Source organism: Streptomyces sp. NPDC033131 (assembly GCF_055578365.1).
Genome location: NZ_JBVIPA010000015.1, coordinates 112043 through 167830 on the forward strand (window position 1 = coordinate 112043; position 55788 = coordinate 167830).

The 55788-nt window shown below is 71.2% G+C and carries 55 protein-coding genes (2 of these 55 only partly in view); 23 read left to right on the forward strand and 32 right to left on the reverse strand.

Annotation, left to right across the window (positions count from 1 at the left end; all coding sequences use genetic code 11):
• The 4 genes from ACZ5XS_RS20825 to ACZ5XS_RS20840 form a co-directional block, all read right to left on the reverse strand.
• Window positions 1-455: the 5' portion of a 2-oxo acid dehydrogenase subunit E2 gene (locus ACZ5XS_RS20825; RefSeq protein ID WP_468653344.1), read on the reverse strand. It extends 958 nt beyond the left edge of the window; the window shows 455 of its 1413 coding nt (coding positions 1-455); its start codon is at window positions 453-455; its stop codon lies off the left edge, out of view.
• Window positions 456-459: 4 nt separating this feature from the next.
• Window positions 460-1485 (reverse strand): alpha-ketoacid dehydrogenase subunit beta, encoded by a 1026-nt coding sequence (locus ACZ5XS_RS20830; RefSeq protein WP_468653346.1) that lies wholly within the window; start codon window positions 1483-1485, stop codon window positions 460-462.
• Between the two features lie 5 nt (window positions 1486-1490).
• Complete coding sequence (locus ACZ5XS_RS20835; RefSeq protein ID WP_468653348.1) at window positions 1491-2501, reverse strand: thiamine pyrophosphate-dependent dehydrogenase E1 component subunit alpha; 1011 nt, start codon at window positions 2499-2501, stop codon at window positions 1491-1493.
• Between the two features lie 97 nt (window positions 2502-2598).
• On the reverse strand, window positions 2599-3108 hold the full coding sequence (locus tag ACZ5XS_RS20840; protein WP_468653350.1) for a VOC family protein: 510 nt from the start codon (window positions 3106-3108) through the stop codon (window positions 2599-2601).
• A 249-nt stretch (window positions 3109-3357) separates the two neighbouring features.
• On the opposite strand from ACZ5XS_RS20840, the gene ACZ5XS_RS20845 reads away from it, so the two are divergent.
• The 8 genes from ACZ5XS_RS20845 (at window position 3358) to ACZ5XS_RS20880 (ending at window position 14670) form a co-directional block, all read left to right on the forward strand.
• Window positions 3358-4632 (forward strand): aromatic ring-hydroxylating oxygenase subunit alpha, encoded by a 1275-nt coding sequence (locus tag ACZ5XS_RS20845; RefSeq protein ID WP_468653352.1) that lies wholly within the window; start codon window positions 3358-3360, stop codon window positions 4630-4632.
• On the forward strand, window positions 4629-5453 hold the full coding sequence (locus ACZ5XS_RS20850) for an SDR family NAD(P)-dependent oxidoreductase (RefSeq protein WP_468653354.1): 825 nt from the start codon (window positions 4629-4631) through the stop codon (window positions 5451-5453). Before ACZ5XS_RS20845 ends, ACZ5XS_RS20850 begins: the two co-directional genes overlap by 4 nt.
• A gap of 61 nt (window positions 5454-5514) precedes the next feature.
• Window positions 5515-7251, forward strand: a complete 1737-nt coding sequence (locus ACZ5XS_RS20855) for a PEP-utilizing enzyme (protein WP_468653356.1) — start codon at window positions 5515-5517, stop codon at window positions 7249-7251.
• 75 nt (window positions 7252-7326) lie between these two features.
• Window positions 7327-7653, forward strand: coding sequence for a putative quinol monooxygenase (locus tag ACZ5XS_RS20860; RefSeq protein WP_468653357.1), 327 nt, complete (start codon window positions 7327-7329; stop codon window positions 7651-7653).
• 128 nt (window positions 7654-7781) lie between these two features.
• Window positions 7782-10736, forward strand: a complete 2955-nt coding sequence (locus tag ACZ5XS_RS20865) for a SpoIIE family protein phosphatase (protein WP_468653359.1) — start codon at window positions 7782-7784, stop codon at window positions 10734-10736.
• 58 nt (window positions 10737-10794) lie between these two features.
• On the forward strand, window positions 10795-12351 hold the full coding sequence (locus ACZ5XS_RS20870; RefSeq protein ID WP_468653361.1) for a sugar ABC transporter ATP-binding protein: 1557 nt from the start codon (window positions 10795-10797) through the stop codon (window positions 12349-12351).
• Entirely contained in the window at window positions 12348-13448 is a 1101-nt protein-coding gene (locus ACZ5XS_RS20875; RefSeq protein WP_468653363.1) for an ABC transporter permease, read from the forward strand. The genes ACZ5XS_RS20870 and ACZ5XS_RS20875 overlap by 4 nt, the downstream gene beginning before the upstream one ends.
• Window positions 13449-13527: 79 nt before the next feature.
• Entirely contained in the window at window positions 13528-14670 is a 1143-nt protein-coding gene (locus ACZ5XS_RS20880) for a substrate-binding domain-containing protein (RefSeq protein ID WP_468653494.1), read from the forward strand.
• Window positions 14671-14725: 55 nt separating this feature from the next.
• Here ACZ5XS_RS20880 and ACZ5XS_RS20885 read toward each other — a convergent pair whose 3' ends face one another.
• From ACZ5XS_RS20885 to ACZ5XS_RS20900, 4 genes are read right to left on the reverse strand one after another with little or no spacing between them, the layout of a single operon-like run.
• Window positions 14726-15775, reverse strand: a complete 1050-nt coding sequence (locus ACZ5XS_RS20885) for an NADP-dependent oxidoreductase (protein WP_468653365.1) — start codon at window positions 15773-15775, stop codon at window positions 14726-14728.
• A gap of 4 nt (window positions 15776-15779) precedes the next feature.
• Window positions 15780-15998, reverse strand: a complete 219-nt coding sequence (locus ACZ5XS_RS20890) for a transposase (protein WP_468653367.1) — start codon at window positions 15996-15998, stop codon at window positions 15780-15782.
• Window positions 15999-16001: 3 nt separating this feature from the next.
• Window positions 16002-16322, reverse strand: a complete 321-nt coding sequence (locus ACZ5XS_RS20895; protein ID WP_468653369.1) for a 2Fe-2S iron-sulfur cluster-binding protein — start codon at window positions 16320-16322, stop codon at window positions 16002-16004.
• Window positions 16319-17725, reverse strand: coding sequence for an aromatic ring-hydroxylating oxygenase subunit alpha (locus ACZ5XS_RS20900; protein ID WP_468653371.1), 1407 nt, complete (start codon window positions 17723-17725; stop codon window positions 16319-16321). The genes ACZ5XS_RS20895 and ACZ5XS_RS20900 overlap by 4 nt, the downstream gene beginning before the upstream one ends.
• Before the next feature lie 437 nt (window positions 17726-18162).
• On the opposite strand from ACZ5XS_RS20900, the gene ACZ5XS_RS20905 reads away from it, so the two are divergent.
• The 4 genes from ACZ5XS_RS20905 to ACZ5XS_RS20920 all read left to right on the forward strand — a co-directional run bounded on the left by ACZ5XS_RS20905 (window position 18163) and on the right by ACZ5XS_RS20920 (window position 23099).
• Complete coding sequence (locus ACZ5XS_RS20905; protein ID WP_468653373.1) at window positions 18163-19305, forward strand: substrate-binding domain-containing protein; 1143 nt, start codon at window positions 18163-18165, stop codon at window positions 19303-19305.
• A gap of 63 nt (window positions 19306-19368) precedes the next feature.
• The gene (locus ACZ5XS_RS20910) at window positions 19369-20934 is read left to right on the forward strand and encodes a sugar ABC transporter ATP-binding protein (protein ID WP_468653375.1); all 1566 of its coding nucleotides are present in this window, start codon (window positions 19369-19371) and stop codon (window positions 20932-20934) included.
• Between the two features lies 1 nt (window position 20935).
• Entirely contained in the window at window positions 20936-22054 is a 1119-nt protein-coding gene (locus tag ACZ5XS_RS20915; RefSeq protein WP_468653377.1) for an ABC transporter permease, read from the forward strand.
• A 1-nt stretch (window position 22055) separates the two neighbouring features.
• Window positions 22056-23099: an NAD(P)-dependent alcohol dehydrogenase gene (locus tag ACZ5XS_RS20920; protein ID WP_468653379.1), complete on the forward strand. Its 1044-nt coding sequence runs from the start codon at window positions 22056-22058 to the stop codon at window positions 23097-23099.
• A gap of 205 nt (window positions 23100-23304) precedes the next feature.
• Here the strand turns inward: ACZ5XS_RS20920 and ACZ5XS_RS20925 are convergent, their stop codons facing one another.
• The 3 genes from ACZ5XS_RS20925 to ACZ5XS_RS20935 form a co-directional block, all read right to left on the reverse strand.
• The gene (locus ACZ5XS_RS20925) at window positions 23305-24084 is read right to left on the reverse strand and encodes a ThuA domain-containing protein (RefSeq protein WP_468653381.1); all 780 of its coding nucleotides are present in this window, start codon (window positions 24082-24084) and stop codon (window positions 23305-23307) included.
• Between the two features lie 4 nt (window positions 24085-24088).
• Complete coding sequence (locus tag ACZ5XS_RS20930; protein ID WP_468653383.1) at window positions 24089-24853, reverse strand: SDR family NAD(P)-dependent oxidoreductase; 765 nt, start codon at window positions 24851-24853, stop codon at window positions 24089-24091.
• A 138-nt stretch (window positions 24854-24991) separates the two neighbouring features.
• The gene (locus ACZ5XS_RS20935; RefSeq protein WP_468653385.1) at window positions 24992-26233 is read right to left on the reverse strand and encodes an acyl-CoA dehydrogenase family protein; all 1242 of its coding nucleotides are present in this window, start codon (window positions 26231-26233) and stop codon (window positions 24992-24994) included.
• 247 nt (window positions 26234-26480) lie between these two features.
• Here ACZ5XS_RS20935 and ACZ5XS_RS20940 point away from each other — a divergent pair, with 247 nt between their 5' ends.
• The 4 genes from ACZ5XS_RS20940 (at window position 26481) to ACZ5XS_RS20955 (ending at window position 31001) form a co-directional block, all read left to right on the forward strand.
• Complete coding sequence (locus ACZ5XS_RS20940) at window positions 26481-28019, forward strand: AMP-binding protein (protein WP_468653387.1); 1539 nt, start codon at window positions 26481-26483, stop codon at window positions 28017-28019.
• A 96-nt stretch (window positions 28020-28115) separates the two neighbouring features.
• Window positions 28116-28721: a histidine phosphatase family protein gene (locus ACZ5XS_RS20945; protein ID WP_217238092.1), complete on the forward strand. Its 606-nt coding sequence runs from the start codon at window positions 28116-28118 to the stop codon at window positions 28719-28721.
• A gap of 29 nt (window positions 28722-28750) precedes the next feature.
• Entirely contained in the window at window positions 28751-29938 is a 1188-nt protein-coding gene (locus tag ACZ5XS_RS20950; protein ID WP_468653389.1) for an acetyl-CoA C-acyltransferase, read from the forward strand.
• Window positions 29939-29993: 55 nt separating this feature from the next.
• The gene (locus tag ACZ5XS_RS20955; protein WP_468653391.1) at window positions 29994-31001 is read left to right on the forward strand and encodes a PDR/VanB family oxidoreductase; all 1008 of its coding nucleotides are present in this window, start codon (window positions 29994-29996) and stop codon (window positions 30999-31001) included.
• Window positions 31002-31095: 94 nt separating this feature from the next.
• Here the strand turns inward: ACZ5XS_RS20955 and ACZ5XS_RS20960 are convergent, their stop codons facing one another.
• Window positions 31096-32097: an aldo/keto reductase gene (locus ACZ5XS_RS20960; protein ID WP_468653393.1), complete on the reverse strand. Its 1002-nt coding sequence runs from the start codon at window positions 32095-32097 to the stop codon at window positions 31096-31098.
• A gap of 154 nt (window positions 32098-32251) precedes the next feature.
• On the opposite strand from ACZ5XS_RS20960, the gene ACZ5XS_RS20965 reads away from it, so the two are divergent.
• The gene (locus tag ACZ5XS_RS20965) at window positions 32252-32842 is read left to right on the forward strand and encodes a TetR/AcrR family transcriptional regulator (RefSeq protein WP_468653395.1); all 591 of its coding nucleotides are present in this window, start codon (window positions 32252-32254) and stop codon (window positions 32840-32842) included.
• Window positions 32843-32913: 71 nt separating this feature from the next.
• Here ACZ5XS_RS20965 and ACZ5XS_RS20970 read toward each other — a convergent pair whose 3' ends face one another.
• Genes ACZ5XS_RS20970 through ACZ5XS_RS20980 form a run of 3 tightly spaced genes read right to left on the reverse strand, consistent with a single transcriptional unit; the run spans window position 32914 to window position 33989 of the window.
• Window positions 32914-33354 (reverse strand): GNAT family N-acetyltransferase, encoded by a 441-nt coding sequence (locus tag ACZ5XS_RS20970; protein WP_468653496.1) that lies wholly within the window; start codon window positions 33352-33354, stop codon window positions 32914-32916.
• Between the two features lie 52 nt (window positions 33355-33406).
• Window positions 33407-33574 carry a hypothetical protein gene (locus ACZ5XS_RS20975; RefSeq protein WP_468653397.1) on the reverse strand — a complete coding sequence of 56 codons (168 nt, stop codon included), beginning with the start codon at window positions 33572-33574 and terminating at the stop codon, window positions 33407-33409.
• 55 nt (window positions 33575-33629) lie between these two features.
• Complete coding sequence (locus ACZ5XS_RS20980) at window positions 33630-33989, reverse strand: hypothetical protein (protein ID WP_468653399.1); 360 nt, start codon at window positions 33987-33989, stop codon at window positions 33630-33632.
• A 510-nt stretch (window positions 33990-34499) separates the two neighbouring features.
• Between ACZ5XS_RS20980 and ACZ5XS_RS20985 the strand changes: the two genes are divergently transcribed.
• Window positions 34500-35381 carry an SCO2400 family protein gene (locus ACZ5XS_RS20985; RefSeq protein WP_468653400.1) on the forward strand — a complete coding sequence of 294 codons (882 nt, stop codon included), beginning with the start codon at window positions 34500-34502 and terminating at the stop codon, window positions 35379-35381.
• A 78-nt stretch (window positions 35382-35459) separates the two neighbouring features.
• Here the strand turns inward: ACZ5XS_RS20985 and ACZ5XS_RS20990 are convergent, their stop codons facing one another.
• From ACZ5XS_RS20990 to ACZ5XS_RS21000, 3 genes are all read right to left on the reverse strand, one after another.
• On the reverse strand, window positions 35460-35630 hold the full coding sequence (locus tag ACZ5XS_RS20990; protein WP_468653402.1) for a hypothetical protein: 171 nt from the start codon (window positions 35628-35630) through the stop codon (window positions 35460-35462).
• A 221-nt stretch (window positions 35631-35851) separates the two neighbouring features.
• Window positions 35852-36850, reverse strand: a complete 999-nt coding sequence (gap, locus tag ACZ5XS_RS20995; protein ID WP_468653403.1) for a type I glyceraldehyde-3-phosphate dehydrogenase — start codon at window positions 36848-36850, stop codon at window positions 35852-35854.
• Window positions 36851-36950: 100 nt separating this feature from the next.
• Window positions 36951-37907: a GlxA family transcriptional regulator gene (locus tag ACZ5XS_RS21000; protein ID WP_468653405.1), complete on the reverse strand. Its 957-nt coding sequence runs from the start codon at window positions 37905-37907 to the stop codon at window positions 36951-36953.
• A gap of 211 nt (window positions 37908-38118) precedes the next feature.
• Between ACZ5XS_RS21000 and ACZ5XS_RS21005 the strand changes: the two genes are divergently transcribed.
• Both ACZ5XS_RS21005 and ACZ5XS_RS21010 read left to right on the forward strand, forming a co-directional pair.
• Complete coding sequence (locus tag ACZ5XS_RS21005) at window positions 38119-38259, forward strand: hypothetical protein (RefSeq protein WP_468653407.1); 141 nt, start codon at window positions 38119-38121, stop codon at window positions 38257-38259.
• 129 nt (window positions 38260-38388) lie between these two features.
• On the forward strand, window positions 38389-39462 hold the full coding sequence (locus ACZ5XS_RS21010; RefSeq protein WP_468653409.1) for a TauD/TfdA family dioxygenase: 1074 nt from the start codon (window positions 38389-38391) through the stop codon (window positions 39460-39462).
• 308 nt (window positions 39463-39770) lie between these two features.
• Here ACZ5XS_RS21010 and ACZ5XS_RS21015 read toward each other — a convergent pair whose 3' ends face one another.
• From ACZ5XS_RS21015 to ACZ5XS_RS21040, 6 genes are all read right to left on the reverse strand, one after another.
• Window positions 39771-40418, reverse strand: coding sequence for a CoA transferase subunit B (locus tag ACZ5XS_RS21015; protein ID WP_468653411.1), 648 nt, complete (start codon window positions 40416-40418; stop codon window positions 39771-39773).
• Window positions 40418-41188 (reverse strand): CoA transferase subunit A, encoded by a 771-nt coding sequence (locus tag ACZ5XS_RS21020; protein WP_468653413.1) that lies wholly within the window; start codon window positions 41186-41188, stop codon window positions 40418-40420. The genes ACZ5XS_RS21015 and ACZ5XS_RS21020 overlap by 1 nt, the downstream gene beginning before the upstream one ends.
• Before the next feature lie 156 nt (window positions 41189-41344).
• Window positions 41345-42508: a hypothetical protein gene (locus ACZ5XS_RS21025; protein WP_468653415.1), complete on the reverse strand. Its 1164-nt coding sequence runs from the start codon at window positions 42506-42508 to the stop codon at window positions 41345-41347.
• Window positions 42505-43716 carry a Dabb family protein gene (locus ACZ5XS_RS21030; protein ID WP_468653417.1) on the reverse strand — a complete coding sequence of 404 codons (1212 nt, stop codon included), beginning with the start codon at window positions 43714-43716 and terminating at the stop codon, window positions 42505-42507. Before ACZ5XS_RS21030 ends, ACZ5XS_RS21025 begins: the two co-directional genes overlap by 4 nt.
• A gap of 21 nt (window positions 43717-43737) precedes the next feature.
• Window positions 43738-44262, reverse strand: coding sequence for an aromatic-ring-hydroxylating dioxygenase subunit beta (locus ACZ5XS_RS21035; protein WP_468653419.1), 525 nt, complete (start codon window positions 44260-44262; stop codon window positions 43738-43740).
• Window positions 44259-45578, reverse strand: a complete 1320-nt coding sequence (locus tag ACZ5XS_RS21040) for an aromatic ring-hydroxylating oxygenase subunit alpha (protein ID WP_217238077.1) — start codon at window positions 45576-45578, stop codon at window positions 44259-44261. The genes ACZ5XS_RS21035 and ACZ5XS_RS21040 overlap by 4 nt, the downstream gene beginning before the upstream one ends.
• Before the next feature lie 220 nt (window positions 45579-45798).
• On the opposite strand from ACZ5XS_RS21040, the gene fdxA reads away from it, so the two are divergent.
• The 3 genes from fdxA (at window position 45799) to ACZ5XS_RS21055 (ending at window position 48099) form a co-directional block, all read left to right on the forward strand.
• A complete protein-coding gene (gene fdxA / locus ACZ5XS_RS21045) occupies window positions 45799-46131 on the forward strand; it encodes a ferredoxin (RefSeq protein ID WP_468653421.1) in 333 nt (110 codons plus the stop codon).
• Window positions 46128-47129: an NAD(P)/FAD-dependent oxidoreductase gene (locus ACZ5XS_RS21050; RefSeq protein ID WP_468653423.1), complete on the forward strand. Its 1002-nt coding sequence runs from the start codon at window positions 46128-46130 to the stop codon at window positions 47127-47129. The genes fdxA and ACZ5XS_RS21050 overlap by 4 nt, the downstream gene beginning before the upstream one ends.
• Window positions 47130-47301: 172 nt before the next feature.
• Entirely contained in the window at window positions 47302-48099 is a 798-nt protein-coding gene (locus ACZ5XS_RS21055) for an IclR family transcriptional regulator (RefSeq protein ID WP_468653425.1), read from the forward strand.
• A 358-nt stretch (window positions 48100-48457) separates the two neighbouring features.
• Here ACZ5XS_RS21055 and ACZ5XS_RS21060 read toward each other — a convergent pair whose 3' ends face one another.
• The 8 genes from ACZ5XS_RS21060 to ACZ5XS_RS21095 all read right to left on the reverse strand — a co-directional run.
• Window positions 48458-50593, reverse strand: coding sequence for a xanthine dehydrogenase family protein molybdopterin-binding subunit (locus ACZ5XS_RS21060; protein WP_468653427.1), 2136 nt, complete (start codon window positions 50591-50593; stop codon window positions 48458-48460).
• The gene (locus ACZ5XS_RS21065; protein WP_468653429.1) at window positions 50590-51585 is read right to left on the reverse strand and encodes an FAD binding domain-containing protein; all 996 of its coding nucleotides are present in this window, start codon (window positions 51583-51585) and stop codon (window positions 50590-50592) included. The genes ACZ5XS_RS21060 and ACZ5XS_RS21065 overlap by 4 nt, the downstream gene beginning before the upstream one ends.
• Window positions 51582-52130 (reverse strand): (2Fe-2S)-binding protein, encoded by a 549-nt coding sequence (locus tag ACZ5XS_RS21070; RefSeq protein ID WP_468653431.1) that lies wholly within the window; start codon window positions 52128-52130, stop codon window positions 51582-51584. The genes ACZ5XS_RS21065 and ACZ5XS_RS21070 overlap by 4 nt, the downstream gene beginning before the upstream one ends.
• Before the next feature lie 285 nt (window positions 52131-52415).
• Window positions 52416-52772, reverse strand: a complete 357-nt coding sequence (locus tag ACZ5XS_RS21075; protein WP_217238071.1) for a cupin domain-containing protein — start codon at window positions 52770-52772, stop codon at window positions 52416-52418.
• Entirely contained in the window at window positions 52769-53542 is a 774-nt protein-coding gene (locus tag ACZ5XS_RS21080) for an HpcH/HpaI aldolase family protein (protein WP_468653433.1), read from the reverse strand. The genes ACZ5XS_RS21075 and ACZ5XS_RS21080 overlap by 4 nt, the downstream gene beginning before the upstream one ends.
• A 28-nt stretch (window positions 53543-53570) precedes the next feature.
• The gene (locus ACZ5XS_RS21085) at window positions 53571-54734 is read right to left on the reverse strand and encodes an amidohydrolase family protein (RefSeq protein WP_468653435.1); all 1164 of its coding nucleotides are present in this window, start codon (window positions 54732-54734) and stop codon (window positions 53571-53573) included.
• Window positions 54735-54760: 26 nt separating this feature from the next.
• Entirely contained in the window at window positions 54761-55615 is an 855-nt protein-coding gene (locus tag ACZ5XS_RS21090) for a fumarylacetoacetate hydrolase family protein (RefSeq protein WP_468653437.1), read from the reverse strand.
• Window positions 55616-55779: 164 nt separating this feature from the next.
• Window positions 55780-55788, reverse strand: the end of a protein-coding gene (locus tag ACZ5XS_RS21095) for a nuclear transport factor 2 family protein (protein ID WP_468653439.1). 387 nt of this gene lie beyond the right edge of the window; the window shows 9 of its 396 coding nt (coding positions 388-396); its start codon lies beyond the right edge, outside the window; the stop codon is at window positions 55780-55782.

Below are 55788 nucleotides of genomic sequence, written 5' to 3' on the forward strand. Positions count from 1 at the left end.
CCGGTGCCGCGTACGGCGGTGAGGTCGACGTCGGTCTCGGCCGCCACCCGTCGGGCGTTCGGGGAGGCCAGGAGCCTGCCCCCCGGGCCGGTGGGAGCAGCGGTGCCGACCGGCGACGGCGCCAGGGAGGCGACACCCTCGGCGGCCGGCACCGCCTCCGAGCCGGGGGATCCGGGCCCGGCGGGCATCGGCGCGCCCCCCGGGCCCGGCGGCTGCTCGCCTTCGGCCAGCAGCCAGCCGATCAGCGCCCCGGCCGGAAGCGTCGCCCCGGCCTGGACGGCGGGGTGGAACAGTCCCCCGGCCTCCGCCTCGACATCCACGTCGACCTTGTCGGTCGCCAGCCGCAGCAGCGCTTCGCCCTCCGCGACGAAGCCGCCGGTCGGCACGAGCCACTCGTCGATCGTGCCTTCCTGCATGGTCAGGCCGATCTTCGGCAGCAGAACCTCGACCGCCACTACGTCACGACCTTTCCAGGAGACGACGGCAGCCCCGCACGATGCGGGCCTGGTCGGGCACGTAGGCCTTCTCCAGCACCGGGGAGAACGGCACCGGGGAGAAGGGCGCGCCGATGCGCAGGACAGGAGCGTCCAGGTAGTCGAAGGCCGCGTCCTGGATCTGGGCGGCGATCTCCCCGCCGAGCCCGCCGAAGGTGACGGCCTCGTGGACGACGAGGACCCGGTTGGTGCGGCGCACGGAGGCGATCATCGTCTCGGTGTCCAGCGGCTGCACGGTGCGCGGGTCGATGACCTCGACCTCGATGCCTTCGGCTGCCAGTTCCTCGGCCGCCGCGAGCGCCTCGCCCACCATGCGGCCCAGGGCGATGACGGTGACGTCGGATCCCTGCCGCGCGGTGTGGGCCTGGCCGAGCGGGATGCCGTAGATCTCCTCGGGCACCTCGCTCTTGCTGCCCAGCAGGACCTTGTTGAGCATGACGACGACCGGGTTGTTGTCCCGGATCGCGGAGACGGTCAGGCCCTTGGCCGTGTAGGCGTCGCACGGCATCACGACCTTGAGGCCGGGCACGTGCGCGAGCCATGCCTCCAGGCTCTGGCTGTGCTGCGCGGCGGCGCCGAGGCCCGCGCCGGAGGCGGTGGTGATGGTGAGCGGCACCGAGACGGAGCCGCCGAACATGTACTTCATCTTGGCGGCCTGGTTGACGATCTGGTCCAGGCAGACGCCGATGAAGTCCATGAACATCAGGTCGACGACGGGGCGCAGTCCCCGGGCGGCGGCGCCGACGCCCAGGCCGACGAGCGCGGCCTCGGAGATCGGGGTGTCGATCATGCGGCGGGGGCCGAACTCGTCGAGCAGGTTGTCGAACATGCGGAAGACACCGCCGTAACCGGCGACGTCCTCGCCGGCGACGAAGACGTTCTCGTCCTCGCGCATGACCTGCGCCAGGCCCTCGTTGAAGGCCTTGACGTAGCTGAGCTTGCGGCCCGTGCCGTTCGGAGCGGGGGCCGGAGCTTCGGTGATGGTGGTCATGGCGCTCATCCCGAGTAGACGTTGAGGAGCAGGTCAGCGGTGTCGGGCAGCGGGCTGGCCTCGGCGTAGGCGATGGCCTCGGCGATCTCGTCGCGGGTGCGCTGCCAGGTGTCGTCCAGCTCGGCGCGGGTGGCGGTGCCGTCGGCGATGGCCCGGGTCTCCAGCAGGTCGATCGCGTCGCGGGCCTTCCACTCCTCGACCTCCGCGTCCGAGCGGTAGGGGTGACGCAGTCCCTTGACGCCCTGGTGGTCGTAGTAGCGGTAGGTCTTGGCCTCGATGAACATGGGGCCCTCGCCGGCCCGGGCGCGGGCGACGGCTTCGAGGGTGGCCTCGTGGACGGCGAGCGCGTCCATGCCATCGACGATCACACTGGGCATGCCGTAGGACGCGGCCCGGTCGGCGACGTCGGTGATCAGCATGTGCTTCGACTGCGGGGTGAACTCGGCGTAGCCGTTGTTCTCGCAGATGAACAGCACCGGCAGGCGCAGGATCGCGGCCATGTTGGCGCCCTCGTGGAAGCTGCCGATGTTGGTGGCGCCGTCGCCGAAGAAGGTGACGGCGATGTTGTCCTCGCCCCTGTACTGGGCGGCGAAGGCGGCGCCGACGGCGATCGGGATGCCGGCGCCGACGATGCCGTTGGCGCCGAGCATGCCGAGGGTGACGTCGTTGATGTGCATGCTGCCGCCGCGGCCGAGGCAGGCGCCGGTGACGCGGCCGTACAACTCGGAGTACATGTGCTTGAAGCTGACGCCCTTGGCCACGGCGTGGCCGTGGCCCCGGTGCGTCGAGGTGATCTGGTCGTCGTCGCGGAGGGCTGCCATCACACCCGCGGCAACGGCCTCCTGACCCACATAGAGGTGGAGGAAGCCCGGCAGCTTGCCGGCTTCCATGAGTTTTCCGGCTTCGGTCTCGAACAGGCGGATGCGCACCATGCGCTCGTGCAGATCCCTGATGACCTGCGCGGATGCCTGGTTCGCGACCGGATCGGCCGACTTCTTCGATGCCCTTTGAGCCATCGTCCGCCCCTTCGCCCCGAGCGAGGTGATCACAGCAATCGGACTTTGTTGTGCCGGTCTACAGTAACCAGCAGGGGCACCTTACTGAAGAGGTTCTCTAATTACTACGGCCCGAGCCGACCGTCTTCCGAACCCCTCCGCGCTGGTCGACCAGCTCCAGCGCGTTGCCCTCCGGATCCGCCCAGAAGCTGATCCGGCGACCTCGCGCCCACACCACGACCGGGTCCGAGAGCGGCCGGGCACCCCCGGCCGCCAGAGCCGTCACGAGCGGGTCCATGTCGTCCAGATGGAAGGTCAGGTACGACAGCCCCCGGCGCGCGGTCAGCGACAGGGCGGACTGGACGGGAGCCGGGGCGAACCGAGGCCGGATCAGCTTGACGGTGCCCCCGGAGGGCACCTGGAGCCAGACGACGAGCAGTTCGTCGCCGAGCCCTGCCGGGATGCCGATGGACGCCGGGACGCGGGAGCGGTGCACCTCGACACAGCCGAGCACCTCGCGATAGAAGCGCTCCATCAGCTCCAGGTCCCGTACGACGACTCCCGCCTCGAACGGCTCGGTCATGCGCGCCCGCACCGCGGGCCCCGGATCGGTCATGTCGTCGGCCATCGCACCGTCTCTCCGTCGAGTGTGCGGCCATCACACTCCGGCAACTGGAGCCGGTCAATAGAAAGATCGCCTCATGTCTGGACCCTTTTGTCCCGGGCGAAGGCGATGTGACCTGCGAGGCACTGAGCTGCCACTTCCGCACTTTCTATTGACAGACAACACTTACCCCTGTTGTCGTGTCGCTCACAGCCCAGCCGCCGCGGCATCAGCCCTACATCAGCTCGCGGCTGGGAGGATTGTGAGGACACCGTGGTCCAGACCAGTTCACCGGAGATCCGGGCGGCAGACGCCGATCGTCAGCCACCTCCGGCGCCGGAATACTCCTCGTGGATCAGCCAGGACCGGTCGACCGGCGCCGCGTCCGTGGCGATGCGGCGGGAAGCCGCCGAGCTCGTCGAGCGCGTGATGGAGCACTACCGCGCGAACACGACGCACGAGGCGGACGGCCAGTGGACGGAACCCGTCGCCAACTACTACGACGCCGACCGCTGGCAGCGGGAGATGGACGCGGTCCACCGGACCGTTCCCCTTCCGCTCGCGATGTCGGCCGAGCTGCCCGGGCCGAACACCTACAAGGCGATGGACGTGCTCGGCGTTCCGGTCCTGATCACCAGGGACCGGCAAGGCGTCGTGCACGCGATGATCAACGCCTGCCGGCACCGCGGGGCCAAGATCATCGAGCCCGGCTGCGGTGTGTCGAAGCGGCTGACCTGCCCGTACCACTCCTGGTCGTACGACCTGGCCGGGGAGCTGCGGGGCGTGTACGCCGAGAAGACCTTCGGCGATGTGTCACGCGCGGGACGCAGCCTGTTGCGGCTCCCGGTCGGGGAGCGCGCCGGCATCGTCTTCGTCTCACTGGACCCGGCGGCCGAACCCGACCTCGACGAGTGGCTGGGTGACCTGCAGCCGCTCCTCGAGGGGATGCGCCTCGCGGACTGCCACCACCACGGGACCAAGGAGCTGACCAGTCCCAACTGGAAGGTCACGCTCGACGGCTATCTGGAGACGTACCACTTCGCCTCGCTGCACCCGAAGACGGTGTTCGAGACGAACCTCTCCAACATGATGGCCCACGACACCTGGGGCCCCCACCAGCGCCTCTCGGCGGCGCTGCGACCGATCGCGCAGGCGGTCGAGCTGCCCCCGGACCAGCGCGACCCGGGAGAGTGCGTAGGAGCCATCTACTGGCTCTACCCCGGGCTCGCCATAGCCGGAGGCTGGCGCAACAAGATCGCCGTCTCCCTGGTACTCCCCCGGACGGCCACCGAGTCGGTCACCCAGCAGATCATCCTGCTGCGCGATCCGGCGGTGACCGAGGAGGAGCGGCACGCCGCCGACAAGTTCGGCGAGTGGTTCTACGAGGTGGTCCGCGACGAGGACTACGCGACCACCTACGGAGTCCAGCAGGGGCTTGCGGCCCTGAACGGGACCGACTTCGTCTTCGGACGCAACGAGCCCGGACTCCAGCACTTCCACCGCACCGTTCACGCGCACCTGGACAACACAGCAAGAGCCGCCAGGTGACCAACCAACCAGACACGCAGGAGAACAACATGGTGGCTACGGGCAGCCTCGACGGACGTGTCGCGGTGATCACGGGCAGCACACGCAGCATCGGACGGGCCATCGCCGAGGCCTTCCTGGCCCAGGGCGCCACGGTCGTCATCAGCGGCCGTTCCGAGCTCAAGGGCAAGCAGGCCCTGGAGGAGCTCGACGCCGGGGACCGGGCCGTCTTCCACCCCTGCGACGCCAACAGCCAGGAGGACATCGAGGCCCTCGCGGACTTCGCCGCGGAGCGCTTCGGCCGGCTCGACATCTGGGTCAACAACGTCGGCGGCACCTCGGGCTTCGCCCCCGTCCACCAGCTCAGCGACGAGGCCTGGCACGACGCCCTCAACCTGAACCTCAACGCCTACTTCTACGGCACCCGCCGTGCGCTGGCGAAGATGCTGGAGGGCGGCTGGGGCCGCATCATCAACATCTCCTCGGTCGAGGGCAAGCAGGCCAACAAGCCGGCGATCAGCCACTACATCACCAACAAGCACGCCATCCACGGCCTGACCAAGGCGACCGCCTTCGAGTACGGCACCCAGGGCATCACCTGCAACGCGATCTGCCCCGGCGCCGTCGACACCGACCTGATGCGGGCCGCGGGCCCCGCCGCTGCCGAGGCCGAGGGCATCAGTTACGAGGTGTGGCTGGGCCGCTTCGCCGAGCACGCGGCGACCAAGCAGATCACCACCGTGGAGCAGGTCGCCGCGGTCGCCTCGCTGCTCGCCAGCGACAACGGCGCGGGCATCACCGGCACGCTGATCAGCGTGGACGGCGGTACGGCCCAGTGGTAGGCGCACGAGCACGAACCAGCGCAGTCGTACGGACCGGCACGGACAGCGGGAGACGCTCGGCATGAAGAGCTGGATCACTGACTGGCAGCGCAGCGAGCGTCTGCCCCACTACACCCGCGCCAACGCTGGCGAGACCCTGCCCGAGCCGGCCAGCCCGCTGGGCTGGTCCCTGGTGTGGGGGCGCGGTCTGCACGGCTGGCGCAACGGCTTCGTCGGCTTCGGCATCTACCGCGAGGAGGAGGTCACCGGTCCCCGGCCTCCCTTCGTCGGGATGTTCGGCGGCTACTTCTACCTGAACCTCTCCCACATGCGGCTGTTCGGTATCCGCATGGGGCAGACCGCCGACCAGATCGACACGGCCTTCGTCGGCCAGCGCTCCGACACCCCGGCGTACGTGGCGCACCCGGACGACCAGGACGGGGAACTGACGGCCAAGGCCGGTGCGACCGTCCAGCGGATGCTGGGCCAGACCAACTTCCCCGAGGCCGACGCCGACCAGGAGCGGCTGCGTCGCGTCCGCCGCGAGCGGCCCGACCTGGCGCAGCTGTCCGACGCGGAACTGGTGGCACACGCCCGCTCGCTGCTCGACGACGTGGAGATCACCTTCCAGCGCCATGTCGAGTCGTCGCTGCCCGCCTCCGTCGGACCGGCGATCCTCGGTCCGCTGTGCGCGAGCCTGGACCGCCCCGGCACCATGCTGGACCTCATCGCCGGACTCGGCGACGTCGACTCCGCCTCCCCCTCGACCGGGCTGTGGACACTGTCCCGGCAGGTCGTGGCCTCGGCCGAGCTGACCGCGCTGTTCGACCAGGGACCGGCCGCGGTGCAGCGGGCGCTGGACGGGGCGAGCGGGGACGTGAAGGCGTTCCGTGACTCCTTCGAGGAGTTCCTGGCGGACTCCGGCGACCGCGGCCCCAACGAGTGGGACATCCACGCACTGTCCTGGGAGGCCTCGCCCGTCCAGGCGCTGGCCCTGGTCGACCGGATCAGGCACAGCGCCGACGACGACTCCCCCGCCGAGCGCCACCGCCGGCTCACGGAGCGCCGTACGGAGATCGCGGCGGAGATCCGGGCCGCGCTCCCCGAGGACGCGCAGCCGATGTTCGACGCCGGCATGCACGCCTCGCAGGTGTGGATCCCGGCCCGGGAGCGGACCAAGGCGAACTGTGTGTCCGTCATCAACGAGATCCGGATGGCGGTACGGGAGCTGGGCCGCCGTGGGGTCGAGGCGGGAGTCTTCGCCGAGCCCGAGGACGTGATGATGCTGCTGGACACCGAGCTCGACGACTATGTCGCCGCCCCGGAGTCCTTCGGCCCCGTCATCGCCCAGCGGCTCGTGGAGTACGCCGGTCTGCGTGAGCTGGAGCCTCCGTTCTTCGTCGCGGCGGACGCGCAGACCGAGATCGACACCTGGCCGCGACGCAGCGACGAGGGGATCGCGGCCGCGGAGGAGAGCGCCGTGCTGACCGGCGTCGGCGGCAGCCAGGGCACCTACACCGGCAGGGTGCGGGTGATCTCCGACCCGGCCTCGTGCGAGGCGCTGGAGCCGGGCGAGGTACTGGTGGCGCCGATCACGGACGCCGCCTGGACCCCGCTGTTCCTGGTCGCCGGAGCGGCCGTCGTGGATGTGGGCGCGCTCAACAGCCACGCCGTCGTGGTCTGCCGCGAACTCGGCATCCCGGCCGTCATCTCCGTCGAAGGCGGTACGCAGCGGCTGCGGGACGGCATGGTGATCACCGTCGACGGCACCAAGGGCACGGTCACCGTGGACAGCGTCCCGGCGGCACTCGCCATCTGAACGGCCCGCGGGCCCGTCGCTCCTTCCTGACCGAGGGCGGCGGGCCCACGGGCATGACCGTGGAAAGGAACCACCGTGGCAGAGGACGCCGCAGCGGGAATCATCGTCGCCGGCTGGATGGACTACGAGGCATCGGATCGCGACACGATGCTGAGGCATCTCGTCGAGGTCGGGCAGCGCACCCGCGAGGAGGAGCCCGGCTGTCTGGACTACGCCATGGCCGCGGACCCCTCCGACGAACGCCGGATCCGGGTCTACGAGCGCTGGGTGTCCCAGCAGGCTCTGGACGAGCACTTCACCACGGCGCACATCAAGGACTTCCGCGCGGCCACGTCCGGGCTGACCCGGGTGGGGGTCTCCCTGAAGATCTTCAGCGTCGCGGCGGCGCGGTCCATGCGCTAGCCGCCCCCGTCAAATTCTTTCTTCAAATGGGCGAAACACGCTTACTCATGGACATAGTTCTAATATCTACATGAGAGCGGGCGGCTTCTCGAACGGCGAGCGACCGGGCGGCAGCCGACCACGGTCCGATGAGGGAAGTGATCCGCATGGGGTTTGTGGGGGATTCCATCGGTCCTTCACGTGCCCGTGAGCGGTTCCTGGAGGGCGGACTGGTCGAGGGAGGCGTGCGGGACCTGATCCTCAGTTCCTGGCAGCGCTCCGTCCTGCTCGGGCTCTCCCCGGACCAGACGGAGCTCCCCTTCCGCGAGGACGTCGATCTGGACAGCCGGCTCGTGCACGCGGCCGGTCCGGTGCTCGACTGGCTGCAGTCCAGGTTCGCGGGCCGCCGCATGAACGTCGCTCTGGCCGACGCCGACGGGACGGTGCTGCAGCGCCGCTTCGGTGAGGCGTCCATGGCCAGGCAACTCGCCCCCATCCAGAGCGTTCCGGGGTTCGTGTTCGCCGAGGAGGTCGCCGGAACCAACGGCATCGGCATCGCGCTCGCGGAACGGCGGCTGTGCCAGGTCTACGGCGCCGAGCACTTCGCGGAGCGCTCACAGGCCAATGCCTGCTCGGCGATCCCCGTGCGTGATCTGCTCAGCGGAGGTGTCGAGGGCATCCTCTCCCTCGGTTGTCCGCGCACCGACGTGGATCCCGCGATGGACACCGTGATACGCGAGGCGGCAGGCGCCATCGAGCGGCGGCTCCTGGCGGAGAACTCGGCACGGGAACGTGGGCTGCTGAGCGCGTATCTCGACGCCAGGCGCCGGGTGCGGGCCGGCGCGGCGGGTGGGGACGGGCACCTGGTCCCGGTGGAGGATCTGGTCCACAGCGGCCTCAACCGGCGTGATCAGACGGTCCTCACGGAGAAGGCCGCCGAGCTGATCGCCTCGGCCCAGCGGGCCGGCGTCGAGGTGCCCCTCTCGGACGGCCGGCGGGTCGTCCTGCTCAGCCATGTCGTGACGAGCGCCACCGGTGTGGCGGGGGTCGCCGTCGAGGCGGTCCTCACCGACGACGCACCGGGGCAACGGCTCGCGGCACTCACGCACCCGGGTGCGCGGCTCGGCCACCCGGCACAGGAAGGCCCCCCGGCACAGGAAGCCGCCGCGGCACGGGAAGCCGTCACACCCGCCGTCCTGCCGACCTCACGCCTGGCCGACCTCACGCCCTTCGGGACCACTCACGCGCAGACCGGGGCGCAGGCGCCGCTCACGACCGCCCGCACGGCCGCGCCGGGCGGCATCGACAGCGGCACCGACGGCGTGCCCGGCGGACGGCTGGTGCTGCTGGGCGAACCGGGCGTGGGCATGCACGCCGTCGCGGCACGGCAGCGCCTGGAGCTGCTGTCCGAGGCCAGCGCCCGCATCGGCACCACGCTGGACCTGCCCCGCACCGCCCGCGAACTCGCCGAGATGGCCGTGCCGCGCCTGGCCGACTTCGTCACCATCGACCTGCCCGAGGCGGTCCTGCGAGGCGAGGAGTCCGCCGATCCCCGCACCGACCTGCACCGCCGGGTGATCCACGGCATCCGCGACGACGGCCCCTTCCAGGCGCTCGGCGAACGGATCCACCTACGTCCCGCCACTCCCCAGCTCCGCTGCCTGGCCGACGGACAGGCAGTACTGGAACCCGACCTGAGGGTCACCGCCGGCCGGTTCTCCCAGGGCCCGGAGCACACCGGAAACCTTCTCGCGTACGGGCTGCGCTCCCTCATCAGCGCCCCGCTGCTCGCCCGCGGTGTCGTCCTGGGCATCGTCAGCTTCTACCGCACGCGAGAGCGCGCCCCCTTCGGGGACGACGACCGTTCGCTGGCCCAGGAACTCACCACCCGTGCCGCCGTCTGCATCGACAACGCCCGCCGCTACACCCGCGAACACGGCATGGTCCTGGCCCTGCAGCGCAGTCTGCTTCCGCAGCGCCTGCCCGAGCAGGACGCCGTCGAGGTCGCCCATCGCTACCTGCCCGCCGAGTCCGGAGTGGGCGGCGACTGGTTCGACGTCATCCCCCTGTCCGGCACCCGCGTCGCCCTTGTCGTCGGCGACGTCGTCGGCCACGGCCTGCACGCCGCCGTCACCATGGGCCGGCTGCGTATCGCCGCACGCAATTTCGCCGAGCTGGACCTGGCACCGGACGAGGTCCTCACCCAGCTCGACAACCTCGTCGCCCGCCTCGACCGGGACGAAGGCGGCGAGGAACCGGGCACCGACGGCACCGGCATCATCGGCGCCACCTGCCTGTACGCCATCTACGACCCCACCTCGCAGCTGTGCACCCTGGCACGCGCCGGCCACCCCCCACCCGCGCTGGTCCGCCCCGACGGCACGGTGACGTTTCCCGACCTGCCGGCCGGACCGCCCCTCGGGCTGGGCGGCCTGCCCTTCGAGACCGCCGAGCTCCACGTCCCCGAAGGCAGCCGGCTCGTCCTCTACACCGACGGGCTCATCGAAGACCGCCACCGCGACATCGACACGGCCCTCGACCAGCTGCGGGACGCCCTCGCCCGGTCCGGCCCCTCCCCCGAGGACACCTGCCAGGCGGTGGTGGACGCCGTGGTGCCCGACCATCCCGCCGACGACATCGCGCTGCTCGTCGCCGGCACCCAGACCCTCGCCCCCGACCGGATCGCCACCTGGGACCTCCCCGCCGACCCGGCCCGCGTCTCCGGCGTGCGCGCCGACGTCACCCGCCGGCTCACCGACTGGGGGCTCGACGAGGCCGTCTTCTCCGCCGAGCTGTTGCTCAGCGAGCTGGTCACCAACGCCATCCGCCACGCCAGCGGCCCCCTGCAGGTACGCGTGATCCACGGCCGCGCCCTGATCTTCGAGGTCTCCGACACCAGCAGCACCGCTCCCCGGCTGCGTCATGCGGCCGCCACCGACGAGGGCGGTCGCGGCCTGTTCCTCGTCGCCCAGCTCGCTCAGGCATGGGGGACCCGCTACACCGACGGCGGCAAGGTCATCTGGGCCGAGTGCGCTCTGGATGTCCCTACGGGAATGCCGACCGTCGCCGGGATAGATTGGGACGATATTCCCGACATCGAATAGGTGAGCCGATCCGGTGCAGTCGGGAAGGAACACGGAAGCCGATCCCCGGAGAGAGTCTGTGCACGACGCTCCCGACGCCCCGACAAGCCGATCCGTGGGCCGCGGCCAGGACCCTCTGGTCCGGATCAGGGGTCTCGGCAAACGGTTCGGCGGTACTCGCGCGCTTGCCGAGGTCGACCTCGATGTCCGGCGCGGTGCCGTCCTCGCCCTGCTGGGTCCCAACGGGGCCGGGAAGTCCACCCTCATCAAGGTGCTCGCCGGTGTCCATCGCGCCGACGAGGGCGAGGTGACCGTGGCCGGCCACCCGCTCGGCACGGCCGCGGCCTCCCGGCACATGGCCTTCATCCACCAGGACCTCGGTCTCGTCGAGTGGATGACGGTCGCCGAGAACATCGCCCTGGGCACCGGCTACCCGCGCCGCCGGGGGCTGATCTCCTGGCGGACGGCGCGCAGGCGCTGCGGGGAGGCCCTGGAGATCGTCGCCGGACATCTCGCGCCCGAGGCCCGCATCGCCGACCTGACCCGTGCCGAACGTTCGCTGGTCGCCATCGCGCGGGCCCTGTCGACCCGTGCGGAACTCCTCGTGCTCGACGAGCCGACCGCCAGCCTCCCCGCGGCCGACTGTGCCCGTGTCTTCCGCGTCCTGCGCGAGCTGTGCGACCGGGGGCACGGCATCGTCTACGTCAGCCACCGGCTCGACGAGGTGTACCAGGTCGCCGACTCCTTCGCCGTCCTGCGCGACGGCCGGATCATCAGCCAGGGCCGGCTCGCCGGCCACAGTGCCGCTCGGCTCGTGCAGGACATCGTGGGCCGCGACCCGGCTCACCGACCACCCGGCGCCGCCGCTCCCGGCCCCGAGGCCCCCGCCGTCCTGCGCCTCGACGGTGTACGGACCGAGCACGCCGGCCCGGTCGACCTCCGACTGCGCCCCGGCGAGATCCTGGGCATGGTGGGCCTCATCGGAGCCGGACACATGGACCTGGGCAGGGCGCTGGCCGGGGTCCGGCCCCTCGTGGGCGGGCACGTGCTGCTGGACGGGCGGCCCTACGGTCCGCGTACGGTCGCCGCCGCCGTCGGTGCCGGTGTCGGCTTCGTGACCAGCAACCGGCTGGAGGAGGGGTGCGCGGCCGAACTGACCGTACGGGAGAACCTGCTCGCCAACCCGCGCGCCCACGGCCTGCCGGGGCCGCGCTGGATCAGCCCCCGGCGCGAGCGCGCCAGGGCCACGGCTCTCGTCGAACGCTTCCGGGTGCACCCCCACGACAGCGAGACACCGATCGCCGTCCTGTCCGGCGGCAACCAGCAGAAGGTCATGCTCGGCCGGTGGCTCCACAGCAAGCGCCGGCTGCTGATCCTCGAGGAGCCGACGGCCGGCGTGGACGTGGGCGCCAAGGCGGAGATCTACCGCCTGCTGGACGAGGAACTGGCCGCCGGGCTCGCCGTCCTGCTCATCTCCACCGACTTCGAGGAGGTCGCGAACGTGTGCCACCGCGCCCTGGTGTTCGTCCGCGGAACCGTGGCCGCCGAGCTGACCGGCGAAGCCCTCACCGTCACCAGGCTCACCCGCACCGCGTCCGCCGTGCCGCCCCTCACCGGAGGGGAGACGGACGGATGAGCGGGGAACCGACGGGCGACGGGACGACCCGGCCGACGTCCACGTCACCGGCTCCCCGATCTCGGCCGCGGCACTCCCCGGGACACTTCATCGGCGCGTACGGACTGCTCGCACTCGCCGTCCTGCTCTTCCTCGTCTTCTCCCTGGCACTGCCCGACACCTTCCCCACGCTCGACAACATCTCCTCGATCCTGTCCAACCAGTCGGTCCCCGCGCTCCTCGCGCTCGGCGCGATGGTCCCCATCGTCACCGGCCGGTTCGACCTGTCCATCGGGTACGGTCTCGGCCTCGCGCACGTCATGGTGCTCCAGCTGATCGTCGGCGAGGGCTGGTCCTGGCCGCTCGCCTGCGCGGTGGTGATCATCGGTGGAGCGGTCGTCGGCGTCCTCAACGGTGTCGTCGTCGAGTTCGCCCGGATCGACTCCTTCATCGCCACCCTCGGCACCGGCAGCGTGCTCTACGCCGTCACCGGCTGGGTCACCGGCGGCACCCGTATCGTCTCCGGGCCGAACGGACTGCCGCCGGCCTTCACCGACCTCTACGACTCCACGTTCCTCGGTCTGCCGGTGCCCGCGTTCTACGTCCTCGGGCTGGTCGTCGTGCTCTGGCTGCTGCTGGAGCGCCTGCCGCTGGGCCGCTACCTCTACGTCATCGGTTCGAACCCCCGCGCCGCCGACCTGGTCGGCATCCCCACGCGCCGCTACAGCGTCTACGCCTTCGCCCTGTCCGGTCTGATCGTCGGCTTCGCCGGCGTCCTGCTCGCCGCGCAGCAGCAGATCGGCAACCCCAGTGTCGGCCTGGACTACCTCCTGCCGGCCTTCGTCGGGGCCCTGCTCGGCTCCACCGCGATCAGACCCGGCCGCCCCAACGCCCTGGGCACCCTCGTGGCGGTCGCCATCCTCGCCATCGGGCTGGCCGGCATCGGGCAGCTCGGCGCGCAGTTCTGGGTCACCCCGCTGTTCAACGGCGCCACCCTGCTGCTCGCCGTCGGCTTCGCCGGGTACTCCGCCCGCCGTCGGCTGCGCTCCGGCGCCGCCGCGAGCCGTCGGGGCGGCAAGGCGGCGGGCACCTCCCAGGAGGCCCAGGACGTTCCGTAGCCCGTGGCCCGCTCCGCGTCCCTCCCCGATCTGTGGACGCCTCCGCCCGTCGCCGTCACCACAGCAAGGAGCACCCGTGATCTCGTACCGCAGGACCGCCCCGGCTCTCGCGGCCCTGACCACGGTCGTCGTCACCGTCGTCGGGTGTGAGCGAGGCTCGTCCACCGGCCCGGAAGACCCCACCGAGCAGGTCACGGCGGGCTGCCCGGCCGCCCTCGCGGAGGCGAGATCCGCCGTCCGGCGGGCCGAGAAGGCGGACGTCTCCTGGAACGGCCCCACCACCGGCCCCGCGGCCGTGCCGGACAAAACGATCGTCTACGTCGCACAGACCATGACCAACCCGGGAGTCGCCGGCGTCGCCGGCGGGCTGCGGGAGGCCGCGAAGGTGATCGGCTGGAACGTCAGGGTCATCGACGGGCAGGGCACTCCCGCCGGCATCCAGGCGGCCCTCAGCCAGGCGGTCGGCGTCAGGCCCTCCGGCATCGTCCTCGGCGGCTTCGACCCCAACGCGACATCGGCCCAGCTCGCGCGGGCCGACGCGGCGGGCATCCCGCTCATCGGCTGGCATGCCGTCGGCTCCCCCGGACCGAGCAGGGAGCCCAAGCTGTTCACCAACGTCACGACCCAGGTCGAGGACGTGGCGCAGATCAGCGCCGACTGGGTCATCGCGCACTCAGGCGGCCGGGCGGGGGTCGTCGTCTTCACCGACGCCTCGATCCCCTTCGCCAGGAACAAGTCCCAACTGATCGAGAAACACCTGGCGACCTGTGCCGACGTGCGTCTCCTGGCGTCCGAGAACATCCCCATCCCGGACGCGAGCAGCCGCACCCCCCAGGAGGTCTCCTCCCTCATCTCCCGCTTCGGCAGCAGGTGGACGCACTCCGTGGCCATCAACGACCTCTACTTCGCCGACGCGGCGCCCGCCCTGCGCGAGGCCGGCAGGAAGGGCTCCGGTCCCCCCTTCAACATCGGCGCCGGAGACGGCGACCCGTCGGCCTTCCAGCGCATCAACAGCGAGCAGTTCCAGGCCGCCACCGTCCCGGAACCGCTCGCCGAACAGGGCTGGCAGATCGTCGACGAGTTCAACCGCGCCTTCGCCGGTGAGCCCGCCAGTGGATACGTCGCCCCGGTCCACATCTCCACGGCCGCCAACAGCGGCGGAGCGACGACCTGGGACCCGCCCGGCTACCGCGAGGCGTACCGGAGGATCTGGGGCAGGTGAGAGCCGTCGGTCACCCGTCGTGCGTGACGGGGGATCCTGCGTCTGCCCACGCCCGCTACGCGCGCAAGCGGCTGTACGGATCCTCGGCCAGCCGGACCAGCATCTTGCCGACGTTGCCACCGGCCAGCAGGGACAGCAGGGCCTGTGCCGCGCCGTCCAGGCCGTCCGTCACCGTCTCGCGGGCGGTGACGCGGCCCGAGCGCAGCCAGTCGGCGACGCGGCTCTCGAACTCCGGCCGCAGATCCTCGTGGTCGCGGACGATGAAGCCGCGCAGGGTGAGCCTTTTGAGGACCGCCTGGATCAGCTGGTTGATGTCGGTGGACCGCCGCTCGCCGCCGAACTGCGACATCATGCCGCACAGAGCGACACGGCCGCCCGTCCGCAACGCGTGCAGGGCTGCGGCCAGTTGCTCGCCGCCGACGTTGTCGAAGTAGACGTCGACGCCGTCGGGCGCCAGCCGTGACAGGGCGTCGCGCACCGGCCCGGCGCGGTAGTCGGCGGCGGCGTCGTAGCCGAACTCCTTGACCAGCAGGGCGCACTTGTCCGGTCCACCGGCCGTCCCGATGACGTACTCGGCGCCCAGCAGCCGGGCGAACTGTCCGGCGGCGGTGCCCACGGCCCCGGCAGCCGCCGACACGAGGACGGTGTCGCCGGGCCGCACCCCGGCGATCCGCGCGAGCCCGACGTAGGCGGTGAAGCCGGTCTGTCCGAGCAGCCCCAACCAGGTGGGCAGCGGGGCGAGTTCCGGGTCGATGCGGCCCGCGGCGTCGGTGTCGGCCGGGTCGAGGACGGCCCACTCCCGCCAGCCGAGCTGGTGGCGTACGAACGTGCCCGGCGGCACGGAGGGGCAGCGGCTCTCCTCCACGACGCCGAGGGCCCGGCCGTCCAGCGGTGATCCGGGGGTGAAGTTGTGCGTGTAGTGCTTCTCGGTGCTCTCCAGCCTCCCGCGCATCGACGGGTCGACGCTCATGTAGAGGTTGCGGACGAGCAGCTGCCCCTCGCCGAGCGGCGGGAGCGGGCGCTCCTCGACGGCGAAGTCCCCGAGGGCCGGCTCTCCCTCGGGCCGGCGCACCAGGCAGACCATCCGGGTGGTACGGGGCGGCACCGGCTCACGCCTCCGGCGGTCGGGCGCCGCGCCGCTGGGCGAGGCGGCCGACCCAGCCGGCCATCTGGAGGTCGGCGTGGCGCAGTTCGCCGGACTGCCAGCGGGCCTGGAAGTCGAAGATGCCCTGCGCCCCGGTCTTGGGGTCGGTCACCTCCACGAGCCCGTCCTCGGTGAGCCGGTACACCTGCCCGGTCAGCGGATGGGTCACTTGCTTGGCACTCACGGCTCACTCCTGCGGTCTGCGGCGTACGCCGCGTTTGGTCACGGTCACCGGGCCCTCGACCCGGAGCCGGCAGGCGAGCCGGGTCAGGCCGTCCACCGGCTTGCGCAGGGCTTCGATGCCCTCGCGCTCCAGCGGGCCCACGGGCGAACAGTTCTCGGCGCCTTCCTCGACCTCCACGAAGCAGGTGCGGCAGGTGGCCTTGCCCCCGCAGACGGTGGGCCAGCGGTAGCCGAGCCGCTGGGCGGCGCTGAACAGGTCCTCGCCGTCCCGCACCTCCAGCTCGACTCCCAGGGGCCGGACCGCCACCCGGTGGGTCTCGGTCACTTGCTCATCCACTGGTCGAGCGTCTGGTTGAAGTGGCGGATGCGGCTCTCCTGGTAGTTGGCCAGGGTGATGCCCGGCTTGCGCATCGTCTTCAGTCCCTGCTGGACGTACGGGAGGTTCTCGCAGTCCTGGTCGAAGACCGGTCCGAGAACGCCGAGTTCGGGGATGTCCGCGAAGAGCACGTCCTCCGGCACCCAGCGGATCTTGACCGGGGGCGGCATCTCGCCGGGCGTCTTCGGGGCCGACATGAAGATGATCTCGGCGGTGCAGGAGTCGGGGTCGAGGCCGTTCGGCTTGAACCGGTAGATGATGTTGGACTTGGCGCCGCCCCAGGGGTTGAAGTTGGGGAACAGCAGGTAGTTGATGGCGTCCATCAGCTCGGTGTCGGCGGTCTGCGAGAAGTCCTGGTGCGAGGTGGCGGCCAGTTGTTCGCGCATCCGGTCGGCGAGGACCTGGCGGGCGGTGCTGCCGGCCGGGATCGCGGGCAGCTCGCCCCCCTCCTGGATCACCAGGTCACGGCCCTGGGCAGCCGCGTAGAACGCGCGCGAGCCGTAGAACGTCTCCAGGACGTCCTCCTCCGTGACCGAGTCGGCCACGTGCGGGCTGGGGGCGCCCTGGATGTTGATCATGCGGTTCCAGTTGGGCTGGTCCGCCATGACGTCGTACTGGGAGTTGGCGTCGGCGAGCCAGGGCAGCATCTGCGGGTGCGTGGCGATCACGTGGAAGGACTCGATGAACGCGTCCTGGGCGATCTTCCAGTTGCAGGGCAGCACCTTGGCGACGTGCAGCGACTTGTAGCGGTCCTGCAGGGGCCAGATGTAGTACTCGTCGAAGGTGCCGCAGTAGCTTTCGAACGGCTCCGCGTACGGATCCATGTTGATGAAGACGAAGCCGCGCCAGGTGGCCACCTTGGCCTCGGGAAGCGCGAACTTCTCCGGGGTGACATGGGGGAAGTCCCAGGCGCAGGGCGGGGTCTGCATCGTGCCGTCGAGGTTCCAGGCAAAGCCGTGGAAGGGGCAGCGGAACTCGCCGACGTTGCCGCCGCCGGTGCGCAGTTTGCGGCCGCGGTGCAGGCAGGCGTTGACGTACGCGCGGATCTCGTCCGGCGCCGTGCGCACGATGATCAGTGAGTCGTCGCCGATCTCGTAGACCTCGTGGTCGCCGACCTCGGGGATCTCGCTCTCCAGGCAGGCGAACTGCCACACGCGACGCCACACCTGGCTCATCTCGCGCTCGGCCCATTCGCGGGAGGTGAAGCGGGTGGTGTCGATGTCCTCGCTGCCGAGGTAGTCGTTGTTGACGTACCTCAAGGCGGGGGGAACCGGTCGGCTGTCCCGGTCGAGGTAGTCCTGGACGCTGGGTCCGGGACACCGCGCCGTGCCCAACTCCGACGTTTCGTCCATCTTCTCTCCTCAGCCAGAAACTTTAGAGTGAGTGTAGTTATTGGTCAGGGCTCGGAGCAATACTCGCGGCTCCGCCCGGACGCCACGGAACCCCGCATCCAGGGGATCGACAGGGCCCCTCTCCAATTTGTTACGACCGACCCCTCCCCAAGCCCGACAGCGCGTGCCACACTCCGTCGCACCCGAGGCTGTAGAGCCTCACAAGTTTCTCTCCGGCCTGGGGCAGCGTTCGTCACGTCCCGGTCACAGCGCCGCCCGCCTGCCTCGGCGGCCCGCGTCGTACCCCACGACGGCGATCCCACTGCCCGCTCGATCACCTGAGCGTGCCGTCCCGGCATGGGCGGCACAGAATCCGCCTGCACACAGCCGGCCGCCGCGGACGCGGGAGCGTCGCGTGCCGCCGCAGCGCAGGCGCCACACCACGGGAGTACTCAACGATGAGTTCCAGACCCGGACGCGCGGTCCGTCGCGCGCTCACCGCGATCGTCTCCGTCTCCGCCCTGCTCGCCCTGGGGGCCTGCGGCGGCACCGGCACGACTCCGGCCGCCGACTCCGCCAAAGCGACCTCAGACTCCCCCGGCCTGACCGCGGCCCGGACAGCCCTGGCCAAGTACTCCAAGCGTCCGGACAAGATCCCGGTCACCGAACCGGTGGGCAAGCCGATCCCCACGGGAAAGAAGATCGACTTCATCCTGTGCGGCGTGCAGTCCTGCAGCGACCTGGCCAAGTTCTTCACCGCCGGGGCCAACCAGCTCGGCTGGAAGGTCGAGCTGCTCCCCACCCAGGGCACGCCGGAGTCCGTCCAGGCCGCCTACGAGCACGCACTGCGCAACAAGCCGGACGCCGTCGTCGCCTCCGGATTCCCGCGCGCGGTGTACGCGAAGCAGCTGGCGAAGCTGGAGGCGGCGGGTATCCCGGTCATCCAGTCGAACGCCGACGACGTGGTGGGCGACGGGATCGAACTGCTCAACAACGGGCCGAAGGACGTCGGCGTCCAGGGCGAGATGCTCGCCTCGTGGGTGGTGTCCGACAGCGGCGCCAAGGCCAACACCGTCTACTTCGACCTGCCCACCTACAGCATCCTCAAGCCCGTCAAGGACTCGTTCGCCGCCCAGTACAAGGAGTGGTGCGAGGGCTGCGCGCTCGACACCGTCGACGTGCCGATCACCGCGATCGGCAAGGACATGCCCGACCGTGTGGTCTCGTACGTCCGCTCGCACCCGAAGGTGACCCACATCGTCTTCTCGCTCGGCCTGCTCAACGTGGGTGTGCCGACCGCGCTGAAGACCGCCGGTGTGACCGACAAGCGCATCGCCGTGAACGTGGGTGACGCGCAGAACTACCAGTACATCGAGAGCGGCCTCAGCCACGGTGCGATGGCCCTGAACTCCCACGAAACCGCCTGGCTCCAGGTCGACGCGCTGGCCCGCCACTTCACCGGCCAGCCCATGGACGTGAACCAGAAGGCCGTGCTGCCCAACATGCTGATCACCAAGGACAACCTCGTCGCCACTCTCGACGACTTCCCGCTCGTCGAGGACTACCAGGCGCAGTTCAAGGCGCTCTGGGGTCTGAACTGACCGACCCGGCCCCCGCCGCCGGCGACGTGCCGGCGGCGGCGCCATTCGACGAAGGGAGCAGCGGTGCACGCTGACACGTCACAGGAGACCACGCGGGGGTCGGCCGGTACCGATGAGAGCGACCGACCCGTACTGCGGGTGTCCGGGCTGTCGAAGCGATTCGGCGGCACCCAGGCGCTCGAGGACGTCGACCTGGACATCGCCCCCGGCGAGATCCACGCGCTGATCGGGCCCAACGGCTCCGGCAAGTCCACTCTCATCAAGATCCTCGCCGGTTACCACCACGCCGAGCCCGGGGCGGTCGCCGAACTCGACGGCGAGCCGTTCGGCCTGGGCCAGGTCACCGGTTCCCGGCACGACCGGCTCCGCTTCGTCCACCAGGAGCTGGGACTGGTGGGCGAGCTGAGCGCCACCGACAATCTCGCCCTGAGCCGCGGCTTCGCCCGCACGGCTCTCGGCAACATCCGCTGGTCGGAGATGGAACGCCGGACGACCGCGCTGGTCGAACGGTTCGGCCTCGGCATCGACGTACGCCGGCCCCTGTCGACGGCCACGCCCGTCCAACGCGCGGTGGTGGCCATCGCCGCCGCCCTGCAGGGCTGGGAGGGCCGCCGCGGCGTCCTGGTCCTCGACGAGCCGACCGCCGTGCTGCCGCCCGGCGAGGTGGCCCGGCTCTTCGACATCGTGCGGGAGATCCGTGCCACCGGGGCCAGCGTCCTGTACGTCTCGCACCGCATGGACGAGATCTTCGCGCTGGCCGACCGGGTCACCGTGATCCGCGGCGGACGCCGGATCGCCACCCGCCGGGTCGCCGAACTCACCCCCCGCTCGCTGGCGGAACTGATGGCGGGCGAGGAGATGGAGACCACCTACCGGCCGCGGCTGCCTTCCGCCGCCGCCGAGCCCGTCCTGCAGGTCCGCGACCTGTGGGCCGGTCCGTTGCGCGGCATCGGCTTCACCCTGGCCAAGGGGGAACGGCTGGGCATCACCGGTCTGGTGGGCTCCGGCCACGAAGTCGTGCCGTACGCGGTGTGCGGGGCGTACACCGGCCCGGTGCGCGGCAAGGTGCGGTTGCCGGAGCGCTCCCAGCGGTGGGCCGGCGTCAAGGACGCCGGTGGGCTCGGTATCCCGCTGGTCCCGGCGGACCGGGCGGGCGAGGGCGTCATCGGCGACTTCTCCGTAGGGGAGAACCTCACCCTCCCGCTGCTCGACCGGCTGCGTGCCCGGGCCGGACGACTGCACCGGCGCCGCGAATCCTCGCTCGCCGAGGAATGGATCAAGCGGGTGGGCGTGCGCACGGCCGGCCGCGGGGCCCGGATCACCACGCTGAGCGGCGGCAACCAGCAGAAGGTCGTCATGGCCCGCTGCCTGGCCCAGCAGCCGCCGGTGCTCGTGCTCTGCGAACCCACGGCGGGCGTCGACATCGCCACCCGCCTCCAGCTGTACGACCTGATCGAACGTCAGGCCGACGCCGGCATGGGCGTGATCGTGTCCTCCTCCGACACCGAGGACCTGCTCGCGCTGTGCACCCGCGTCCTGGTGATACGGGACGGCCGGATCGTACGGGAGATCAGCGGCCCGGACATCACCGAGCCCGCGCTGGTCCACGCCATGGAAGGAACCGAGTGACATGACATCCACCCCGACCCGGGCCGCGGAGCTCCGGCCGACCGGACCGGACGTCCCCGCGGTGTCCGCCGCGGCGGCACCGGGCGCACTGGGCCGGCGCGCAGTGGCCGCCCTGTCCTTCCGGAACATCGGCGCCGTCTACGTGTGGCTGCTGATCGCCGTGCTCTTCTCCGTGTGGGCGCCGGACACGTTCCCGACCGTCACCACGGTCAAGCAGGTCCTCAACGGCAACGCCGTCGCCGGGCTGGTCGCGCTCAGCGTCGTCCTTCCGCTGGCCGCACGCGTCTTCGACCTGTCGGTCGCCTTCACCATGTCCCTCACCAGTGTGCTGACCGCCTACTTCATGGTCACCTCCGGTCTCGGCGCCGGCATCGCGATCGCCCTGGCGATGACCGCCGCCCTGCTGATCGGGCTGATCAACGGAATCGTGGTCGTGGTGCTGCGGGTCGACTCGTTCATCGCGACTCTGGCCACCGGCGCACTGATCCAGTCCCTGATCACCATGGTCACCAACGACAGCTCCATCACCGGCGTGAAGCTGCTGGCCAAGCCGTTCGCGAGCATCGCCCAGCTCGACGCGGGCGGCATCACGCTGCCGGTGCTGTATCTGGTCCTCGCCGCGACGGCCATCTGGTTCCTCCTGGAACACACCGCCACCGGACGCCGGTTGTACGCGACCGGCTTCAACGCGGACGCGGCACGGCTGCAGGGCGTACGCACCGACCGGCTGCGATTCCTGACCCTGGTGGCGTCCGCGCTGCTCTCCGGTCTCGCCGGAGTCGTCTTCGTGTCCTCCGTGGGATCCGGATCGCCGACCGCGGGAACGCCGTACCTGCTGTCGGCCTACGCGGCGGCCTTCGTCGGTGCGACCCAACTGCGCGCGGGCCGCTTCAACGCCTGGGGAACGGTGATCGCGGTGCTCCTGCTCGGCACCGGCATCACCGGGCTCGGGCTCGCCACCAGCGCACAGTGGGCCGCCAGCCTGTTCACCGGCTCGGTCCTGATCGTCGCGCTCGTCCTCACGGGCGGACGGATCGCACTGCCGGCCGTGCTTCGCCGTCGCAAGCCGGGTGCCGTCGCCGAGGCTCCCAGAGTGCCCGCCCCGGACCAGGAGTCCTGACATGAAGGCGATTCAGTACCGCTCCGTGGGCAGCGCCCCGGAGGTCGTCGAGGTCGCGATGCCCGAGCCGGGACCGGGCCAGGTGCTCCTGAAGGTGACGGCAGCCGGGCTGTGCCACTCGGACCTGGCGGTCATGAGCTGGCCGGAGGAACAGTTCCCCTACCCGCTGCCGATGACGCTCGGTCACGAGGGCGTCGGCATCGTCGCGGCCCTGGGCAGCGGGGCCACCGGGGTGTCCGAGGGCGAGGAGGTGGCGGTGTACGGCCCGTGGGGCTGTGGCCGCTGCCGCAAGTGCGCCGAGGGCAAGGAGAACTGCTGCCCGCACGCCGCCGGCCTCGGCATCATGCCGCCCGGGCTCGGCTCGCCGGGCGCTCTCGCGGAGTACATGGTGGTGGACTCGCCGCGCCATCTGGTGCCGCTGAACGGGCTGGACCCGGTTCAGGCCGCCCCGCTCACGGACGCCGGCCTGACTCCGTACCACGCGGTCCGCACGTCCCTGCCCAAGCTCGTGCCGGGCAGTACGGCGGTGGTGATCGGCGTCGGCGGCCTGGGCCATCTCGCGGTACAGCTGTTGCGTGCCCTGACGCCGGCCCGGGTGGTCGCGCTCGACGTCAGCAAGGAGAAGCTGGAACTCGCGCAGGCCGTCGGCGCGCACGAGACGCTCCTCTCCGACGGCGAGGCGGCGGCTCGGGTGCGGGAGCTGACCGGCGGCATCGGAGCCGAGGTGGTGCTGGACTTCGTGGGGGCCGCGGCGACGCTCGCGGTGGCCGCCGCGGCGGTGGCGATGGAGGGCGATGTGACCGTCGTCGGCATCGGGGGCGGCACGCTCGCGGTGGGCTTCGGCGGTGGTCTGCCCTTCGAGGTGTCCGCCTCCGCGCCCTACTGGGGCAGCCGGGGTGAACTCATCGACGTGCTCGAACTCGCGCGGCGGGGACGTGTCTCCTCGCACGTGGAGACCTTCTCGATCGAGGACGCCCCGCTGGCGTACGAGCGCCTGCACGCGGGGAAGATCAACGGCCGTGCGGTGGTGCTGCCGCACGGGTGAACGGGGGCGGTTGTGGCGGCTTCCTCGCCCCCGCCGCCCCTTCCCGTTCCGTCCCTGGGGGCTGCGCCCCCAGACCCCCGCTTCGGCCTGAACGGCCTCGTCCTCAAACGCCGGACGGGCTGGAAATCAGCCCCTCCGGCGTTTGAGGAGCGGGGGTTTGGGAGCGGAGCCCTCAAGGTCGGGAAGGGGCGGCGGGGGCGAAAGGCTAGGGCTGCGGCCGCTCGCCCACCATCCGCTCCACGCAGCGCCCGAGCACCGTCAGGAACTCCGGTGTCTCCCAGGGTCCCGGGTCCACCCGCCCGGTGTCGTCCACGCCCAGGTCCTGCACGTCGTACCGGCCACGGCAATGCCCGAGAGTGAAGTAACAGACCTCGCCCTGCCCGTGCCGCTTCAGGTACAGGACAGGACGGGGCGCCTCGTCGAGCGCGGCCGAGTCCCCCTCGGCGAACCCGCGGCACGGCCCCGTGTACTCGGCGTGGAGCAGCACCTCCAGCTCCCCGTGCAGCTCGCACACGTACAGCTCGTCAGTCACCGTGAACGGCTCGACACCGGCGACCAGCGGATGCTCCGGCCGGGTCACCCGTACCTCGTACGGCTCGATCGGCGGGTGGGCCAGGAACTGGCTGCCGAGCACTCCGGCCAGTTCCCCGAGGAGCCGGGGCGTCGTGAAGACCCTCGGCCCACCGTCGGCCGGCGCCTCGATCACCGAGTTGGTGCCGTGCAGGGCGAGCCAGCGCCCACCCCGCGCCACGAACCGTGCCAGCGCGTCCCGTTGGGACGGGCGGGGCCGCACATCGCAGGTGTAGGTGACCAGCAGGTCGGCCTGCTCCAGTGCCGGCAGGCAGTCGTAGTCCTGATGGACGGTGGTGCGCACCCGGGGGTGCTCACCCAGCATCTGAAGCAGCCTCAGCCGCGCGTAGTCGAAGTCGTGCCACCTCCCGCCGCAGACCAGCACGGCGTCCAGGCGGCCGGCCGGGCCCGCCACGGGCTCAGTACTGGACGCGGGTGAGCAGCCCGCCGTCCACCACGAGGTTGACTCCGACGCAGAAGGAGCCGGTACGGCCCAGCAGGAACGCCACTGCCGCGGCCACGTCCTCCGCGGTGCCGTAGCGGCCGATCGGCAGCTTGGCGAGGACCTCTTCGTACACCTCCGGGCGGCTGGTGCGGATGGTCTCCCAGGCGCCGCCGGGGAAGTCGATGGGGCCGGGCGAGACGGTGTTGACCCGGATGCCCTTCGGGGCGAGGGCGTGGGCGAGGGCGGACGCGTGCTGGACGACGGCGGCCTTCAGGGCGGAGTACGAGTTGGCTCCGGCCGGGCGGGCGGTGTCGGAGGCGTTGGTGGTGCCGATGGCCACGACGGCGGCCCGGTCGGAGGCCTCCAGATACGGCAGGGCCGCCTCGACGAGTGTCGCGAACGGGATCAGGTCGCCGCGCAGGCTGGCCTCCCACGACTCGGGGCCCTTGACGTTGCCCGCCGAGACGTTGGACACCAGCAGGTCCAGTCCGCCGAGTTCGGCGGCCGCCCGCTCCACGAAGCCCGCGAGGGCGGCCGGGTCGGTGACGTCGACCGGCTCGGCGAACACGGTCGCTCCCTCGGCGCGCAGTTCGGCGGCGGCCTTGGCCAGCGCCTCCTCACCGCGGGCGCACAGCGCCAGGGCGCAGCCCTCGGCGGCGAGGGTTCCCGCAATGGCCCGGCCGATGCCCCGGCTCGCACCGGTCACCAGCGCGTTCGCACCTGTCAGTCCCAGATCCATCGATGTCACTCCTCGGTCGTTGCGGGTGTCTTTGTTGCGGATGCCGCTCGTTGCGGATGTCGCTGGTTGCGCGTGTCCGCTGCGGCGGGGGTTCGCTGTTTCGGGTGTTCGCCGTTGCGGGTGGCGTCCACCCGCGGCTCAGTTGCCGGACAGTTCGGAGAACGGCACCTTGTCGACCCGCGGCTCCCCCGGCAGCTTCAGCACCCGCTCGCCGATCAGGTTGCGCTGGATCTGGTCGGTGCCTCCGGCCAGCCGGTAGCCGGGAGCGCCGAGCAGGTGCTCGGTCCAGGCGAAGGTGCCGGGCTCGCCGGTGTCGGCGCTGATGCGGGCGCCCATCAGTTCGGCGGCCACCTGTCCGGTGCGGGTGAGCAGATCGGAGGCCATGAGCTTGGTCAGTGAGGCCTCGGGTCCCGGCCGTCCGCCGGCCGCGCTCGCCCGGGCGACGCGGTCCACGGTGGCGGCGCGCAGCGCGCTGCGCACGTACAGGTCGGCGAGCCGCTGGCGCACCAGCGGGTCCCCGGTCCGGTTCAGCGAGCGGGCGAGGGCGAGTACGTCGTCGAAGGTGCCGCCCTTGCGCCGGTTTCCGGAGCCGGAGGCGGTGCGCTCGAAGGCGAGGGTGGCGTTGGCGACTTCCCAGCCCTGGCCGGGGCGTCCGATCCGCAGTCCGTCGGGGACGCGTACGCCGCTGAGGAACACCTCGTTGAAGGAGGCGCCGCCGCTCATCTGGCGGATCGGGCGGATCTCCACACCCGGGCTGTCCATGGGGACCAGGAAGGCGGTGATGCCGGCCTGTTTGACGACGTCCGGGTCGGTACGGGCGAGCAGCAGGCCGTACTCGGCGAACTGGGCGCCCGAGGTCCACACCTTCTGGCCGTCGATCACCCACTCCTCGCCCTCGCGCCGGGCGCGGGTGCGCAGGGCGGCCAGATCGGAGCCGGCGCCGGGTTCGCTGAAGAGCTGGCAGGCCAGCAGGTCGGTACGGAGGAAGGCGCGGGCGTAGGTCTCGCGCTGCTCCGGAGTCCCGAACAGGGAGACCGACATGGCGACCAGCCGCACGGTGACGCTGATCAGCTCGGTGGACGGCGGGACGTCGAACGCCGACTCCTCCTGTGCGAAGAGGGCCGCGTGGGCGGCGGTCAGACCCTGGCCGCCGTTCTCCTCGGGGAGGGTGAGGGCCTGGTAGCCGGCCTCGTGCCGGGCGCGTTGGTAGGCGCGGCAGCGGTCGAGCAGCTGTCGCTCCTCCTCGTCCGTGAGGTTGTGGAACACGGCGAGATCGGCGGCGGTGTGACCGGTGGTCTCCGCTGCCCGTCGGGGGTGGAGGGTCGCGGTCAGCCACTGCCGGACCTCGCCCCGCCACTCGTCCACGTTCGGTTGGGGCATGGTGACCTCCTCGGCACACGGGTCCAGACGGCACTTACCAGATGACTGCTTCAGTAAGGGCGACTCGGATCAGAGCTGCACACCTGCCCAACAAGGGTGGGTGCCTCCGTCTCGGGTCAGAGTGTTCCGTACTTTCTTGATAAACGCTACAGTCTTGGCGTCGCCTCTCCCGCTGCCCGGCCGCTGGGCAGACGGGGTGCACCCGGTGGAGCGAGGGAGAGGGCGAACCAGGAGCGCCGGAGGATCCATGTCCCTACAGCCACTCGACCTGCGTGCCCGCGAACTGCCGAACGCGACCGCACTGGCCGACGACGAGGAAAGCCTGTCCTGGTCCGGACTGGCCGACCAGGTGGCACGCCTGTCCGGGCGCTTCCTGGAGGTCGCGCCCGAGCCGGCGGACCGGGTCGCCGTGCTGGGCGACAACGCCGTGGCCACGCTGGTGGCCCATCTGGCCGGTCTGCGGGCCGGCGTCGGGACGGTGGCCGTCTCCCGGCAGCTGACCGCCCGGGAGCTGGTCGACCTGCTCACCGACGCGGGCGCGAAGGCGGTGATCAGCGGACCGGCGGGAGAGTCGGCCGCCCGGCAGGCGGGCGCGGAACTCGGCCTCCCCGTCGTCGTCCACGGGACGCCGGCCAAGGACGGCGCCCTGGACTGGACCCAGTGGCTGGCCGAGGCGGAGCCGGTGCCGGTGCCCCTCGGCCGCCCCGCCCGCCCGCCGCTGGTCTACACGTCGGGCACCACGGGACGGGCCCGCGGCACCGAGGTGCGCTGGGTGCAGGGCCCGGTGCCGGACAGCGCCGCCTACCTGGAGGCGGTGGCCGCCCGGCCCGGCTTCCCCCCGGGACCGCACCTGGTGTGCGGCCCGCTCCAGCACAACGGGCCGCTCACCTCACTGCGCCATCTGGCGGCCGGCCAACCGGTGGTGATTCTCGGCCGGTTCGACGCGGAGTCCTTCCTGCACCGGGTGGAGCGGTGGCGGGTCACCTCCTCGGTGATGGTGCCGACCCACTTCACCCGCCTGCTGGCCCTGTCGGCGGAGGTACGCGAACGCTACGACGTCTCCAGCCTGATCCAGGTCGCGCACACCGGCTCCGCATGCCCACCGGAGGTGAAGCGCGCCATGATCGACTGGTTCGGTCCGGTGCTGACCGAGTCGTACGGAGCCAGCGAAGCGGGCACGGTCGCGCGCATCAACAGCACCGAGTGGCTGGAGCACCCCGGTTCGGTGGGGCGCGTCCAGTCACCCTTCGAGGTCCTGGTGACCGGCGACGACGGCCGCCCCCTGCCCGCCGGGGAGCTCGGACTGCTGGCCTTCCGCGCTCCGGAGGGCCGCGGCGTGCGCTACCACGCGGACGAGGAGAAGACGAAGGCCGCCTACGTCGCGCCCGGCGTCTTCACCCTCGGTGACATCGGCTATGTCGACCCGGACGGCTACATCTTCATCACCGACCGGGCCTCGGACGTCGTGGTGTCCGGCGGGGTGAACCTGTATCCGGCGGAGAGCGAGGCGGTGCTGCGCGAGCACCCGCAGGTCGCCGAGGTCGCGGTCATCGGCGTGCCCGACCCGGACTTCGGTGAATCGCTGCGGGCCCTGGTCGTCGTGACCGACGGACCCGGGCCGGCCGACGGCGAACTGCACACGTTCTGCCGCGAGCGGCTGGCCGCGTACAAGTGCCCGAAGACCTACGAGGTCGTCCCGGAACTCCTTCGCAACGCCATGGGCAAGCTCGACAAGCGGGCGATGCGCCGCCCCTACTGGGACTCCGACCGCACGATCGCCGGCTGAGCACCGCTGCCGCACCCTGACCGCTCACACGAACTCACTCCTCGTACGAACTCACTGCTCGTACGAACTCACTCGTACGCATGCGAAGGACCCTTCATGACGGAACTCCTGCTCGTCCGGCACGGCCTCCCCCGCGCGGGCGTGTTCGATCCGGGCCTGTCGCCCGAGGGCATCGCCCAGGCCGAGCGCCTGGCCCCCTGGCTGGCCGCCGAGGGCATCGACGCCCTCTACGTCAGCCCCTACCAGCGGGCCCGTGAGACGGCGGCGCCCCTCGAACGGCTGACGGGCATGACCGCCGCCGTACTGGAGGACCTGCGCGAGTGGGACACCGACGTCTCGCACCCCTATACGCCGCCGGAGCAGATCAACGCGGACGACCCTCGTTCGGTGGCGCTGGCCGAGGGACGCTACGAGGACTTCGTACCGGACCTGGACTGGGACGCGTTCCGGGCCAGGGCGGTGGGCGCCATGAACACCATGCTGGACGCCCATCCCGGACAGCGGATCGCGGCCGTGTGCCACGGCGGGATCACCAACACCTACCTCGCGACGGTGCTCGACATACCCCGGATGTTCTGGTTCCACCCCGGTTACACCTCCGTCAGCAGGGTGCGGCGGATGCCCGGGGGACGGATCGTTCTGCACTCGGTGAACGAGACCGCCCACCTGGTCGCGGAACGTTCCGTCGACGCCGTCCTCTGACCCACCCACACCCACAGGAGGTCCCGGACATGCCCGGATCCGTCATCGTCGCCGGCGCCAGAACGCCCATCGGCAAGCTCATGGGCGGGCTGAGCAGCCTGTCCGCCGCCGACCTCGGCGCCCATGCCATACGCGCCGCACTGTCCGCGGCGCTGCTGGACCCGGCCGACGTGGAGGCCGTCGTGATGGGCCATGTCGTCCAGGCCGGAACGGGTCCCAACACGGCCCGGCAGGCCTCGGTCGCCGCCGGCGTCCCGTTCGCCGTACCGGCGAGCACCGTCAACAAGCTGTGCCTGTCCGGGCTGCACGCCATCGCCCTGGCCGACCTCATGATCGCCTCGGGGCGTCACGAGGTGGTCGTGGCGGGCGGCATGGAGTCGATGTCCGGCGCCCCGCACCTGCTGCGCGGGTCCCGCACCGGCTGGAAGTACGGGGCGGCGACGGTCGAGGACGCCCTCGACCGCGACGCGCTGACCTGTGCCTTCGACGGGGTGTCCATGGGTGCGGCCACCGAGCGCTACCAGCGGCCCTTCGCGTTCACGCGTGCGGAGCAGGACGAGTACGGCGCGCTCTCGCACGAGCGGGCCCACCGCGCCCAGGAGTCGGGCGCGTTCGCCGCGGAGATCGCCCCGGTCACGGTGACCGGGCGGCGGGGCGAGACGGTCGTGGCGGCCGACGAGGGCATCCGGCCGCAGAGCACCGCGGAGAACCTGGGGCGCCTGAGGCCGGCCTTCTCCCCCGAAGGCACGATCACCGCGGGCAACGCCTCACAGCTGTCCGACGGAGCCGCGGCCGTCGTCGTGATGAGCGCGGACCGCGCCCGCCGGGAGGGTCTGACACCGCTCGCCGAGATCGGCGCCTACGGCACCGTGGCGGGCCCCGACCCGTCGCTGCTCGTGCAGCCGGCCGGGGCGGTCCGCGACGCGCTGGAACGCGACGGCCGGCTGAAGGCCGCCGACCTCGACCTCTTCGAGATCAACGAGGCGTTCGCCGGGGTCGCCCTGGCCTCCGTACGCGAACTCGGCGTCCCCCTGGAGAAGGTGAACGTCAACGGCGGGGCCATCGCCCTCGGTCATCCGGTCGGCATGACCGGCGCCCGGCTCGTCCTGACCCTCGCCCAGGAACTTCTCCGACGCGGCGGAGGCACCGGGGCCGCCGCGCTCTGCGGAGGCGGCGGCCAGGGCGACGCACTGCTGCTGCACGTACCGGGCGTCTGAGGTTCCCGACCTCCCGCCCTCGTCCCCCACCCGTACGAGACTCAGGTTGACGCACATGACCAACCCACCGCTCCAGGTCCTCCGGGGCACCGAGGCACCGCGGTCCCAGCCGGACCACAGCGAGACGACCCTCGTCGTGGACGCCCGCATCGAGGCCGCCGACGGTGTCGTCTCCCTCGTCCTGCGGGCCCCGGACGGCGAACCGCTCCCCGCCTGGGCGCCGGGTGCCCACATCGACGTACTGCTGGACAACGGCCTCATCCGTCAGTACTCGCTGTGCGGAGACCCCTCCGACGAGGCGGCCTGGCAGATCGCGGTGCTGCGCGAACCGGACGGCCGCGGCGGTTCGGCGTACGTCCACGACCGTCTCGGCGAGGGCTCGGCCCTGCGGGTGCGCGGGCCGCGGAACAACTTCCCCCTCCGCGCGGCCGAGCACCATCTCTTCATCGCCGGAGGGGTCGGCATCACCGCGATCCTGCCGATGGTGGAGGCCGCCGAGGCCGCGGGGGCGGACTGGCGCCTGTTGTACGGCGGCCGCACCCGCGGGTCCATGGCGTTCGTGGACCGCCTGGAGGGTCACGGGGACCGGGTGCTGATCCGGCCGCAGGACACCTTCGGCCTGCTGGACCTGGCCACCTTCATCGGCTCGCCCCGCGAGGGCACGCTGGTGCACGCCTGCGGTCCGGAGCCGCTGCTTCGGGCCGCGCAGGAGCAGTGCGCGGGCTGGCCCTCCGGGACCCTGGGCATCGAGCGGTTCGCCCCGGTCCGCCCGCCGGCGGCCGAGGCCGCTCCGGCCGGCGCCTTCGAGGTGGTGCTCAGCCGGTCGGGCCGCACGCTCACCGTCCCGCCGGACCGATCGGTGCTCGAAGTGGCGGAGGAGGCGGGTGTCCCGGTGCTGTTCTCCTGCCGGGAAGGCACCTGCGGCACCTGTGAGACGGACGTGCTGGAGGGCACCCCGGACCACCGGGACTCCCTGCTCGACGAGGACGAGCGCGCCGCGGGCGAGACCATGCTGATCTGCGTCTCGCGTTCGTGCGGGCCCCGGCTGGTGCTCGACCTCTGATCACGGACCGGATCCCGGGAACGGAGCTTCTCACTGCGCGGTGTCCCGCGGCCGGGGGACCTGCGGGAGCGGGTGCGCAGGCCGGCCTTGACGGTCAGCGGCGCCGCAGTGACGGGTCAAGCAGCGCGGGCGGGGTGTCGTACTTCTCGTGCGCGGCCAGGTCGGTGCCGGGAGCGACGATCTCGTCGATGGCGTCGAGTACGTCGGCGGTGAGCACGGTGTCGGCGGCGGCGAGCTGCGACCGTAGGTGGTCCGGCGCGCTGGTCACGGCGGGATGCGCGGTCACGAAACCGAGGGCGAGCTGGATCATCGTCAGCCCGGCCTCGTCGGCGACCCCGGCCAGTTGCTCGACGGCGTCGAGCCGGGCGCGGTTGGCGGGGATGGTGAGGTCGAAGCGTTCCGCCATGAACGCCGAGCGGCTGGTGGTGATGGTGCGGCCCTCGCGGATCGCGCCCGACAGCCAGCCCGAGGCCAGCGGGCTCCACGCCAGCACTCCGAGCCCGTACTGCTCGGTCACGGGCAGCACATGGCTTTCGATCCCGCGCTGCAGGATCGAGTAGCTGGGCTGTTCGGTGACGTAACGGCTCAGGTGATGGTCGCGTGCGGCCCACTGGGCCTGCACGATGCGGTAGGCCGGGAAGGTCGAGGAGCCGAAGTAGCGGATCTTGCCCGCGCACTGAAGGTCGGTCAGCGCCGACAGGGTCTCGTCGTCGCTCGTGCCCGGGTCCCATCGGTGGATCTGGTAGAGATCGACGTGGTCGACGCCGAGGCGGCGCAGGCTGTTGTCCAGCTCGGTGACCAGCCATCGACGCGAGGCACCCCGGTGATTGCGTTCGTCGCCCATCGGCATGCTCGCCTTCGTGGCCAGCACGATGTCGTCGCGGCGGCCGGCGACGGCTTTGCCGACCATCTCCTCCGACTCGCCGTCGCTGTACATGTCGGCGGTGTCGATGAGGTTGATCCCGGCCTCGAGGGCGGCGTCGACGAGGGCGGTGGCCTCGTCCTGGGTGGTGCGCCCGATCCTGCCGAAGTTCATGGCGCCGAGCGCGAGTGAGCTGACCTGCACACCGGTGCGGCCCAAGGTGCGGTACTGCATGACCGTGTTCCTCCCTTGTGGATGAAGCGTGGCGACCACGCATGGCTTGGTTGCGGGGCTCCCGCTCTGGCATCATGAGCAAACGGAACCTCGTTCCGGAAACATACGGAACACTGTTCCGTTTGACAAGCCCGGCAGCGGAGGGAGCGGCGTGGTGAACGACAGCGACGGGGGCACGGGGCGCTCGGCCCAGTCCAAGCGGGCGGACGCCCGGCGCAACAAGGAGACCCTGCTCGACGCGGCCGCCGCGGTCTTCGTCACGTCAGGCGTGGAAGCGCCGGTACGCGACATCGCGGCCAAGGCCGGGGTCGGGCTGGGCACGATCTACCGCCACTTCCCGACACGAGCGGATCTCATCATCGCCGTCTACCGGCACCAGGTCGACGCCTGTGCCGAGGCCGGTCCGGCCCTGCTGGCGAGCAGCCCGACACCGCACGCCGCCCTGGGCCGGTGGATCAGCCTCTTCGTCGACTTCCTGGTGACCAAACACGGACTCGCCGCCGTACTGCGGTCCGACGACGCCGGCTTCGACGCCCTGCACGCCCACTTCCTCGACCGCCTCGTGCCCGTCTGCGCCCAACTGCTCGACGCCGCGGCCGCATCCGGCGAGATCCGCCCCGACCTCGAGGCCTACGAACTCATGCGTGGCGTCGGGAACCTCTGCATCGGCGCGGACAGCGATGCCCGCTACGACCCACGCCGACTGGTCGAACTCCTCATCGCGGGACTACGCCGACCGCACTGACTCCCGTAAGTCCTGTCAACTCCGAGCGGACACGGGGAAGTTCGCCCGAAACCGGCGATGAGACCGGCCTTCTATGCCGGCCTGCGCACCATGAACACGTCGACGGGATCCTCGGACTCGACAGTGAACCCGTGGCGCACATAGAGGCTTCGGGCCGGACTGCCCTGCAGTACGTTCAGCCGGACAGGGACCCGGTCGCGGTCGCACGACCCCAACAGTTCGCGCAGCACACCCGAGCCGATACCGCTGCCCTGCAGATGCGGCGCCAGGTAGAAGTGTTCCAGCCAGTGAGCGTCCCTGGCCGGCCGCAGCGCCACACAGCCGGCGAACACGCCGCCCACCTCGATCACCCAGGTGTACGCGGGGTCGAACCCGTCGCGCAGTCGTTGCCGCACTCGACGCTCGTCGTACCGACCGAGCCGTTCCAGGTCCGCCCGTAACACCACGGCGCGCAACTCGGCCACCGCCTCGACGTCCGCCGGCGACGCCGGCCGGATTTCCCAGTCCGCCATGATCGCCACGCCACTGGCCGCGGGGCTTCCGCCCGGGCACCCTCCGACTCACTCAGGACGCGGACTCCGGCTGAACCGGGCCATGCCAGTTCAGTGCCTGCGTCACCTGGTGCTGCGTTTCTTCGGCTACCTGACGAGCCTCCGCCACGGCATCCCCGCGTTCACGCACCAGGCTCTCGTACACGGGCAGGTGGACGTTCTCGGCTGAGTTGGGTGTCATAGGGCTGATCCTTCTCGGTGTTGTGGTTCTGCCGCTTGACCGACTGGACATGCGGTCATTCGCGGTTGAGCCGCGCGGCGATTCCGTGACCCACCAACAGATAAAGCAGTGCGGGCAGGCCGTAGTCGAGGAGGACGCGAAGGCCCTCTGTGTCCATGGTGAAAATGTCCTGCGACCACCAGGCCAGCCGATCTGCCGTGCCATGCACGAACTCCACGAAGACACTGGCTTCGTTGGCCCCGAGCAGATGGAGCAGAATCCACAGGCCCAGGAAGCAGGCGGCGATGTCGGCGACCGTCTGGACAGCCAGGGCCGCGCGTCGTGTGGCGGTCCGGTCCCGGTGGGGGTGACGCGGTGGCCGGGTCGAGGGCTGGTCGTAGGACCGGTATCCGGACATCGGGTCGGGATTGCTCACGTGTTTCCCATCTGACGCATGATCGTGCAAGGCGGAGTACAGCGCTGTTTTCCGCGCCCCGAGCGCGATTCGCCGCACGGGTCCGTTTACGTCTGCGCCAGGCATCGGCCGCCGTGTTACACGCCCGCGAGACATTCAGAATTCGGGCACAAGTGCTGCGAATTTCCCCCTGAATGTGCGAGTGGCGTGCCCTTCTCAGGCTGAAGGTGATGCGCGCCAGGCATGTCGACCGGTTGGCCCACCACCGCAGATGGACCGCGGCCTCTTCGCAGTTCACGGTTCACGCCACGAAGACAGGCGCCGTCGCCATGGGCGGGGTCCGCCGCGCCGACTCAACCCCCACCGCACCCACGCGTAAGCCGCCAGAATCCCTGCACGAGCCTCACGCGGTCTGCACATTGCCTTTCGAAGGCGTCGTTAGTGTTACTGAACGCTCGATTCCACGTGCGAACGTGACCGGGCCGTGACCCCTTGTCGGGTCGACGGCGTGCCGACTCAGGAAGACCGCAGATGGACTACTGCTCCACGTGCCGCAGGCATCTCAATGGCGCCCTGGTGTGCCCCGGGTGCGGCGCCTACGCACCGGACATCGCTCCGGTCACCGCCGACGGTCACATCGACCGGGGTCTGTTCGCCACGGCGATGACCGGTGCGGCAGATGGATCGGAGTCCGCGGCCCGGGACACGCGGCATCAGGGCCGACTTCATGGCGGTGTGGACGGGTCGGCGGGCGCCGGCGTCCTGGAGAGGGTCCCGCAGTCCACCGGGTCCGGTGATCCCGAAGGCGTGCCGGCCGTGCCGGAGGGGCGGGCGGCACGGCGTCGCCAGCGTGCCCGCTGGAAGAAGAACCAGCGCCGGGCCGTGGTCGCGACCGCCGTCGCGCTCGTCGGCGGCGGCCTGACTCTGGCCTCGACGCACCGGCAGTCCAGCGACCGGGCGCACACGGCCACAGCGGCGACGGACCCGGGAACGAGTGCCGTCGAACAGCAGGCGGCGCAGGACGCGCGATCGACATCGACGGAGCCGGACGCACACCGTTCCTCGCCCACACCGCCCACACGGTCGCCCGCGCCCGGCCTTCCGCACGGGGAGTACGCCACCGCGTCGCTGCCCGCCACGCCGTCGAACGTGCAGCCCGACGCCGCTGCCCCTCCTCGTACGGCGACGCCTGCGGCCCCGCAGCCACAGTCCGCCGCCAACTCATCCAACACGACGGCGTCCGACCGCACCGACACCGCCGACACGGCCGACACAGCGGCAACGGCGCCTGCGCAGACGCCCGCGCCCGCTGCCACCGACGGCAGCACGGACTCGGGGACGTCACCGGCGAACACCGAGCCTGCCGCGACCTCGCCGTCGCAGATCTGCCTGCTCGTGCTGTGCGTGGGCTGACCACGCTCGGCCCAGGCATGCGGACGGGCTCGCGCCCGACATCCGCGACCGGCCACGAGCGCGGTGCTGCGCCTCGGACTACGCCAGTCGGGTGGGCGGCTTCCACTCCAGCAGCAGGATCGTCGCATCGTCCCGCAGGCGACTGGACTTCGTATCCAGGAACTCCCCGCGTCCGTGGTCACCGCATGCCACGGCGACGAAGAGGACCGTCAGTACGACGGTGGCCGACAGCACGCGCCTTGTCGGCATCGCCTTCATGCGCCTGCGAGTGCCCCGCCCAGGCGCCGTCATGACGTCCGCCGAGCCCTCGGATCGAGGTCCTGCGGGAGGAGGGCCCGCCCGCGGTGCGGTGCTCTGCGGCGGCGGCGACCGGATCCTTCATCCTGCTGTGGGATGAGTCCCGATCGTGCCGGCCGGTGTCGAGAGCCGGAGCTCGGTCAACCGGCTTGCAGCGGGCCCGAGTTCCCGGGTCAGCGGGCGGCGAGGAGCTCGAGCGTGTCGATCACGCGGTTCGAGAAGCCCCACTCGTTGTCGTACCAGGCGACCACCTTCACGTGGCGGCCCTCGACGCGGGTGAGGGCCGAGTCGAAGATCGCCGAGGCCGGATTGCCGGTGATGTCCGAGGAGACGAGCGGGAGGTCCGAGTACTCGAGGATGCCGGCGAGTGGCCCCTGCGCCGCGGAGCGGTATGCCTCCAGCACGTCGTCGCGCGTCACGTCGCGGGCAACGGTCGTGTTGAGCTCGACGATGGAGCCCACCGGAACCGGCACCCGGATCGAGTCGCCCGACAGCTTGCCGTCCAGGTTCGGCAGCACCAGGCCGATCGCCTTGGCGGCGCCCGTCGTGGTCGGCACGATGTTGACACCCGCGGCTCGGGCGCGGCGCGGGTCCCGGTGCGGGCCGTCCTGCAGGTTCTGTTCCTGCGTGTAGGCGTGCACCGTCGTCATGAAGCCGTGCTCGATCCCGGCGAGTTCGTCGAGCACCGCGGCCAGTGGCGCCAGCGCGTTGGTCGTGCACGAGGCGTTCGAGACGACCGTGTGTACGGCGGGGTCGTAGGCATCCGTGTTCACCCCGAAGGCCAGGGTGACATCGGCGCCGTCGGACGGGGCGCTGACGAGCACCTTCTTCGCGCCCGCGTCGAGGTGGGCGCCGGCGGCCTTGGCCGAGGTGAAGCGGCCGGTCGCCTCGAGGACGATGTCGACACCGAGTTCGGCCCACGGCAGTCGCGCCGGTTCACGCTCGGCCAGCACGGTGATCCGCCGGCCGTCGACGACGAGGGCGTCCCCCTCGACGGTCACCGGACGGCCGAGTCGGCCGGCCGTCGTGTCGTAGGCGAGGAGCCGCGCGAGGGTGGCGGGCTCCGTGAGGTCGTTGACGGCGACGACCTCGAGGTCGCTGTCGCGTTCGAGCAGTGCGCGCAGCACGTTGCGTCCGATGCGGCCGAATCCGTTGACGGCGATGCGAGTCATCAGTGGTGTCCCTTCCGTTTGCCACCAGGCTCGCTCGCGGCCGGCCCCGCTGACAGTGGCGTGATCGCCACGGTTCAAAAGGATCGCGCCAGTGGTCGGCCTACTCGCCCTGGGCGAAGGTGCGCCGGTACTCACTCGGTGTGGTGCCGAGGATGCGCTGGAAGTGCAGCCGCAGGTTCGCGCCGGTGCCGAGGCCGACGTCGGCGGCGATCTGCTCCACGCCGCGCTGCGAACGCTCCAGCAGCTCGCGGGCCATGTCGATGCGGGCGCGCATGACCCACTGCATCGGCGTGTAGCCGGTCTCCTCGACGAAGCGCCGGGAGAACGTGCGCGGCGAGACCGCGGCCTGCCGCGCCAGTGACTCGAGGGTGAGGGGCTCGCCGAGCCGGTGCAACGCCCATTCGCGGGTGGCGGCGAAGCGTTCGCCGAGCGGCTCGGGCACGCTGCGCGGCACGTACTGCGCCTGACCGCCGCTGCGATAGGGGGCCGCGACCAGGCGCCGGGCCGCGTGGTTCGACGCGGCCACTCCGAGGTCGCCGCGCAGGATGTGCAGGCACAGGTCGATGCCCGAGGCGGCGCCGGCCGAGGTGAGCACGCTGCCCTCGTCGATGAACAGAACGTTCTCGTCCACCTGAACGAGCGGGTGCCTCGCCATCAGCGCCCGCGTGTAGTGCCAGTGAGTCGTGGCGCGCTTGCCGTCCAGCAGACCCGTCGCGGCGAGCGCGAAGGCACCCGTTGAGATGGCGGCGAGCCGGGTGCCCCGCTGGTGGGCGGCGACCAGCGCGTCGACGACGGCCCGCGGCGGATCGTCACGGTCCGGGAGGCGGTAGCCGGGGAGGAACACGATGTCGGCCCACACGAGTGCGTCGAGGCCATGGGCGACGTGGTACGAGAGACCGTCGCCGCCGGTCACGAGACCGGGCGCCGCACCGCACAACCGCACCTCGTACGGCATGCTCGCGCGCGTCGTGAACACCTGCGCGGGGATGCCGACATCGAGCGGCTTCGCGCCTTCGAGCACGAGAACGGCGACGCGACGCAGGCGGGAGGCTGACACGGGGACAGGGTACGCAGGGGTGCGGGCAGGGGTTCCCGGGCGAGCCTCGGCTACCGGTATCTGGATCACCTGGCAGCGCTGCTTCCTGCGTCCACCGCCCCGTGTCGGCCATCCACTCCTCATGTACTGCATCACGAGACGACATCTCGCATATTGACGACGGCCCCGACCTCTCCTATGGTGGAGGCACTTCTCGAAAGGACGGACCAGCATGAGGCCAGTCGCCCTGATCGGCGCCTTGCTCGTGTCGTGCGCCGGCCGCCGGACCTACGACGAGCCGCTCAGCTACTTCCCTCCCCGCGAGGGACTGCGCCCCGGCACGGCTGTCGGCGAGCCTCAGACTCCCTTCTGAGTGCGGTTCGTCGCCACGTGACGAGCCCCCGCGACACCGAAACGCCCGTCGTCCTCGACGTCCGCGTTCGTCGCCCGTTGTGTCTTCGCCGACGGGCTTTCCCATCACATCTTCGAGGAGTGCATCATCGTGACCACCACTGTCGGTCTTCAGCCGATCTCCGGGCCGTCCGCCTGGCGCGGCGACGAGCTGTCGAAGTCCACCGAGTGGATCTACATCCTCAGTGACGCCGAGCGCGCCGAGCTGGAAGCCCTGGGACGGCGCTTCGTCGCCGACGACCCCGACCTGCGCACCGTCACAGCCGCCGACTACCCGTTCGACGCCTGTCGCGCCCTCAACGACGAGTGCGCCCGCCAGATGGACGCCGGCCGGGGCTTCATCCTGGTACGTGGCCTGCGGACCGAGGAGTACGGCGACCCCGTCTCCGGGGCCATCTTCTTCATCATGGGCCTGCACCTCGGCCAGCCGATCGGGCAGAGCCAGCGGGGCGACCTGCTCGACCACGTGATCGCCACGTCGAACAAAACGATGTCCGACGAGGGCGCGCTGCCCTCCCGCATTCGGGACCGGCTGCCGTTCCACTCGGACAGCTCCGACGTCGTCGCCCTGATGTGCCTGCGCGGCGCCAAGGACGGCGGGGCCTCCAGCCTGGTCAGCGGCACCACGATCTACAACGAGATGCTGCGCCGCCGGCCGGACCTCGCTGCGCGGCTCTTCGACACCTACCACTGGGACTGGCGGCGTCAGGACCCCGACTCCCCCGAACTCACCTACACCTCGCCGATCATCAGCCACGTCGACGGCATCTTCAGCACGTACGCCGGCAACTCGATGATCTTCAGCGCCCAGGAATACCCCGGTGTGCCCCAGCTGACGCCCGACCAGGCCGCGGCCATCACCCTCTTCGACGAGATCTCGCAGGAGCCCGGCCTGCCGATCGACATGGACTTCCAGCCGGGAGACGTGCAGTGGCTGCTCAACTACGCCGCACTGCACTCGCGGACCAGCTACATCGACCACCCGGAACCGGAGCGCCGCCGGCACCTGATACGGCTGTGGCTCAAGCGCGACGTCGGCCGGCCGCTGGCACCCCGGTTCGGCAAGCACGTCGTCGTGATGGGTGAGCCCACCACACCGCTGGTGCCGGGCGGCCGGTTCCGCATCACCGACGCCGTCACCGTCAACGACGACTGGGGCGTGTGACGGCGTTCGAGCGCCGCTGACCGTCCTCGTGCCCCCGGGGGAGAACTCGCGACCGCCGCAGCCAGAGCGACCTCTGGCTGCGGCGGTCGTCTGTCACGGCGGAGAAGCCCGGGAGCGCGCCCGGTCAGCGGAGTCGCAACACGTCGACCGGCCCGTCGGCTCACAGTCCGTCGGGCCGGCGATCTCACGCGCCGGCCCGGAGGCCGGGCGCGAGCAAGGCGATACGCCGGACCCCCAGGGACACCAGCCGTGTGCTGGAAGGGGTCCGGCGTCCGCCTGCATGGAGCGGATGTACTCGTCGCGGAGGGCTAGGCCCGGATTCCTTCAGCGATGAGCACCTTCGCCGCCGTCTTCACGGTGATCTCCTCGGCGGTCACGCCGGGGGCGGTCTCGACGAGGAGGAGGCCGGCGTCGGTGACGTCGAGGACACCGAGGTCGGTGATGATCCGCTCCACGCAGCCCTTCCCGGTGAGCGGCAGGTCGCACTCCTCAACGATCTTGGGAGTGCCGTCCTTGGCGGTGTGGGTCATGGTGACGATCACCCGGCGGGCACCGTGCACCAGGTCCATGGCTCCGCCGATACCGGTCACCATCTTGCCGGGGATCGCCCAGTTGGCGAGGTCGCCCCGTTCGGAGACCTGCATGGCGCCGAGCACGGCCGCGTCGATGTGGCCGCCGCGGATCATGCCGAACGACAGGGCGGAGTCGAAGAAGGCCGCGCCGGGCAGCACGGTGACGGTCTCCTTGCCCGCGTTGATCAGATCCGGGTCGACCTCGTCCTCGTACGGGAAGCGGCCGGTGCCGAGGATGCCGTTCTCCGACTCCAGTACGACGTGGACGCCCTCGGGCAGGTGGTTGGGGATGAGCGTCGGCAGCCCGATGCCGAGGTTGACGTACTCGCCGTCGCGCAGTTCGCGGGCCGCGCGGGCGGCCATCTCGTCCCGTGTCCAGGCCATCAGACCCGCACCTCCTGAGGTGTCACCGTGAGGTTCTCGATCTTCTTGTCGGCGGCCTGCTCGGCGCTGAGGGCCACGACGCGCTGGACGAAGATGCCCGGCAGGTGCACATGGTCGGGGTCGATCGCGCCCGGTTCGACCAGCTCCTCCACCTCGGCGATCGTGATGCGGCCCGCCATGGCGGCGAGGGGGTTGAAGTTGCGGGCCGACTTGTTGAACACGAGGTTGCCGTGCCGGTCGCCCCTGGCCGCCCGCACCAGGGCGAAGTCGGTGGTGATGCCGTGTTCCAGGACGTACTCGACGCCGTCGAACGCGCGGACCTCCTTGGCCGGTGAGGCGACGGCGACGCCGCCGGTGCCGTCGTAGCGCCAGGGCAGCCCTCCGTCGGCGACCTGGGTGCCGACGCCGGCCGGGGTGTAGAAGGCCGGGATGCCGCAGCCCCCGGCCCGCAGCCGCTCGGCGAGGGTGCCCTGCGGGATCAGCTCCAGCTCGATCTCCCCGCCCAGGTACTGGCGGGCGAACTCCTTGTTGCCGCCGATGTAGCTGCCGGTGACCCGGGATATCCGGCCCGCGTCGAGCAGCACGGCGAGGCCGGACTCCATCGCCCCGCAGTTGTTGGAGACCACGTCGAGTCCCGTGACGCCGGAGTCGTACAGGGCCTGGATCAGGGCCCCCGGAATTCCGCTGAGCCCGAAGCCGCCGACAGCGAGGGACGCCCCGTCGGGGATGTCCCTCGCCGCCTCGGCCGCAGAAGCGACCACCTTGTCCATCCGCCTGCCCACTTTTCTGCAGGGCGCTTGCACCCTGCGCTGATGCGAACTCGAGTTCACCATGGTTGATCCGGGGGTATGCCGGCCCCGGAGCCGGAACGGCTGCCGGTGCCCGCCCCGCCGCGCTCGGCACGGGCAGCACCGGGAACCGCGGCGCTACGCCGGCAGCTCGGTCAACAGCCGGCGGTAGATGCGCGCGTAGGCCGTCAACTGCCCCAACGACAGGGCATCGCGACGGGGATCGTCGGCGGCCGGCCTCGCCTGCGGGCCCAGGCGGACGGTGTCGACGCCGCGGGCGCGCAGTACGACGCCGTCGGTCGATCCCGTCCAGCCGGTGATGGGCGGCGGCTTGACGCCGAACTCCTCGCTCCAGGCCGCCCGTGCTGCCGTGACCACCGGAGCGTCGGCGTCCGTCGCGGCGGCCGGCGCGACCGGTTCGGCCTCCACCTCGACCGTGCAGTGGCGCAGCACCGACTTCGCGCACCGGGCCCGCAGCCGGTCGGCCAGCCCGGCCGCCAGCTCCGCCGGATCCAGCCGGTCACCGGCGACGACGTACAGATCGATCCGCAGCTGGGCGGGCAGCAGGTCCGGCTTGTCCGGCCATCCCCCGCTGATCGCGCCGATGCCGCACGCCCGGCCCGTCTGGCCGTCCTGCGGGTCGGCGGCCAGGTAGGCCGTGCGCCAGCGGGCCAGTTCGTCCAGGACGATGCCGGCCCGGGCGACGACTCCCCCGGGCGGCGTGGCCGACCGGGGCATCATCGCGGCCCCCGAGCGGCCGGTCACCCGGACGCTCAGGTAGAGCGCGCCCGGCTCGTGCCACAGCAGGGTGGGCGGGCCGCACTTGGCGACGATCGCCGCGTGCGGCAGCGGGTAGGCGTCGAGGTAGGCCTCGAGGCCGGTGATGCCGCCCGAGCGGCGGTGCGTCCCGGACCCGGCGAGCAGCAGCCGCCCGGCACCCGCCTCGGCGAACGCGACGAGTGCCGCCGCCGCCGGTCCGCGGGCGACCCCGAGACCGAAGCCGGCCAGCACGTCGCCGTCCACGCCGAGCGGGGCGACGGGTGCGGCGTTGCCGGTGATGAGCTGGTTGTGCGCCCCGCCGTCGTCCAGCGACGTGTCGAGGTGGGAGTACAGCAGCGGCCCGGCCCCGTGCGCGGCGATCAGGCTGCCGCCCGCGGGGCCGTGCTCCACCACCTGCCACTCGACGTGCGGCCACCGCTGCGCGCACCAGGCGCGCAGCCGGTGGGCCGCTGTCCGCTCCTTGCCGCGTGGAGCGGGGGTCGCGTCGAGCAGGTGCAGGACGTCAAGCACCTGCTGTCTCAAAAACGTCCCCAGTCGTCGGACGCCGGACGCCACACGTCGATGTTGCGCGGGTCGGCCGGCATCCTGCGGGCCCGGTGCGTCTCGTGCTCCTCCGGCGTGAGCACCCGGTGGCTGTCGCACAGCTCGAAGCGCGGGCCGAAGCGCGTGTCGTGCAGGTAGAACGCGATCGACGTCGACGCCGAGTGGTTGACGATGTCGGAGGCGATCGGCGCGCCCTTGTACAGCGCGCGGGCGCGCATCCGCATGACGTGGTCGAGGCTCTTCATCGCGAAGCACAGGTGTGCGGTGAAGTGCTCCTTGTTGTTCTGCACCGCGAGGCTGTGGTGGTAGCGGTCCTCGCCGCGGAAGAACGTGGTCGAGCCGACGACGTAGTCCGAGGGCATGAACCGCAGGACGTTCTGGTAGAAGTCCAGCGACTCCTGGTACTTCGCGGTGGCGATGAAGGGGTGCACCAGGTCGAGCGGCCGGATCTCGATGTGCGGCGGCTCGGCGTACTCCTGGAACTCGGTGAACAGCTCGATGACGAGACCGTTCGGGTCCTTCACGGCGAAGCCGTTGTCGCACAGCGCCTGCTGCCGCTCCTGCAGCTGAAGGACCTCGAGGCCGGCGTCGAGGACGCTCTTGTGCAGCTGCTCGAGGACCTCCTCGCTCTCAACGCTGTAGCCGACCGCGGTCGTCCAGCCGTCGGTGCGCTCGGGCGCGTGGATCAGCTCGATCGCGTGGTGCTCGATGTCGGCGCGCAGGTAGGCGTACTCGTCCGTACGCTGCTCCAGCTGCAGTCCGACGTGGTATTCGAGGAAGTCGATCGTGGCCTGCATGTCCGGAACCTCGATCCGGGCGTACTCCATGCCGTACGGGCCGTGGGGGCGGGTGCTCACGGGCGCTGTCCTTCCTGGGGCGAGCGAGGGACGCTCGGCGTACTCGAACGAGGTGATGGCCTGCCGGTCGATGACCGGTCGCCAGCGCGTGTGCACGAAGCTCTCGTGGGACTCGCTGCCGAGATAGGCGAGCAGGTCGTCCTGGCTGTCGAAGTCGACGGCCATGGTGTGGGTGAAGGTCTGGTCGCGGGTGCTGACGTTCTCGCCGAGGACGAAGCCGCGCATGGCCGGGTACCGGTCGGGGAAGGTGCGCAGCTCGGCCAGCACGGACTCGCGCGTGGCCTGGTCGATTCCGTCGGCGAAGCGGAAGGACAGGGTGTGTCGGATCATCGGGTCACCGTCCGTCGCCGGCTAGAGGATGAAGCTGAGCCGGGCGCCTGCCGCCAGCGACTCGTGGCCCAGGATCGAGCGACGCAGGCGGAAACGCAGTCCGTCGTCGGTCGGCACCAGCACATGCTCGTACCAGCCGACGTAGGCGTCGAAGTGGCCGTCGCGGGCGCGGTGCACCACGAAGGACGCCGCCACCCGGAAGGAGTCCTCCGTGTGCTCGGACAGTCGCACGTTGGACACCAGCCGGTGCGTGCGTGAGTGCGGGTTCTCGGCGTGCGCCTTGCGGGACTTCATGCGCTTGACCCGGGCGCGCAGCAGATCCCAGTCGTCGTCGACGAACGATCCGGTCTCGTGCGGCGACCAGCCGGGGCGGTAGTCGGTGGTCGGGATCTCGTAGCGGGCGCCGGACTCGAAGAGGGCCAGCCAGCCGTCGTAGTCCCAGTGGTCGAGGATGTCCGCCTCGGAGTAGAGGAAGTCCTCCACCTCCGGCCGGGTGATGGTGCGTCCGTGGCACTGCACGGAGTGGGTGTGGGTGATCGCGGTCATCGCACGTCCCTGCCTTCGAGGAAGGACGCCGGTCGGGCGCCGTGGACCTGGAGGCCGTCATCGAGGCCGACGGCTTCGATCCAGTGCCGCCAGAAGCCCCGCATCGCACCTTCGTCGGTCGACCTGCCCTGCACACCCTTGACCTCGTCGGCCATGCCGCGCGACATGTCGCTGTAGTCCAGTTCGGGCGAAGCGGTGCTCGCCGTGGCCTGGATGCCGCGCTGGACCGCCTCGTACGCCTCGATGTCGTCCGGCGTGGCGAGCCCGCCCGGGCCGACGAAGCTGACGACCGTCTTCATGCGCAGGGCGCGCGCGGCCGGGTCCTCGTCGCGCGGGACCAGCTGCCAGGCGCGTACGTCGGTCTGGTCGGGCGCCACCGGCTCCAGCTGCCGGATCGACAGGCCCTCGATGTCGAACAACAGCAGGTTGGGGAACACGAACAGGATGTGGCTCTCGTCGGCCACGTGGTGTGCCCGTTTCTCCCCGAGCCGCTCGGTCATCTCGGCTCGGTGGGCCTCGGTGCGCACCCGCTCGTCCTCGCCGAAGCGCGGTTCCCACTCCATGCTGATGCGTCCGCCGTGCCCGGTCAGGACCAGCAGCCCGTGACCGTTGCCGAGGTTGTAGGCGTACTGGTTGTCGTCGGTGACGGCGTAGCCGCTCTCGCGCAGGTAGCCGACGAACGTGTTGTGCGTCGGCGCGAAGTGGTAGCCGTCCATCGCGTTCTCGACGGCGAGTTTCCAGTTGCCCCGCACGCTGTACTTCTGCGTGCCGGGCAGCGTGGTCATGCCGCCGACGTGCTGCTGTTCGATCATCGTCATGTAGTCGGCGGCGTCGCCGAGGTGCTCGAGCAGCGGCGGAACGTCCGGGTCGAAGGCGACGAAGACGAAGCCTTCGTGGATCTCCAGGCGCGGCACGCCGCGCAGTCCCATGGACGCCCGGAACTCGTCGCCCGACTCGTACGCGTCGGCGTCGGGGATCGCGGCCAGCTCACCGTTGTTGCGGAATGTCCAGGCGTGGTAGAAGCACTGGAAGAGCCTGGCCGAGCCCTCGTTCTCACGGCACAGCACGGTGCCGCGGTGCGGACAGGAGTTCAGGAACGCGTGCACCTCGCCGGCGCTGTCCCGGCAGAAGATGAGCGGTCGGCCGCCGAGGGTGCGGACCTTGAAGTCGTTGGGGTTGGGGATCTCGGTCTCGTGACCGAGGTAGAGCCAGGTGTGTGTCCATACCCAGCCACGTTCCCGAGTGAAAATCTCCGCGCTGCGGTAGGCCTCGCGGTTGACCCGGAAGGTGAGCTGGTCCCAGTTCTCCACGATCATCGGCGCTGGGACGGTCCGGGGGTTGCTTCCCATTACGGCGTATGCCTCTCACAAGTCCCGACCCGAGTGGCGTGCTGTGAGACGCCATCTCGTATGTCGCACCAGCTTCTCCTAGCACACGCGACAGTGTCAAGCAATCGATGAGGGTTGACACCCCGGGCCGACGCCGTCATCATCCATTCCATAATAGAAGACACCATCTCGCATTCTGTGCGACCGTGTGAAGGGCAAGAAGCCCGTGCCGTACGTCATCACTCAGGCATGTCTCGACATCATGGACAAGTCGTGCATGGAGGAGTGCCCGGCCGACTGCATCTACGAGGGCGACCGGATGCTCTACATCCAGCCCGACGAATGCGTCGAGTGCGGGCGCTGCGAACCCGTCTGTCCGCAGATCTCGATCTTCCACCACGAGGACCTGCCGGCCGAGGCCCAGCAGGCCCAGCGCATCAACGCCGAGTTCTTCACCCTCGGCATCGAACCCCTCGGCTCGCCCGGCGGTGCACGCAAGGTCGGCCGGGTCGGCCACGACCACCCCGAGGTGGGAGCGTGAGCGGCTTCCAGACCGTCACGGGCGCCCGCCCGGAGGTGTCCGTCGACCTGCTCGTCATCGGCGCCGGCCCGACGGGACTGTACGGCGCTTACTACGCCGGCTTCCGCGGCATGAGCGTCGCCGTCGCCGACGCCCTGCCCGAGGTGGGCGGCCAGATCACCGCTCTGTACCCCGAGAAGCTCGTCTACGACGTGGCCGGCTTCCCCGCGATCCGCGGCCAGGACCTGGTGGACCGGCTGGCCGAGCAGGCCGGGCGGTGGAACCCCACCTACCTGCTCGGCCACGGGGTCACCCGCCTCGACGACGCCGGCGACGGCATCGTCGCCACCACCGACGCCGGCGCGCGGATCACCGCGGGCGCGGTGCTCGTCTGCGGTGGGATCGGCAACTTCGTCCCCCGCGAGCTCCCCGTGGGCTCCGACTACCTGGGCCGGGGGCTGCGGTACTTCGTACCGCGGTTGAACGAGCTCGCCGGACAGGACGTCGTGGTGGTCGGCGGTGGGGACTCCGCACTCGACTGGGCGCTGTCTCTGGAGCCGATCGCCTCGTCAGTGACGCTGGTGCACCGGCGTACACGGTTCCGGGCCCACGAACGCACCGTCGAGCAGGTGCACGCATCCTCCGTGCGGGTCCTGACGCCCTACGAGATCGAGAAGATCTCCGGCGACGGGTCGGTGTCGGAGGTCGTGGTCGCGGGCCCGGACGGCGACCGGATCAGCCTGCCCGCCCAGTCCGTCGTCGCCGCGCTCGGTTTCATCGCCGATCTCGGCCCGATCGAGCAGTGGGAGCTGGAGCTGCGCCGCCGGCGCATCCTCGTCGACCGCACGATGCGCACGAACCGGCAGCGCGTCTTCGCGGCCGGTGACATCGCCGACCACGACGGCAAGGTCAGCCTGATCTCGATCGGCTTCGGCGAGGCGGCCCTCGCCGTCAACCACATCGCCTCCCTGCTCGACCCGGCACGCTCCGTCACGCCAGGGCACTCCTCCGACGCATGAGGCCGTCACACCGAGTGGGCACGGTGTCCCCGGACCAGCCGGTCCCGGCGACGGGGACGCCGTTCCTGGCCTTTCCCTCACATTCACCGGGCTCTCACCGTTACGCTATCCAATACGACGTTCCATTCAACGTCTTACCCTCTTACTTGAGTACGGGACAGGAGCAAGATTCATGGTCACGAAGGCGCAGCCCGGCACCGGCGAGCGAAGCGGTCCCGACACGACCGCGCCGACCATCCAGACGGTGCAGCGTGCGGCGCTGATCCTCGGCTCGTTCACGGTCGGCAAGCCGCACATGAGTCTCAACGAGATCACCGCGCGTCTCGGGGCGAGCAAGGCGACCGCGCACCGCTACACGAAGGCGCTGCGGGCGGCGAACCTGCTGCGGTACGACGAGCGCACCTCGCTCTACTCCCTCGGCCCCCAGGTACTCACCCTCGCCTCGGCCGCCCGGGCCGGCCTGCCGATCGTCGCCGCCGCCGAGCCGTACATGGAGGATCTGGTGCGGCGCATCGACGAGACGATCGTGCTGTCGGTCTGGGACGGTGAGTCTCCGACCGTGGTGCGCTCGGTGGACAACACCGCCCACATGGTGCGCATCAGCGTCCGGGTCGGCTCGCGTCTCGACCTCACCACCTCGGCACAGGGACGGATCTTCCTCACGTTCCTGCCCCCGGATCAGGTACCGACACTTCCGCGTGCGGTCCGCAAGTCGTCCGAGCTCACCGACGAGATCGCCGCGATCCGGCAGCACGGGCTGTCGGTCAACTCCCCCGCGGTCAACGGGGTCCGCACCATCGCGGCGCCGATCTTCGAGGGCGACAAGATCAGCGGGACACTCGCGGTCGTCGGCACGACGGCGACCGTCTCCGACGACGTCCAGTCGCCGATGGCCCAAGCCCTGCTGGAGACCGCCCGCGCGCTGTCGCAGCGGCTGGGCACCTCGGACAGCACGCCCAACGGCGACTGACCCCGCTGGTCGGGGTCGTGGACAGGCTCACCGCGGAGGGCGGTGGGCCGGCTGTCGTGCCCCGCACGTCGCTGAGGGTGTGACAGATGATGGCGGCCGTATCGGCGAGGGCCCCGTGTTCGCCGAAGCGGTCGCCTCATGCGTCCCCGACTCGGGCCGCCATCCCGGTTCCCCTCGTTCCCGCTTCGCGTTCCCGCTTCGTGGTGGGTGGGCCTGCCCGATCCGGCCAGCGCGATGCCCGTGCCCTCCCGGTGCCGCCGTCGACGGCGGCACCGGGAGGGCACGGGCGCTCCCGCCGACGGCCACGACGGCGACGTCCCGTCCCTCCTGCGGCCGGCGGCTCAGTTCCTCGGCGAGGTCAAGCGTCCGTGGCTCCGGCGAGGATCACGCGGTCGGGCCGGATCGGCAGGTGACGGTGGCGGACGCCGGTCGCGTGCCACACCGCGTTGGCGATCGCCGCCACCGCACCCACGATGCCGATCTCGCCGATGCCCTTGATGCCGACCGGGTCGTCCGGGTCGGGGTCGTCCACCCAGTCGACCTCGATGAGCGGGACGTCGGCGTTGGCCGCGAAGTGGTAGCCCGCCAGGTCGGCGCCGACCAGGCCTCCCGTGGCCCGGTCCCGGACCGCCTCCTCGTGCAGGGCCATGGAGATGCCCCACGTCATCCCGCCGACGAGCTGGTTGCGCGCCGTGAGCGGGTTGACGATCCGGCCCGCGGCGAAGACACCGAGCATGCGCCGCACGCGCACCTCGCCCGTGCCGACGTCGACCGCGACCTCGGCGAACTGCGCCCCGTAAGAGTGCCGTTCCCTGCCCGCGAGGGCCCGGACGGCCTCGGCGGTGTCCGACCGCACCGTGATCCCTTCCGGCGGGACGACAGCGCCGGCAGTCAGCCGCTGCCGCAGTTCCTCCGCCGCGGCCGTGACCGCCCATCCCCAGGAGCGGGTGCCCATGGACGCTCCGGCGGGCCCCGCCCGGCCGAAGTCACTGTCACCCAGACGCACCAGGACTCGATCGGGAGCCGCCCTCAGCGCGTCGGCGGCGATCAGGGTGAGCGCGGTCAGCGCCCCGGTCCCGATGTCGGCCGCGTTGACCCGCACGGTGAAGCCGCCGTCCGCCTCGGCCGTCACGGCCGCCGTCGCGGGCACGGCCATGGCCGGGAAGGAGGCCCCCGCCATGCCGGTGCCCAGCAGCCAGTGTCCGTCCCGGCGCAGGCCGGGGCGCGGATCCCGGTCCGCCCAGCCGAACCTGCGCTCGCCCTCCCAGAGGCAGGCGCGCAGCCTGCGCGGGCTGAAGGGCAGCCCGGACACCGGACCCACCTGGGGCTCGTTGCGCAGGCGCAGCTCTATCGGGTCCAGGCCGCACTTCTCGGCGAGTTCGTCGAGCGCCGACTCCAGCGCGAACGACCCCGGCGCCTCGCCCGGGGCGCGCATCCAGGTCGGGGTCGGCACGTCCAGCCGTACGACCCGGTGCGAGGTGTGGTGGGCGTCGGCGTCGTACATCACCCGAGCCCCCTGAGTGCACGGCTCGACCCAGTCGTGCATGCTCGAGGTGAGGTTCAGGGAGCGGTGTTCGAGGGCGCGCAGCCGCCCGTCGGCGTCGGCGCCGAGCCTGACCCGCTGCACGGTGGGGCTGCGGTAGCCGACGAGTGAGAACATCTGACGACGCGTCAGACTTACCCGGACCGGACGCCGTAGGACATTCGCGGCCATCGCTGCGGCCACCTGGTGCGCCCGGACGTGTTCCTTGGACCCGAAGCCGCCGCCCACGTGTTCGGAGCGCACCCGCACCGAGGACGCGTCGAGCGAGAACAGCTTGGCGAGTTCGCTCGCGGCGTTGGCGGTGCCCTGGTTGGAGTCGACGACTTCGAGCCGGCCGCCGTCCCAGCGGGCCGTCGCCGCGTGCGGCTCCATCGGGTGGGGGTGCTCCTCCGGCGTGGTGTACTCCGCGTCCACGACGAAGGCGGACGCGGCCAGTTGCGCTTCCAGGTCGCCCTTCTCCACCACCGCCGGCTCGTAGGTGTCCAGGGGATAGGCGTCCGGACGTGATCCGGAGAACTCGACGTCGTGCGGTTGACGTTCGTAGTGCACGACCAGCGCCTCGGCGGCCTCCCTGGCCTGCTCGGAGGTCTCGGCGACGACCACGGCCACCGGCCAGCCCAGGTACGGCACCCGGTCGTGCTGGAAGAGGGCCACGGTCGGGTCCGGCGGGACGCCCAGCAGAGTCATGTAGTCGTTGTCGACGTGCGGGGCGTTGCCGTGGTGCAGGACGGTGAGCACGCCCGGCATCAGAAGGACCGGGGCCGTGTCCAGCGAGCGGACACGACCGCGGGCGATCGTGGACAACACCAGCCAGCCGTGGGCGAGTTCGGTGAAGGGGATCTCCGCCGCGTAGCGGGCGGCTCCGGTGACCTTGTCCCGGCCGTCCACGCGGGTGTGCGGGGCGCCGACGGCGCCCCGCGCCGTCGGACCCATGGATGCTGCTCCGGTCATCGGGCTGCGGCCTCCTCGGCGAGTTCGGTCAGGACGGCCACCACGAGGTTGCGCATCAGCGTCACCTTGTATCCGTTGTGGGGCAGCGGCTTCGCGGCGGCCAGCTCGGCGTCCGCGGCGGCGGCGAAGGCCTCGGCGTCGGCCGCGGCTCCGGTGAGCACGCGTTCGGCCTCCCGGGCGCGCCACGGCCGGGACGCGACCGCCCCGAAGGTGAGGCGCACCTCGCGTACGACGCCGCCTTGGACGTCGAGCGCGGCGGCGACCGAGCCGATGGCGAAGGCGTACGAGGCCCGCTCGCGCACCTTGCGGTAGCGGGAGTCGGCGGCTGACGGCGTCGGCGGCAGGGTGACGCCGGTGATCAGCGCACCCGGCGGCAGGGCGGTCTCCCGGTGCGGGGTGTCCCCCACCGGCAGATAGAAGTCGGCAAGCGGCAACTCGCCCGGCCCGTCGGTCGTTTCGTAGCGGACGACCGCGTCGAAGGCCGTCAGCGCCACGCCCATGTCGGAAGGGTGGACGGCCACGCAGTGCTCGGAGGCGCCGAGGATCGCGTGGTTGCGGTGCTCGCCCTCGACGGCGGGGCAACCGCTGCCGGGCACGCGCTTGTTGCAGGGTTTGGTCACGTCGGCGAAGTAGCCGCAGCGGGTGCGCTGGAGCAGGTTCCCGCCGACGGTGGCCATGTTGCGCAACTGGCCCGAGGCGCCGGCCAGCACCGCCTGCGCCAACGCCGGGTAACGGCGGCGGACTTCGGGGTGCGCGGCGAGGTCGCTGTTGGTGACGGTCGCGCCGATGCGCAGGCCTCCCGCTTCGGTCACCTCGACCCGGTCAAGGGGCAACGTGCGGATGTCGACGAGCCGGCCGGGCCGTTCCACGCCGGTCTTCATCAGGTCGACGAGGTTGGTGCCGCCACCGAGGAAACGGGCGTCCTGGTCGGCGCCGAGCAGGGCGAGGGCACCGGAGACATCGTGCGCGCGCTGGTATCCGAACTCCCTCATGCCGTCGGCCTCGTGTTCTCGGCCCCCGCCGCACGGGCGACCGCCTGGACGATGGCCACGTATGCGCCGCACCGGCACAGGTTGCCGCTCATCCGCTCCCGGATCTCGTCCGCGGTCAGCGGCGGCGGCCCGGCTTCGGGGCGGACGTCGCCGGTGACGGCGCTGGGCCGGCCCGCCGCGTGCTCCTCGATCACCGCGACGGCCGAACAGATCTGACCGGGCGTGCAGTAGCCGCACTGGAAGCCGTCCAGATCGAGGAAGGCCTGCTGCACCGGGTGCAGTCGGTCGCCGTCCGCGAGACCTTCGACGGTGGTGATCTGGCGGCCCTCGGCCGCCACCGCGAGCTGGAGGCAGGCCACCACCCGGCGACGGTCGAGCAGAACGGTGCAGGCACCGCACTGCCCCTGGTCGCAGCCCTTCTTGGTGCCCGTCAGGCCGAGACGCTCACGCAGGACGTCGAGCACGGTGGTGCGGTGGTCGACGCACAGCGCGTACATCTCGCCGTTGATGTCCAAGGTGACGGCACTGGTCGTCGACGGGGCCATGATCGGCCTTCTTTCGCGGATCCGGAGTGTCGGGGGCGGTCTGGCCGGCGGAGGAGTCCGGAGTCAGCAGGCGTGCCGGGTGGCGGCCGGCAGTCCCGGGAAGAGGGTCGCGGTGCCGAGGACACGGCGACCGGCTGCCGACGACGACGTGTGCGGTACGGGAGGGGCGGCACCCGCCGCCCCGGTCATCGGCACCGTGCCGCCCGCGCGGGCCGCCGCCACCGCCTGGTCGGCGACGTGCGCATGCGGCGACGGACTGGCGGAGCGGCTGGTGACGGCCTTCGGTCAGGGAAGCAGGTCGGCCCTCGGCGGGACGAAGAAGTCGATGTTCACGCAGGGGGCCTCCGTCGGCTCCACGTAGTGCTCGCTGCCTCGGGGGACCAGCAGGAACGACCCCGCACGCATGTCGTGCGCGACACCGTCCACGTAGTAGTTGGCCCGCCCCTCGGCGATATGGACCAGCTGGTCGAACTCCTCGTGCCGGTGCGGGTTGAGCGTCATGCCGACGTCGAGTTCGTGGTGGCAGATCATCATCTCGTCCGTCGCGTAGACGCGGCGGCGGACCCCCGGCCGCACCTGGGTCACCGGCAGCTCGTCCCAGTTGAGGACGGTGCTGAACAGCGCCGCGTTGCGTGTGGTCACTGGTTTTCCTCTCCGGCGGCCGCGCGCAGGGCGGTCGCCAACATCTGCAGGTCCGAGCCGACGACCAGGTAGTCGGCGTCACTCAGGCCCAGGTTCGCCGCGGCGCCCAGGACCGGCACCCAGCCGCCGAACGTCACCGCCGCCGAGCGGGCGGCCTCGCGCACCCGGTCCACCGCGGCGCGCAGCACCGCGGGGTCCGCCGGCAGGCCCAGGTCGACCGCGAGGTCGGTGCTGCCGACGAAGCACACGTCGAAAGGGGCGAGCAGATCCGGCAGGGGATCGGTCTGTGCCGTCTCGATCTGGCCGACCAGCACGGGCGGGTCGTCCCGCTCGGCACTCAGGAAGGCGGCCGGCGGGAGGGCACCGAAGCGGGCGGCCCGGTTGGCCAGGCTGACCGAGCGGCGGCCGGTGGGCGCGAACCGGGTCGCCGCCACGAGCGCCTCGGCCTGGGCGACGCGGGTGAGCATGGACAGCTGGATCCCCGCCGCCCCGGCCTCCAGCAGCCGGTTGACGGCGGGGGCGTCCACCTCGGGCACCCGGACCAGGGCCGGCAGGCCGCAGGCGTGCGCGTGGCGCACCAGGTCGACGGCGTTCCGCTCGGTGAGGGTGGAGTGTTCGAGGTCGACGACCACGAACGCGAACCCGGCCGCCTCGGCCAGTTCCACCACGTCGGGCGAGGCCAGCTTGACGAACGTGCCGACGGCGGGTTTCCCCGTCGTCAGGGCCGCGCGCAGCCGGCGCCGCAGCAGGTGGACGTCAGCGACGCTCATCGCATCCTTCCCGGGGCGGTCGGGCGTCTCATGCCGACGGCAGACCGCGCCACGGCACGACGTCGACCTCGGCGCCCTTGTGCAGCACGACGCTCGGCTCCAGGCGCGGCGCGAGGATGGTGTTGCCCGCGGCGTCGGGGAGGGTGACCTCGTCGGTCCAGTCGACGACGGTGACGTCGGCCCGTCCGCCGACCACCAGGCGCCCGTAGCCCTCGGTGTCGAGCCCGAGCAGCTGTGCGGGGGCGACGGTGGCCCGGCGGATGCACTCCTCCAGCGGCGCGCCGAGCGCGACCAGCTTGGAGATGCTGGTGAGCAGGTCGAACACCGGGCCGCGCCAGTTGCGGGCGCTGGTGTCCGAGCTGAGGATGTCGGGCAGGAATCCGTCGGCGATCGCCCGGCGTGCCACCTCGAAACTGAGGTTGCTCTTGCCGTGGGCGGAGTCGAACAGCACGCCGCGCTCGCGGGCCGCCATGACGGCGGGATGCACCTGGTCGCCGTCGAGGATGCCGTTCGGCTTGCCGGTGTAGCAGTGCGCGACGATGTCGCCCGGGCGCAGGTAGTCCAGGACGACGGGTACCGGCTCCTCGGTCTCGCCGATGTGCACCATCAGCGGCAGCCCGGCCTGGTCGGCCAGCGCCACCGACTTCTTCAGCAGCGACTCCCAGTGCTCGCCGACGACGTCCTCGGACAGCCGGATCTTGAAGCCACGCACGATGTCGGGGTGGGCCTCGGCGGTCGCGAGCGCGTCCTCGGGGACCAGGGTGTCGGGGTTGAGCAGCTCGCCGAACCGGAAGTCGATCAGGCCGAGCACCGAGACGTTGAGGAAGTTGACGATGCGCAGCGGGTTCGCCTCGACGACCAGCTTGCGGAAGGCCGCGAACGTGGAGGCGCCGGCCGTGCCGGCGTCCGCCGCGGCGACGACGCCGCGCCGCAGGTGGGCCTCCTCGGCGGGGGCGCCGACGGCGGAGACGTACTGGAAGATGTGGGTGTGGCCCTCGACGAGGCCCGGCAGCACGGTGGAGCCGGTGACGTCGATCGTGCGGGCAGCGCCCGCCGCCAGCCCTTCCCCGATCGCGGCGATGCGGTCACCGGTGACCGCCACGTCGAGCCGGGCGTTGGTGCCCGACGCCGGATCGATGACGGTGCCGCCGGCCAGGACGAGGTCGTAGGACGACGGGGAGGAGATGGGCATCGGTTGTGCTCCAGTGTGAGGGGCGGTCAGCTGACGGGTTCGGTCAGCCGGTGGTCGTGCGGTGTGGCGCCCGCGGGACGCACGATGGGGGTGACAAGGGGCAGTACGCCGTCCACCTCGACCCGTACCTCGTCGCCGTCGGCGAGGAAGCATCCGCGGTCCTGGCCGGTGCCGGCCGGGGTTCCGGTGAGGACGACGTCGCCGGGTTCTAGGGCGGCGAACCACGACAGCCGACTGAGCAGATCGGCGACCGGGAAGATCATCCCGGCGCTCGTGTCGTCCTGCATGAGTTCGCCGTTGACCCAGCTCCGTACGCGGATCGCGTCGCGGTCGGCGAGGTCGTCGGGAGTGCGGAGCGACGGGCCGAGCGGCGTGAATCCCGGGTAGCTCTTGGCGAGGGCGGGCGTGGCGGTGGCGCGCATGACATCACGCGCCGTCATGTCGTTGGCCGCCGTGATGCCGGCGATCGCGGGCCAGACCTCCGATTCGGACGCCTGGTGCAGCCGGCGTCCGACGACGACCGCGATCTCGCCCTCGTAGTCGGGTTCGGTCGCGGCCTGCGGGATCACCACCTGTGCGCCGGGGGCCAGGACGGCGGACGACGCGGCCAGGTACAGGATCGGCTGCTCGGGCAGTCCCCGGCCGGCCCGGGCCGCCTTCGACATGTAGTTGAGCCCGACTCCCCACACCGCGCGGGGGCGGCCCAGCGGCGCCACGAGCGTGGCCTGGTCGAGCGGGATCCGTCGGCGCACCGCGCAGGACGCCAGGCCGTGCAGCGAGCCGTCCTGTTCGAGGACCGCGCCGATGTGCGGAAAAGCCGTGTCCAACAGGGCGATGGCCCCGTCCTCGATCCGGCCCAGGCCGGACTGTGTCGTCACCACTTGCATGACGGCATCTTTCAATGCGAGACGGCATTCTGTCAAGCAATGCGAGACGGCATCATGCAGAGCGATACGCAGGGTCCCGGTGGCGGACACACCGGCACCCCGTCCGCACGAGAGGCGGACGGGGTGTCAGGGGGCTGGTCGGGCTGCCGGCCGGGGCGTCAGGCGAG

Excerpts from the sequence above, each read along its gene's own strand:
- ACZ5XS_RS20830 (WP_468653346.1), bottom strand. The coding sequence starts at position 1,485 with ATGACCACCATCACCGAAGCTCCGGCCCCCGCTCCGAACGGCACGGGC.
- ACZ5XS_RS20835 (WP_468653348.1), bottom strand. The coding sequence starts at position 2,501 with ATGGCTCAAAGGGCATCGAAGAAGTCGGCCGATCCGGTCGCGAACCAG.
- ACZ5XS_RS20840 (WP_468653350.1), bottom strand. The coding sequence starts at position 3,108 with ATGGCCGACGACATGACCGATCCGGGGCCCGCGGTGCGGGCGCGCATG.
- ACZ5XS_RS20855 (WP_468653356.1), top strand. The coding sequence starts at position 5,515 with ATGAAGAGCTGGATCACTGACTGGCAGCGCAGCGAGCGTCTGCCCCAC.
- ACZ5XS_RS20865 (WP_468653359.1), top strand. The coding sequence starts at position 7,782 with ATGAGGGAAGTGATCCGCATGGGGTTTGTGGGGGATTCCATCGGTCCT.
- ACZ5XS_RS20875 (WP_468653363.1), top strand. The coding sequence starts at position 12,348 with ATGAGCGGGGAACCGACGGGCGACGGGACGACCCGGCCGACGTCCACG.
- ACZ5XS_RS20900 (WP_468653371.1), bottom strand. The coding sequence starts at position 17,725 with ATGGACGAAACGTCGGAGTTGGGCACGGCGCGGTGTCCCGGACCCAGC.
- ACZ5XS_RS20905 (WP_468653373.1), top strand. The coding sequence starts at position 18,163 with ATGAGTTCCAGACCCGGACGCGCGGTCCGTCGCGCGCTCACCGCGATC.
- ACZ5XS_RS20915 (WP_468653377.1), top strand. The coding sequence starts at position 20,936 with ATGACATCCACCCCGACCCGGGCCGCGGAGCTCCGGCCGACCGGACCG.
- ACZ5XS_RS20920 (WP_468653379.1), top strand. The coding sequence starts at position 22,056 with ATGAAGGCGATTCAGTACCGCTCCGTGGGCAGCGCCCCGGAGGTCGTC.
- ACZ5XS_RS20930 (WP_468653383.1), bottom strand. The coding sequence starts at position 24,853 with ATGGATCTGGGACTGACAGGTGCGAACGCGCTGGTGACCGGTGCGAGC.
- ACZ5XS_RS20935 (WP_468653385.1), bottom strand. The coding sequence starts at position 26,233 with ATGCCCCAACCGAACGTGGACGAGTGGCGGGGCGAGGTCCGGCAGTGG.
- ACZ5XS_RS20940 (WP_468653387.1), top strand. The coding sequence starts at position 26,481 with ATGTCCCTACAGCCACTCGACCTGCGTGCCCGCGAACTGCCGAACGCG.
- ACZ5XS_RS20945 (WP_217238092.1), top strand. The coding sequence starts at position 28,116 with ATGACGGAACTCCTGCTCGTCCGGCACGGCCTCCCCCGCGCGGGCGTG.
- ACZ5XS_RS20950 (WP_468653389.1), top strand. The coding sequence starts at position 28,751 with ATGCCCGGATCCGTCATCGTCGCCGGCGCCAGAACGCCCATCGGCAAG.
- ACZ5XS_RS20955 (WP_468653391.1), top strand. The coding sequence starts at position 29,994 with ATGACCAACCCACCGCTCCAGGTCCTCCGGGGCACCGAGGCACCGCGG.
- ACZ5XS_RS20960 (WP_468653393.1), bottom strand. The coding sequence starts at position 32,097 with ATGCAGTACCGCACCTTGGGCCGCACCGGTGTGCAGGTCAGCTCACTC.
- ACZ5XS_RS20970 (WP_468653496.1), bottom strand. The coding sequence starts at position 33,354 with ATGGCGGACTGGGAAATCCGGCCGGCGTCGCCGGCGGACGTCGAGGCG.
- ACZ5XS_RS20975 (WP_468653397.1), bottom strand. The coding sequence starts at position 33,574 with ATGACACCCAACTCAGCCGAGAACGTCCACCTGCCCGTGTACGAGAGC.
- ACZ5XS_RS20985 (WP_468653400.1), top strand. The coding sequence starts at position 34,500 with ATGGACTACTGCTCCACGTGCCGCAGGCATCTCAATGGCGCCCTGGTG.
- ACZ5XS_RS20990 (WP_468653402.1), bottom strand. The coding sequence starts at position 35,630 with ATGCCGACAAGGCGCGTGCTGTCGGCCACCGTCGTACTGACGGTCCTC.
- gap (WP_468653403.1), bottom strand. The coding sequence starts at position 36,850 with ATGACTCGCATCGCCGTCAACGGATTCGGCCGCATCGGACGCAACGTG.
- ACZ5XS_RS21005 (WP_468653407.1), top strand. The coding sequence starts at position 38,119 with ATGAGGCCAGTCGCCCTGATCGGCGCCTTGCTCGTGTCGTGCGCCGGC.
- ACZ5XS_RS21015 (WP_468653411.1), bottom strand. The coding sequence starts at position 40,418 with ATGGCCTGGACACGGGACGAGATGGCCGCCCGCGCGGCCCGCGAACTG.
- ACZ5XS_RS21020 (WP_468653413.1), bottom strand. The coding sequence starts at position 41,188 with ATGGACAAGGTGGTCGCTTCTGCGGCCGAGGCGGCGAGGGACATCCCC.
- ACZ5XS_RS21030 (WP_468653417.1), bottom strand. The coding sequence starts at position 43,716 with ATGATCCGACACACCCTGTCCTTCCGCTTCGCCGACGGAATCGACCAG.
- ACZ5XS_RS21035 (WP_468653419.1), bottom strand. The coding sequence starts at position 44,262 with ATGACCGCGATCACCCACACCCACTCCGTGCAGTGCCACGGACGCACC.
- ACZ5XS_RS21040 (WP_217238077.1), bottom strand. The coding sequence starts at position 45,578 with ATGATCGTGGAGAACTGGGACCAGCTCACCTTCCGGGTCAACCGCGAG.
- ACZ5XS_RS21055 (WP_468653425.1), top strand. The coding sequence starts at position 47,302 with ATGGTCACGAAGGCGCAGCCCGGCACCGGCGAGCGAAGCGGTCCCGAC.
- ACZ5XS_RS21060 (WP_468653427.1), bottom strand. The coding sequence starts at position 50,593 with ATGACCGGAGCAGCATCCATGGGTCCGACGGCGCGGGGCGCCGTCGGC.
- ACZ5XS_RS21065 (WP_468653429.1), bottom strand. The coding sequence starts at position 51,585 with ATGAGGGAGTTCGGATACCAGCGCGCGCACGATGTCTCCGGTGCCCTC.
- ACZ5XS_RS21070 (WP_468653431.1), bottom strand. The coding sequence starts at position 52,130 with ATGGCCCCGTCGACGACCAGTGCCGTCACCTTGGACATCAACGGCGAG.
- ACZ5XS_RS21080 (WP_468653433.1), bottom strand. The coding sequence starts at position 53,542 with ATGAGCGTCGCTGACGTCCACCTGCTGCGGCGCCGGCTGCGCGCGGCC.
- ACZ5XS_RS21085 (WP_468653435.1), bottom strand. The coding sequence starts at position 54,734 with ATGCCCATCTCCTCCCCGTCGTCCTACGACCTCGTCCTGGCCGGCGGC.